Annotated in this window: 49 protein-coding genes and 1 pseudogene (2 of these 50 cut by a window edge); 26 read left to right on the plus strand and 24 right to left on the minus strand. The window is 72.2% G+C overall.

The genetic code is table 11. The features are described from left to right. The 4 genes and pseudogenes from AB0C28_RS43735 to AB0C28_RS43750 form a co-directional block, all read left to right on the plus strand. A protein-coding gene (locus AB0C28_RS43735; protein WP_357861350.1) for a serine/threonine-protein kinase crosses the window boundary here: on the plus strand, window positions 1-156 show its end. The gene continues 1,233 nt to the left of window position 1, outside the view; 156 of the gene's 1,389 nt are visible here — the last part of the coding sequence; its start codon lies beyond the left edge, outside the window; the stop codon is at window positions 154-156. 113 nt (window positions 157-269) lie between these two features. Next, window positions 270-1,046: a phosphotransferase gene (locus tag AB0C28_RS43740; RefSeq protein ID WP_358081732.1), complete on the plus strand. Its 777-nt coding sequence runs from the start codon at window positions 270-272 to the stop codon at window positions 1,044-1,046. 253 nt (window positions 1,047-1,299) lie between these two features. Beyond that, a complete protein-coding gene (locus tag AB0C28_RS43745) occupies window positions 1,300-1,566 on the plus strand; it encodes a hypothetical protein (protein WP_358081734.1) in 267 nt (88 codons plus the stop codon). A gap of 230 nt (window positions 1,567-1,796) precedes the next feature. Then, window positions 1,797-2,183 (plus strand): annotated as a pseudogene (locus AB0C28_RS43750) (DUF4241 domain-containing protein); the annotation flags it as partial. A gap of 51 nt (window positions 2,184-2,234) precedes the next feature. Here AB0C28_RS43750 and AB0C28_RS43755 read toward each other — a convergent pair. The 5 genes from AB0C28_RS43755 to AB0C28_RS43775 form a co-directional block, all read right to left on the minus strand. After that, a complete protein-coding gene (locus tag AB0C28_RS43755) occupies window positions 2,235-5,150 on the minus strand; it encodes a TIM-barrel domain-containing protein (RefSeq protein WP_358081737.1) in 2,916 nt (971 codons plus the stop codon). 223 nt (window positions 5,151-5,373) lie between these two features. Beyond that, window positions 5,374-6,651: a hypothetical protein gene (locus tag AB0C28_RS43760; RefSeq protein ID WP_357861336.1), complete on the minus strand. Its 1,278-nt coding sequence runs from the start codon at window positions 6,649-6,651 to the stop codon at window positions 5,374-5,376. A gap of 7 nt (window positions 6,652-6,658) precedes the next feature. Continuing rightward, window positions 6,659-7,537 carry a carbohydrate ABC transporter permease gene (locus AB0C28_RS43765; RefSeq protein ID WP_357861333.1) on the minus strand — a complete coding sequence of 293 codons (879 nt, stop codon included), beginning with the start codon at window positions 7,535-7,537 and terminating at the stop codon, window positions 6,659-6,661. Then, a complete protein-coding gene (locus AB0C28_RS43770; protein ID WP_357861330.1) occupies window positions 7,534-8,373 on the minus strand; it encodes a sugar ABC transporter permease in 840 nt (279 codons plus the stop codon). Before AB0C28_RS43770 ends, AB0C28_RS43765 begins: the two co-directional genes overlap by 4 nt. Further along, complete coding sequence (locus AB0C28_RS43775; RefSeq protein WP_358081740.1) at window positions 8,370-9,164, minus strand: IclR family transcriptional regulator; 795 nt, start codon at window positions 9,162-9,164, stop codon at window positions 8,370-8,372. The genes AB0C28_RS43770 and AB0C28_RS43775 overlap by 4 nt, the downstream gene beginning before the upstream one ends. 47 nt (window positions 9,165-9,211) lie before the next feature. On the opposite strand from AB0C28_RS43775, the gene AB0C28_RS43780 reads away from it, so the two are divergent. The 3 genes from AB0C28_RS43780 to AB0C28_RS43790 all read left to right on the plus strand — a co-directional run bounded on the left by AB0C28_RS43780 (window position 9,212) and on the right by AB0C28_RS43790 (window position 12,008). After that, window positions 9,212-10,348, plus strand: coding sequence for a mandelate racemase/muconate lactonizing enzyme family protein (locus AB0C28_RS43780; RefSeq protein WP_358081744.1), 1,137 nt, complete (start codon window positions 9,212-9,214; stop codon window positions 10,346-10,348). Then, window positions 10,349-11,218: a dihydrodipicolinate synthase family protein gene (locus AB0C28_RS43785; RefSeq protein ID WP_358081747.1), complete on the plus strand. Its 870-nt coding sequence runs from the start codon at window positions 10,349-10,351 to the stop codon at window positions 11,216-11,218. Window positions 11,219-11,288: 70 nt separating this feature from the next. Then, window positions 11,289-12,008: an SDR family NAD(P)-dependent oxidoreductase gene (locus AB0C28_RS43790; RefSeq protein ID WP_357861319.1), complete on the plus strand. Its 720-nt coding sequence runs from the start codon at window positions 11,289-11,291 to the stop codon at window positions 12,006-12,008. Between the two features lie 365 nt (window positions 12,009-12,373). On the opposite strand, the gene AB0C28_RS43795 is transcribed toward AB0C28_RS43790, so the two are convergent. Continuing rightward, a complete protein-coding gene (locus tag AB0C28_RS43795; protein WP_358081750.1) occupies window positions 12,374-13,081 on the minus strand; it encodes an NAD(P)-binding domain-containing protein in 708 nt (235 codons plus the stop codon). A gap of 90 nt (window positions 13,082-13,171) precedes the next feature. Here AB0C28_RS43795 and AB0C28_RS43800 point away from each other — a divergent pair, with 90 nt between their 5' ends. Continuing rightward, complete coding sequence (locus AB0C28_RS43800; protein WP_357861312.1) at window positions 13,172-13,726, plus strand: helix-turn-helix domain-containing protein; 555 nt, start codon at window positions 13,172-13,174, stop codon at window positions 13,724-13,726. A gap of 9 nt (window positions 13,727-13,735) precedes the next feature. On the opposite strand, the gene AB0C28_RS43805 is transcribed toward AB0C28_RS43800, so the two are convergent. Next, a complete protein-coding gene (locus AB0C28_RS43805) occupies window positions 13,736-14,125 on the minus strand; it encodes a hypothetical protein (protein ID WP_357861309.1) in 390 nt (129 codons plus the stop codon). Window positions 14,126-14,558: 433 nt separating this feature from the next. Here AB0C28_RS43805 and AB0C28_RS43810 point away from each other — a divergent pair, with 433 nt between their 5' ends. Beyond that, the gene (locus AB0C28_RS43810; RefSeq protein ID WP_358081752.1) at window positions 14,559-18,626 is read left to right on the plus strand and encodes a helix-turn-helix domain-containing protein; all 4,068 of its coding nucleotides are present in this window, start codon (window positions 14,559-14,561) and stop codon (window positions 18,624-18,626) included. A gap of 69 nt (window positions 18,627-18,695) precedes the next feature. Here AB0C28_RS43810 and AB0C28_RS43815 read toward each other — a convergent pair whose 3' ends face one another. After that, window positions 18,696-19,970, minus strand: a complete 1,275-nt coding sequence (locus AB0C28_RS43815) for a serine hydrolase domain-containing protein (protein WP_358081755.1) — start codon at window positions 19,968-19,970, stop codon at window positions 18,696-18,698. 163 nt (window positions 19,971-20,133) lie between these two features. On the opposite strand from AB0C28_RS43815, the gene AB0C28_RS43820 reads away from it, so the two are divergent. Further along, a complete protein-coding gene (locus AB0C28_RS43820; protein WP_358081758.1) occupies window positions 20,134-20,775 on the plus strand; it encodes a TetR/AcrR family transcriptional regulator in 642 nt (213 codons plus the stop codon). Between the two features lie 45 nt (window positions 20,776-20,820). Then, entirely contained in the window at window positions 20,821-21,780 is a 960-nt protein-coding gene (locus AB0C28_RS43825) for an MBL fold metallo-hydrolase (protein WP_358081761.1), read from the plus strand. Here AB0C28_RS43825 and AB0C28_RS43830 read toward each other — a convergent pair. The 5 genes from AB0C28_RS43830 to AB0C28_RS43850 form a co-directional block, all read right to left on the minus strand. Next, window positions 21,777-22,283, minus strand: coding sequence for a DUF4188 domain-containing protein (locus tag AB0C28_RS43830; protein WP_357861296.1), 507 nt, complete (start codon window positions 22,281-22,283; stop codon window positions 21,777-21,779). The genes AB0C28_RS43825 and AB0C28_RS43830 overlap by 4 nt on opposite strands. A 13-nt stretch (window positions 22,284-22,296) precedes the next feature. After that, complete coding sequence (locus AB0C28_RS43835) at window positions 22,297-23,568, minus strand: MFS transporter (protein WP_358081763.1); 1,272 nt, start codon at window positions 23,566-23,568, stop codon at window positions 22,297-22,299. A gap of 34 nt (window positions 23,569-23,602) precedes the next feature. Next, window positions 23,603-24,406: an alpha/beta hydrolase gene (locus tag AB0C28_RS43840; RefSeq protein WP_357861290.1), complete on the minus strand. Its 804-nt coding sequence runs from the start codon at window positions 24,404-24,406 to the stop codon at window positions 23,603-23,605. Between the two features lie 135 nt (window positions 24,407-24,541). Then, on the minus strand, window positions 24,542-27,757 hold the full coding sequence (locus AB0C28_RS43845; RefSeq protein WP_357861287.1) for a BTAD domain-containing putative transcriptional regulator: 3,216 nt from the start codon (window positions 27,755-27,757) through the stop codon (window positions 24,542-24,544). Further along, window positions 27,754-28,656 carry a bile acid:sodium symporter family protein gene (locus AB0C28_RS43850; protein WP_358081766.1) on the minus strand — a complete coding sequence of 301 codons (903 nt, stop codon included), beginning with the start codon at window positions 28,654-28,656 and terminating at the stop codon, window positions 27,754-27,756. Before AB0C28_RS43850 ends, AB0C28_RS43845 begins: the two co-directional genes overlap by 4 nt. Before the next feature lie 202 nt (window positions 28,657-28,858). Here AB0C28_RS43850 and AB0C28_RS43855 point away from each other — a divergent pair, with 202 nt between their 5' ends. Both AB0C28_RS43855 and AB0C28_RS43860 read left to right on the plus strand, forming a co-directional pair. After that, window positions 28,859-29,434, plus strand: a complete 576-nt coding sequence (locus AB0C28_RS43855; protein WP_358081769.1) for a substrate-binding domain-containing protein — start codon at window positions 28,859-28,861, stop codon at window positions 29,432-29,434. Window positions 29,435-29,530: 96 nt separating this feature from the next. Next, the gene (locus tag AB0C28_RS43860) at window positions 29,531-30,886 is read left to right on the plus strand and encodes an HAD-IIIA family hydrolase (protein ID WP_358081771.1); all 1,356 of its coding nucleotides are present in this window, start codon (window positions 29,531-29,533) and stop codon (window positions 30,884-30,886) included. Between the two features lie 274 nt (window positions 30,887-31,160). Here AB0C28_RS43860 and AB0C28_RS43865 read toward each other — a convergent pair whose 3' ends face one another. Beyond that, a complete protein-coding gene (locus AB0C28_RS43865; protein WP_358081774.1) occupies window positions 31,161-32,513 on the minus strand; it encodes an ATP-binding protein in 1,353 nt (450 codons plus the stop codon). 373 nt (window positions 32,514-32,886) lie between these two features. Between AB0C28_RS43865 and AB0C28_RS43870 the strand changes: the two genes are divergently transcribed. Beyond that, window positions 32,887-33,702 carry a methyltransferase domain-containing protein gene (locus tag AB0C28_RS43870; RefSeq protein ID WP_358081776.1) on the plus strand — a complete coding sequence of 272 codons (816 nt, stop codon included), beginning with the start codon at window positions 32,887-32,889 and terminating at the stop codon, window positions 33,700-33,702. Between the two features lie 23 nt (window positions 33,703-33,725). Here AB0C28_RS43870 and AB0C28_RS43875 read toward each other — a convergent pair whose 3' ends face one another. After that, on the minus strand, window positions 33,726-34,562 hold the full coding sequence (locus AB0C28_RS43875) for an alpha/beta hydrolase (RefSeq protein ID WP_357861269.1): 837 nt from the start codon (window positions 34,560-34,562) through the stop codon (window positions 33,726-33,728). Window positions 34,563-34,657: 95 nt separating this feature from the next. Between AB0C28_RS43875 and AB0C28_RS43880 the strand changes: the two genes are divergently transcribed. The 3 genes from AB0C28_RS43880 to AB0C28_RS43890 are packed head-to-tail and all read left to right on the plus strand — an operon-like array spanning window position 34,658 to window position 36,543. Beyond that, on the plus strand, window positions 34,658-35,080 hold the full coding sequence (locus tag AB0C28_RS43880) for a MarR family transcriptional regulator (RefSeq protein ID WP_358081778.1): 423 nt from the start codon (window positions 34,658-34,660) through the stop codon (window positions 35,078-35,080). Window positions 35,081-35,132: 52 nt separating this feature from the next. After that, complete coding sequence (locus tag AB0C28_RS43885; protein WP_358081781.1) at window positions 35,133-35,738, plus strand: TetR/AcrR family transcriptional regulator; 606 nt, start codon at window positions 35,133-35,135, stop codon at window positions 35,736-35,738. Between the two features lie 31 nt (window positions 35,739-35,769). Next, window positions 35,770-36,543 carry an SDR family NAD(P)-dependent oxidoreductase gene (locus AB0C28_RS43890; RefSeq protein ID WP_358081784.1) on the plus strand — a complete coding sequence of 258 codons (774 nt, stop codon included), beginning with the start codon at window positions 35,770-35,772 and terminating at the stop codon, window positions 36,541-36,543. 48 nt (window positions 36,544-36,591) lie between these two features. Here AB0C28_RS43890 and AB0C28_RS43895 read toward each other — a convergent pair whose 3' ends face one another. Both AB0C28_RS43895 and AB0C28_RS43900 read right to left on the minus strand, forming a co-directional pair. Beyond that, window positions 36,592-37,446 carry an alpha/beta hydrolase-fold protein gene (locus AB0C28_RS43895; RefSeq protein ID WP_358081786.1) on the minus strand — a complete coding sequence of 285 codons (855 nt, stop codon included), beginning with the start codon at window positions 37,444-37,446 and terminating at the stop codon, window positions 36,592-36,594. Then, entirely contained in the window at window positions 37,443-38,672 is a 1,230-nt protein-coding gene (locus AB0C28_RS43900; protein WP_358081789.1) for an amidohydrolase family protein, read from the minus strand. Before AB0C28_RS43900 ends, AB0C28_RS43895 begins: the two co-directional genes overlap by 4 nt. Before the next feature lie 97 nt (window positions 38,673-38,769). Here AB0C28_RS43900 and AB0C28_RS43905 point away from each other — a divergent pair, with 97 nt between their 5' ends. The 4 genes from AB0C28_RS43905 (at window position 38,770) to AB0C28_RS43920 (ending at window position 41,571) form a co-directional block, all read left to right on the plus strand. Beyond that, a complete protein-coding gene (locus tag AB0C28_RS43905) occupies window positions 38,770-39,357 on the plus strand; it encodes a TetR/AcrR family transcriptional regulator (protein WP_358081791.1) in 588 nt (195 codons plus the stop codon). A 148-nt stretch (window positions 39,358-39,505) separates the two neighbouring features. After that, window positions 39,506-39,679 (plus strand): hypothetical protein, encoded by a 174-nt coding sequence (locus AB0C28_RS43910; protein WP_358081793.1) that lies wholly within the window; start codon window positions 39,506-39,508, stop codon window positions 39,677-39,679. A gap of 105 nt (window positions 39,680-39,784) precedes the next feature. Beyond that, entirely contained in the window at window positions 39,785-40,834 is a 1,050-nt protein-coding gene (locus AB0C28_RS43915) for a CPBP family intramembrane glutamic endopeptidase (protein WP_358081795.1), read from the plus strand. Next, the gene (locus tag AB0C28_RS43920) at window positions 40,831-41,571 is read left to right on the plus strand and encodes a MerR family transcriptional regulator (RefSeq protein ID WP_358081798.1); all 741 of its coding nucleotides are present in this window, start codon (window positions 40,831-40,833) and stop codon (window positions 41,569-41,571) included. Before AB0C28_RS43915 ends, AB0C28_RS43920 begins: the two co-directional genes overlap by 4 nt. Before the next feature lie 70 nt (window positions 41,572-41,641). Here the strand turns inward: AB0C28_RS43920 and AB0C28_RS43925 are convergent, their stop codons facing one another. Then, entirely contained in the window at window positions 41,642-42,223 is a 582-nt protein-coding gene (locus AB0C28_RS43925; protein WP_358081801.1) for a dihydrofolate reductase family protein, read from the minus strand. A 137-nt stretch (window positions 42,224-42,360) separates the two neighbouring features. On the opposite strand from AB0C28_RS43925, the gene AB0C28_RS43930 reads away from it, so the two are divergent. Beyond that, complete coding sequence (locus tag AB0C28_RS43930; protein WP_358081803.1) at window positions 42,361-45,117, plus strand: BTAD domain-containing putative transcriptional regulator; 2,757 nt, start codon at window positions 42,361-42,363, stop codon at window positions 45,115-45,117. A 23-nt stretch (window positions 45,118-45,140) separates the two neighbouring features. On the opposite strand, the gene AB0C28_RS43935 is transcribed toward AB0C28_RS43930, so the two are convergent. From AB0C28_RS43935 to AB0C28_RS43955, 5 genes are read right to left on the minus strand one after another with little or no spacing between them, the layout of a single operon-like run. Further along, a complete protein-coding gene (locus AB0C28_RS43935; RefSeq protein WP_357861237.1) occupies window positions 45,141-46,103 on the minus strand; it encodes an ankyrin repeat domain-containing protein in 963 nt (320 codons plus the stop codon). After that, window positions 46,100-47,635, minus strand: a complete 1,536-nt coding sequence (locus AB0C28_RS43940; RefSeq protein WP_358081806.1) for a tripartite tricarboxylate transporter permease — start codon at window positions 47,633-47,635, stop codon at window positions 46,100-46,102. Before AB0C28_RS43940 ends, AB0C28_RS43935 begins: the two co-directional genes overlap by 4 nt. A 30-nt stretch (window positions 47,636-47,665) precedes the next feature. After that, window positions 47,666-48,211 carry a tripartite tricarboxylate transporter TctB family protein gene (locus tag AB0C28_RS43945; RefSeq protein WP_358081809.1) on the minus strand — a complete coding sequence of 182 codons (546 nt, stop codon included), beginning with the start codon at window positions 48,209-48,211 and terminating at the stop codon, window positions 47,666-47,668. Window positions 48,212-48,225: 14 nt separating this feature from the next. Beyond that, window positions 48,226-49,200, minus strand: a complete 975-nt coding sequence (locus tag AB0C28_RS43950; RefSeq protein ID WP_357861228.1) for a tripartite tricarboxylate transporter substrate binding protein — start codon at window positions 49,198-49,200, stop codon at window positions 48,226-48,228. Next, entirely contained in the window at window positions 49,197-50,354 is a 1,158-nt protein-coding gene (locus AB0C28_RS43955) for an acyl-CoA dehydrogenase family protein (protein ID WP_358081812.1), read from the minus strand. Before AB0C28_RS43955 ends, AB0C28_RS43950 begins: the two co-directional genes overlap by 4 nt. Before the next feature lie 204 nt (window positions 50,355-50,558). On the opposite strand from AB0C28_RS43955, the gene AB0C28_RS43960 reads away from it, so the two are divergent. Genes AB0C28_RS43960 through AB0C28_RS43975 form a run of 4 tightly spaced genes read left to right on the plus strand, consistent with a single transcriptional unit; the run spans window position 50,559 to window position 54,820 of the window. Further along, entirely contained in the window at window positions 50,559-51,815 is a 1,257-nt protein-coding gene (locus tag AB0C28_RS43960; RefSeq protein WP_357861223.1) for an acyl-CoA dehydrogenase family protein, read from the plus strand. After that, window positions 51,812-52,639, plus strand: coding sequence for an enoyl-CoA hydratase-related protein (locus AB0C28_RS43965; protein WP_358081814.1), 828 nt, complete (start codon window positions 51,812-51,814; stop codon window positions 52,637-52,639). Before AB0C28_RS43960 ends, AB0C28_RS43965 begins: the two co-directional genes overlap by 4 nt. A 7-nt stretch (window positions 52,640-52,646) precedes the next feature. Continuing rightward, the gene (locus AB0C28_RS43970) at window positions 52,647-53,777 is read left to right on the plus strand and encodes a CoA transferase (protein WP_358081816.1); all 1,131 of its coding nucleotides are present in this window, start codon (window positions 52,647-52,649) and stop codon (window positions 53,775-53,777) included. A 32-nt stretch (window positions 53,778-53,809) separates the two neighbouring features. Next, window positions 53,810-54,820 carry a LysR family transcriptional regulator gene (locus AB0C28_RS43975; RefSeq protein ID WP_357861215.1) on the plus strand — a complete coding sequence of 337 codons (1,011 nt, stop codon included), beginning with the start codon at window positions 53,810-53,812 and terminating at the stop codon, window positions 54,818-54,820. A gap of 27 nt (window positions 54,821-54,847) precedes the next feature. Here AB0C28_RS43975 and AB0C28_RS43980 read toward each other — a convergent pair whose 3' ends face one another. Next, a protein-coding gene (locus AB0C28_RS43980) for an FtsX-like permease family protein (RefSeq protein WP_358081819.1) crosses the window boundary here: on the minus strand, window positions 54,848-56,537 show its 3' portion. It continues 446 nt past the right edge of the window; only the last 1,690 of its 2,136 coding nucleotides appear in the window; its start codon lies beyond the right edge, outside the window; it ends in the stop codon at window positions 54,848-54,850.

Consider the following 56,537-nt stretch of genomic DNA (forward strand, 5'->3'; position numbering starts at 1 on the left):
CAGCTCCCGACCAAGCGCCGCTCCACCACCGCCGCGCGCGCAACCTCCTCAGCCGACGTCTGGATCCCATCGGGCCAGGCCAAGAAGGCGACCAACATCCCACCCGGCCACAGCGACGGCCACCCCGGCAAAGGCAAGGGCAGAGGACGCCGCTGACACGAGGCCGCCCCCGTAGACGAGATCCCCCGCCCGATCCCGACCTGCCGCAAGCCCCGGACACCCCGAAAACCAGGTGCCATGACCGGCAGCCCAGGCGTACAAACGGTGTCATGGACGAGCAGCCCCTGACAGGCGGCAGGCATGTCGGCGCGGTACGCATCGGTGAGACCGTCCACCGGACCGCCAACCCGTGGACGCGCAGCGTTCACACCGTGCTGGCGCATCTGGAGAAGGTCGGGTTCGAGGGGGCGCCAAGGGTGCTCGGGTTCGACGAGCAAGGGCGCGAGGTGCTGACGTACCTGCACGGCGACACGATCGGCGAGCAGCATCCCTGGCCCGCGTGGCCGTGGACGGACCGCGCGCTCCAGCAGGTCGGGGTCTGGCTGAGGCGGCTGCACGACGCGACGGCGTCGTTCGTGCCCGAGCCCGACGCGGTCTGGTTCGTCGCCCGGCCGTGGCAGCCGGGGCTGGTCATCACGCACAACGACGCCTCTCCCTACAACGCGGTCTGGCAGGGCGACGACCTGGTCGGGTTCGTCGACTGGGACACCGCAGGCCCGTTCCCCCGGGAGCGCGACCTGGCCTACTGCGCGTTGACCTGGGTTCCGCTGCACGCCCGGCACGTCGTCACCGCCCAGGGATTCACCGCGTTCGACGACCGGCACCGGCGCCTGCACCTCCTGCTCGACGCCTACGGCTACGAGGGCGACCGCTCGACGTTCGGCGACGAGGTGGCCGATCGGGCGCTCAAGAACGCCGAGGTCATCCGCCGGCTCGCCGCCGGCGGCGAGCCCGCCCACCAGGCGCTCCTGCCGTTCGCCGCCAACCTCGAACAGGCCGTGACCGAACTCGAAGAACTACCGGCCTCCTTCTGGGTACGCGACTGAGCCCCCCGAGAGCGGGCCAGGGGAGCAGTACGCCGTCCTGCTGTCCGTCCGAGGTAGGCCGAAAGCCCTGTTTCATGTCGACCGGGGTCACGGTCATCTCGGGATGTTCCTGTTCGATGAGTACGCGCGACGCACCAGGGAGTGGGAATAGCGGCAGTTGGCGCCGGGACGGTTGCACCTGCGGCGCTATCAGGAGCGGCGCCACACCTCCGACGCCGCTGAGGAGTCCCCTGAACGCGGCTGGCGTTTCACGATGACCATCGATCCGGACGGCCGCGCCGAGCGGGTTCTGCGGAATGTCGGCGGGTCGAGTGCCACCGGAGTGAGCGTCCCGGTTGAGCACCGTTCGGTGGCCAAGGCGGAGTTCGGCGTGTGGACGGCGTACGTCGATGCGCGACTGCTCGGGCTGAGCGACCCGATCACCCTGGTGCCGGCCCCCGTACCGGTGGGTGGAAGGAACGGCTGCGAGCACGGCGCCCGGATGGTCCGCCCCGCAGCCGATGCGCCCCCGCAATCTTGAGGCGCTCTTCACCCCTGGCAGCCGCCTGGCCTCCGGCGACGGGCGGGTGGCGTTGATCACTGGGCCTGCCTACACGGGACGGCTCCGTCTGCCCACCGGCTCGGTGATCGCGGCCGATCCCTTCTTTCTGATTGGCGCCGACCCCTTCACCGTCACCGTGACGCCTGGCGACCACGCCGTGCTGATCGCCTCGATGCGCTGGGAGGGGACGGACGAAGAGGGCGAGACCCCCGGCCGCGATGGTGCGGATCCTCGACCGGCCGGCCGTCAGCTGGGAGCTCGCGTTGCTGCCGGGGCAGGACGGCCGGTTGCTCGATGACGGCGAGTTCTACGGGTTCGGCGTGGACACGGGGATGGGCTGCTTCCTCGACGCCTCCGGCCGCGACGCCGGCGGGAACGTCACCGCGTTCGTGGCGGACCTGCTCGTCCTGCACGACGCCGACGCCCTGCCGCCCACGGCGCCGTCGACGGCCGTCTGCCTGCCGTCGTTCATCCCGGTGGCAGACGACCGTCGCAAGGCACCCTGCACCAGCCCCGCCGCCACGGCCGCGTTCATGGCGGCCCACATCGGCCAGGCCATGGAGGACTGGGACAAGCGTCCCGGGCTCTGGCGGTGAGGTGGGTTGATCACCTGCCCAGGAAAGTGCTTCTGAGGTGGGTGGATGGGGTCATTGTGGGGTGGGGGTGAAGCGGACGGCGTCGGCGCGGTGGTTGCCGGCGGCGTTGACGGTGAGGGTCACCGAGGCGAGGCCGTCGAAGGGCCACGTCCCGAGGGAGTGCCACGCGCCTCCCGACGTGGTCTGGTCCACGACCACGTCCTGGCCGCCCACCTGGTACGTCGCCTGCTTGGTGCTGGCCGTGTGCGCCGGGAACCAGACGGCCACCTCGTACGAGCCGGCCGGCAGGCGCGCCGACCACGTGGCGGTCGAGCCCTCGGTCGAGCTGAACCGGGTGCCGGAGCCGTCGAAGCCCTTCAGGCTGCTCGACGACCAGGTCCCCGTCTCCCGGTACGGCTGCGTGTCCGAGCAGGTGGCCGGGCCGCCCTCGTTGGTCACGACGACCGGGTCGGTGGAAACGGGGGCCGGCACGGTGTGGGGCTCGGAGAGGGGGCCGGTGCCGGCCGCGTTCGTCGCCGCGACCCGGTACTCGCCGGGGGCCACGGCGAGGCTGGTCGCCCCCGTCGTGCTGCCGACCACGGACGAGGCGCAGCCGCCGGTGACGACGTACCCGCGGGCGCCCTTGACCGGCGACCACGACAGCGTCATGCCCTCGTGCGACAGCCCGGCCGGCGCCGCCGCCGGGACGTCGGTCTCGATCGGGAACGGGTGCGCCGCCTTGCCGCCGCCCGACAGCACGTACTGGTGCCCCTTGACCACGGGGAAGCGGATCGCGCCGGTCTTGGCGTCCACGGTGAAGGAGACCCGGCGGCCGGTCCTGGTGTCGGTGACGACCAGCTTGGCGGGGTCCCAGCCGGTGTTCGCGTTGACGATCCTGGTGCCCTGGGAGTCGAAGGACGAGCCGCGCGCGATCGGGTACACCTCCGCGCCCTTGCGCGTGATCAGCACGCCCTTGCCGCCCACGAACACCGGCAGCCGGTCCATCCCGATCGCGTGGTCCTTCAGGGTGCGCGGCCCCTGGTAGACGGCGCCGGTGTCGTAGTCGATCCACTTGCCCGCCGGCAGGTAGACGTCGCGCGTCTGCGCGGTGTCGAAGTCCCGGCCGAAGAGCGGCGCGGCCAGCAGCGACTCGCCGAACATCCACTCGTGGCCGGCGGAGCCGGGGTCGGCGTCGGGGTAGGCGATGGGCAGCGGCGTCATCGCGTACGGGAAGCCGGACTCGTAGCCGTCGAGCACCGCGTCGTAAATGTACGGGTGGAGCGCGTCGTGCCAGAGCGACATCCGCTTCACCGACGCCGCCAGGTCGGGGTCCTCCAGCTCCCACGGCCCCTTGCCGAAGGTCATGACCGGCGTCAGCGCGGCGAACTGCGCGTTGCGCCAGAAGTAGCGCCGGTAGGACGGGTCGGTCAGCGAGGCCTTGGGCGTGCCGCCGACGATGTCGGGCGAGACGTTGCCGGGGCCGGAGGCGGCGATGTTGAGCATGTTCACCGGGATCCGGTCGGGGTCCTCGTGGAAGACCTCGCCGCGGCCGTAGATCGTGTCGTTGATGCGGACGAAGTCGCCGGGCACCGAGTAGGCGGCGTTGCGGACGACGACGAGGTCACCGTCGTCGTGCAGCGCCTTCTGCAGGGCGTTCCAGTTGCCGTCGCGGTTCAGGTTGGGCGCGTACAGCATGGTGTCCTCCTTGACACCGTCCACGCCCCACTTGCGGGTCTGTTCCACGTACCACCGCACGGCCTTCGGGTTCGAGGCGTCCAGCACGTACGTCTCACCCTGCGGGAACTGCGACTTGGTCACCTTGACCGGCAGGAAGTAGCCCTTGGCCAGCGCCTCGGCGGTGAACGGGCCGTCATTGGCGTTGGGCGCCACCTTGAAGTTGTTGCGCGCGCCGAGCAGCAGGACCATGCCGTTGTCGGCGAAGAGCTTCTTCAGCGCGTCCGGGTCGGGGTAGCGCGGGTTGGGCAGGCCGTCGTCGCGGCCGGGCTCGGGTTTCGAGTCCCACATGCCGAAGCTGTTCGTCGTCCCCTCGGAGGCGTCGCCGCGCGGGCCCGGCCAGAAGCCGGAGCCCACCACGCCCCACTGGAGCGGGTAGCCGTGCTCCTTGAACGCCTTGACGGTCTCGGTCACCGACGACTGGTAGGTGTTCCAGGCCAGCGCCCCGTACGCCTCCCAGCCCAGCCCGAACATCTCCGGCCGGGGCCGGACGTCGGTGTAGCCGTGCCGGTTCCGTACGTCGCGGTAGTCGGCGTAGATCCGCTTGAGGTCGGGGGCGGCGAAGTAGTAGAGGCCCTGCGCGGGATCGACGCTGCCCAGCCGGTTCTCCGACGTGGTCAGGCCGACCCGCTTCTGCCCCTCGTCGAAGAGCACCTCGGCGAAGCGCTGCTTGGGGAAGACCACGAAGGTGGAGATGAACCGCTTGCAGCTGCCCTCGTTGGTGAGGTTGTCGAGGACGATGCCGGTCAGCTCGGTCGTCCGGCGCGCCTCGACCTGGCCGCTGCACGGGGTGTCCTGGTCGGGCTGGCCGTCGGCGTGCGCGCCGTAGTCGCCGAGCCCGTACGCGGGCGCCACCGGCCCGGTGCGGAAGTCCGCGCCCCGATCGGCGGTGATCTTCACGTGGCGGGCGGACGGCTGCACCTTGACCCGCACCTTCGCGCCGGTCTCCAAGGTGACGTCGAGCACGGCCGCGCCGCCCGCCCGGCCGGCGAGTTTCGTGGTGGCGGCGTCGGCGTCACCGACGCGCAGGCCGGACTCGGCGTGGGCGGGGGCGATCACGGTGCCGTCGCGCCGGGCGAAAGAGTACCGGAAGCCGGTCTTCTGAATGGTCATGCGGTAGCTGTCGCCGGTGATGACGACGGTGTCGCGGGTGTCGGTGATCGGGCCGGAAGCCGCCTGGGCCGGTACGGCCGGCGCCGTGGCTGCGACGGTGGCGAGCAGGACAAGAGGGATGAGTGAGGGGAAGCGACGCATGAGTCGTCCTCGGGGGGTCGGTTCGGGCATGTGCGCGGCTGGTGCGGACCGCGCGGGATCGCGCCGAAGACGTCCACGCCCGCAGCCCGCCGGAGGGCGGGAGCATGCGAGCATGGACCGTGCACCACTGTCGTGACGGGCAGGGGGTGTGAGGGGGCCGCCCGGTGCCGGCGGGACCGCGGAAATGCCGTTCCACGGAACACGCCCGCCCCCGGGCGGTCTTCTACTTCTGCAGACCCTTGGCGGTCTCGGCGGCCTTCGCCAATGCCTCCTTCGCGGACGAGTCGCCGACGAGCACGGCCTGCACCTGTTCGGCGATGGCCGTCTCGATCTGGGCATATCCGGCGTACCGCCAGAAGGGGTTGGCGGTCGCGGTCTTGGTGATCTTCTCGGTCCACTCGGTGGTGAACGCGTCGCCGGACACCTTGGGGTCGGCCAGGCCGGCGGTGGTCGTCGGCGGCAGCTTCACCTGCTCGAAGAAGGTGGCGACGGTGGCGGTGTCGGAGGTGGCGTGCGCGGCGAACTCCACGGCGGCGTCGGCGCCCTCGCCCTCGACCACCGCGATCACGTGCCCCCACAGCAGGGCCTGCGGCGAGTCGCCGGCCTTGAGCACGGGCCGCGACAGCGGCGCCATCTTCTCGGTCAGCGACTTGTCCGGCGCCTGGCTCGCCACCACGCCGCGCGCGATGATCGCGTCGTCGTAGAAGGCCGCCTTGCCCTGGGCGAACAGGGCGCGGGCGTCGAAGCGGTCCACGTCAGGGGCGATCAGCTTGGCGTCGTAGAGCTTCTTGTACCACTCCACGGCCGCCACCGACTGCTCGTCGCCGACGGTGATCGTGTCACCGTCCAGCAGCGGGCTGCCGAACGTGCGCATCCACGGCAGGATGTCCTTGAGCTGGGCCGCCTTGGTGGCGGCGGCGTACGGGATGACACCGTCGAGCGCGGCCACCTTCTTCAGCGCCGCCTCGAACTCCTCGACGGTGGCGGGCACGCCGTCCACCCCGGCCTTCTCCAGCAGCGCGGTGTTGGCGATGAGGCCGATCGAGCCGGTCGTCCAGGGCAGCCCGAGCTGCTTGCCGCCGCTCTGGCCGCTGGACAGCGCCACGTCCGTGTAGCCGCCCTTGGCCGCCGGCGCGGCGAGGTCGCGCAGCTTGCCCATCGCGGCCAGGGCGCCCAGCCACGCCACGTCGAGCTGGATCGCCCCTGTGAGCTGCCCTCCGCGCAGCTTCAGCGTCACCTGGTTGAGGTATTCGTTGTACGGGAACGACGCCGTGGTGATCTTGACGCCCTTGCTGCCGGCGTAACCGTCCACGATGGCTTGCACCGCGGCCTTCTGCGCCTCCTCGTTCAGTGACCAGGAGGTGAAACCGAAGGCTTTGGCAGCGGTGTCGCCCTGAGGGGCGCCGCCTGAGGCGTCGGGGGCACAGGCCGCCAGCGCGGTCACCCCGAGGGTCGACAGGCCGAGCAGCCGCAGGGCGTCCCGGCGGTTGAGCGTGTTCATGGATCTCCTATCCCTTGACCGCGCCGGCCGTGAGCCCGCCCACCAGGTATCGCTGCAGGAACATGAACGCGGCGATGACAGGAAGCGAGACGACGAACGACGCGGCCATGAGGTCTGGCCAGGCGGTTTGGAACTCCCCGAGGTATGTGTGCACCAGCCCCGGCGGCAGGGTCTGCCGCTCGGGGTCGGCGAGGGTGAGGGCGAAGATGAAGTCGTTCCAGGCGCGGACGAACGCGAACAGGCCCGCGGCGATCAGCCCCGGCGCGGCGAGCGGCAGCCCGATCGTGTGCAGCGTCCGCCAGCGCGAGGCGCCGTCGATCGCCGCCGCCTCCATCAGCGTGGACGGCACCGTGTCGAAGATGCCCTTCAGCATCCACACGCACAGCGGCAGCGTGAACGTGGTGAACGACAGGATCAGCGCGGCATAGCTGCCGAGCAGGCCGGTGGCGCTGAAGACGGCGTACAGGGTGACCAGGAGCAGCGCCTGCGGGAAGAGCTGCGAGGCGAGCACGAGGTGCATGAGCGACTTGCGGCCTCGGTAACGGAACTTGGAGAAGGCGTAGGCCATGTACGCCGACACGATCACGCTGAGGATCGCGGTGATCACCGACACGATGACGCTGTTCGCCAGATATCGGAAAAGCTGCTGGTTCTCCGCCAGCCGGGCGAAGTGCTCGAAGGTGATCTCGGTCGGGATCAGCGACGGCGGGAAGCTGAAGGCCCGCTCGTCGGGGGTGAGCGCCGTGACCACCAGCCAGTAGACCGGCGCCAGGCCGAACAGGCCGATGACGAGGACGGCGATCCAGGCCGCCACGCGGGAGCGGTTGACCGGCCTTCGCCGCCCGGCCCTGGTCGCCGGCACGGACGCACTCAGTGTCACCGTCATGACGCCTCCTTGCGCAGGTAGAACACCATGAGCACGAGCAGCAGCACCATCCACAGCCCGCCCAGGGCGGTGGCGTGGCCCAGGTCGAACCCCTTGAACGCCGTGTCGTAGACGGCCACCGCGAACGTCTTGGTGGCGCCGGCCGGGCCGCCGCCGGTGAGCACGTAGATGGTGTCGAAGTGCTGGAAGTTCCAGATGAACTCCAGCAGGAAGACGATCCCGGCGATGCCCTTCATGTGCGGCACCGTGACCGACCTGAACCGGCGGATCGTGCCCGCGCCGTCCACGGAGGCGGCCTCGTGCAACTCCTTCGGCATCGTCTGCAGACCCGCGAGCAGCATGACCATCATCCAGGGGAAGCTGGCCCACGTCTTGGTGACGATCACCGCGGCCATCGCCGTGCCGGGCTGTCCCAGCCAGCTGATCTCGGTGCCCAGCAGCCCGTTCAGCACGCCGTAGTTCGCGTTGAAGATCCACAGCCAGAGGAACGACACGACCACGGCCGGGATCACCCAGGGGAACAGGAACACGCCGCGCAGCCAGCCGGGCAGCCCGGAGTTGAGCGCGAGCGCCAGGATGTAGCCGAGCACGAACGGGATCACGCTCGCGCCGATGGTGAAGACCAGCGTGTTGCGCAGCACCGGCCAGAAGTCCCCGCCGAGCAGGTCGGCGAAGTTGGCCAGACCGACGAACGTCCGTCCAGGACGCACCAGGCTCTGCTCGAAGAAGCCGGTGACCAGCGCGGACACCAGGGGGTAGGCGATGATCGCGAGGAACAGCGCCACACCCGGCGCCATCAGCAACCAGGCGAACTGCCCGTTGGTCAGCTTCCTCATGTCTGGCTGCCCAGCAGGTGGGCGGGGCCGACGTACCCCAGGCCGATGCTGACGGAGTCGGCGGTCTCGATGATCGTCCTGGCCAGTTCGGCCTCGCGGGCCGCCAGGTCGATCGCCGACAGCGGCCCGGAGATGGAGATAGCCGCCACCACCGCGCCGGACCGGTCGCGGATCGGCGCGGCCACGCACGCGCGGCCGAAGGCCAGCTCCTCGACCTCGGTCGCGTAGCCGCGGCCGAGCACGGTGGCCAGCTCCTCGTCCAGGCGGTCGTGGGCGGTGATCGTGCTCGGGGTGAACGGCGGCATCTCGGGCAGCAACGCGCGGCGTTCGGCCGCCGTCAGGCCGAGCAGCAGGCACTTGCCGATGCCCGTGGCGTACAGCGGCTTGCGCTGGCCGGTCAGGACGAAGGAGCGCGGAGCCAGCCTGCCCTCGAAGTTGGCCAGGTAGAACATCGAGTCGTCCCGCCTGATCGCCACGTTCACGCCCAGGCCGAGGGCCGCGGCGAGGTCCTGCGCGATCTGCCGCGCCTCGCGGTGGACCGGGTGCTGGTTCAGCGCCACCCCGCCGAGCGTGATCGGCGCGGTGCCGAGCCGGTAGAGGCCGCTCACCTCGTCGCGCTCGACGAACTCCAGCGTCTCCAGCGTGGCGAGCAGCCGCGACGCGGTGGACGTGCCCAGCCCGGTGGCCTTCGCGACGTCCGACACGCGTAGCTCGGGGCGACCGGTCAAGAACGCCCGGAGCACGGAGATCGCCCTCTCTACGCTCTGATTATTGCCCTGATCGGATGCCATCCTGTCTCCATTGCAATCGCCGTGCACTATGTGGGATCGTGGCGCACATGTCGCAAATCCGTCAAGTGCGCTGCTTCCCGGTGAAGATCCGGCACGAGGCCGCCTACTTGGGCACCCCGCCACAGGAGGAGGACTACTTCCTGCGCCCGCCGTGGCGCAGCCTCTACTCCGCCCGGTTCGAGACGCTGCTCGTCTCGATCACCTGCGAGGACGGCACCACAGGCTGGGGCGAGGCCCTGGCCCCCGTCGCGCCCGAGGTGCCGGCGGCCATCGTCGACAGGCTGCTCGCCCCCGCGCTGATCGGCCAGGACCCCACCCGGGTCCGGCCGCTGTGGGAGCGGCTGAGCGGCCTGATGCGCGAACGCGGTCACCTGACCGGGCACCAGGCCGACGCGCTCGCCGCCGTCGACATCGCCCTGTGGGACCTGGCCGGCAAGCTCACCGGGCTGAGCGTCGCGGCCCTGCTCGGCGGCGCGTTCCGGGAGAACGTCCCCGTGTACGTGAGCGGCCTGCCCCGCCCGACCGACGACGAACGCGCGGCCCTGGCCAAGGAGTGGGCCGCCAAGGGCGCCATCTCGGTCAAGCTCCACCTCGGCCACGGCGTCGAGGAGGACCTGGCCACCGTGGACGCGGTCGCCGCGTCGGGCCTGCGGGTGGCCGTGGACGCCCACTGGGTCTACGACGTGCCTTCGGCGGTACGGCTGGCGCGCGGCCTGGCCGAGCGCGGGGCCCTGTTCCTGGAGGCACCGCTCGCGCCCGAGGACGTGGAGGGGCACCGGGAGCTGGTGCGGCGAGCCGAGCTGCCGATCGCCGTGGGCGAGACGCTGCGCAATCGTTACGAGTTCGCGCACTGGCTGTCGCGGCGCGCGCTGGGCCTGGCTCAGCCGGACGTCGGGCGTACCGGGATCACCGAGCTGATGTCCATCGCCGAGCTGGCCGCGGCGCACCACGTGCCGGTGGCGCCGCACCACTCGACCGGGCTGGGCGTCGCCCTGGCGGCGGGACTGCACGTCAGCGCGGCCCTCGGGAACCTTTCCCTCTTCGAGTACCAGCCCACCACCTGCGAGGTGGCCGGCGCGATTCTCACCGCGCCGCTGCCCGGCGGTCCGGGCGGCTTTCCCCTTCCCTCCGGTCCCGGGCTGGGCGTGGAGGTCGACATCACCACCCTGAAAGAGGAGTCGTAAGTGCCCATTTCCGGACTTATCCCGATTCTGGCTACGCCGTTCACCGCGGCCGGCGAGCTGGACGTGCCCAGCCTGCGCCGGCTGACCGAGTGGCAGTTCGCCGCCGGCGCCGACGGCGTCGCGGTGTTCGGCATGGCCAGCGAGGGCTTCGCGCTCACCACCCCCGAGCGCGCCCGGATCCTGACCGAGGTGCGCCAGGCGGCCGGATCCCGCCCTGTGGTCGCCGGAGTCGGCTCGACCAGCACGGCGACCGCGGTGGAGCAGGCCCTGGCCGCGGCGGAAGGAGGCGCGGACGCCCTGATGGTGCTGCCGCCGTACCTGGTCAAGCCGTCGGGGGCGCAGCTCGTCGACTTCTACGGCGTCGTGGCCGAGCGGGGGGGCATCGACGTGATGGTCCAGGACGCGCCCGGCGCCACCGGCGTGTCCATGCCCGAGTCGCTGATCGTGGAGCTGAGCAAGCTCGACGGCGTCACCTCGGTCAAGATCGAGGCCCCGCCCACCGCGCCCAAGGTCGGCGCCGTCGCCGCCAAGGTGGGCGGCGACTTCGCGGTGTTCGGCGGCCAGAACGCGCTGTTCTGCCTGGAGGAGTACGCGCGCGGAGCGGTCGGCACGATGCCCGCCTGCGAGTTCACCGACCTGCTCGCGCCGATACTGAAGGAGCCCCGGCAGGACACCTTCGCCCGGCTGCTCCCGCTGATCCGCTTCGGCATGCAGCCCGGCCTGGCCTGGGCGGTGCACAAGGAGGTGCTGGTACGGCGCGGCCTGATCGAGTCGGCGACCGTCCGCTCCCCCGCCAGGCCCCTCGACCCCGGCACCCTGACCGCCCTGGACGAGGTCCTGGCCGCCCTGCCGGAACTGGGCGCAGCATGACCCGCCCTGCCGGCACCGGGACCCGCCCCTCAACGGAGGACCGCAACACCACCCCGCGCCTGGGGGCCGGATGACCACCGCCCTCCTCGCCGGCGGAAACTCCCCGATCGGGCTCGCCATCGCCGAGGCCCTGGCCCGCGACGGCCACCGCGTCATCGGCACCGGCCTAGACCCCTGTGACAACCCGGTCTACACCCGCTTCGAAACGGCCGACCTGTCCGCCCCGGAGCAGGCCGACCGGGTGGTCCGCACGGCCGTGGACACCCTCGGCGGACTCGACGTCCTGGTACTGGCCACGGCCGTGATGCCGGTCGCGCCGATCACCAGGACCACCGACGAACAGTGGCAGACCGCCATCGGAGCGACCCTGGACGCCGCCTTCCACCTGTGCCGCGCGGCCCTGCCGCACCTGACGCGGGCGGTGGTGGCGGTCGGCTCGGTCAACTCCTTCCTGTCCGCTCCCGGCCTGCCCGCGTACGCGGCGGCCAAGGGCGGGCTGGACGCGCTGATGCGCCAGATCGCCCTGGAGTACGGCCCGGCCGGAATCAGGGCGAACGTCGTCGCCCCGGGCCTGATCGGCGGCGAAGACCTGGAGCACGCCGCGGACGGCTACCCGATCGGCCGCACCGGCACCCCGCAGGACGTGGCCGAAGCGGTCGCCTTCCTGGCCTCGCCCGCGGCCTCGTTCATCACCGGCGTGACCCTCCCGGTGGACGGCGGCCTGTCGATCGCCTCCCCCGCCGCCTACCTCCGCCCCGACCTCCGCGCCCGCTTCACCCCGGCGCCGTAGCGACGGAACACCGTGCTGGGTGAAGATCGAAGCCCCGTCACGATGGCGACACACGACCAAGTCGTATGACCTGGTGCGGCGGAAAGGGGTTCGCGTGTCCCTTTCCCGCCGCTTCTTCAATACCGCTCTGGCAGCCGGCGGTCGGGAATTCATGCGAATGCCCGGACCAAGCTGGCGAGGGTCGACGGCCACCTTGCCCACCGCGTGGTTCTGTACGGCGGTCTGGGCAGCGGCGGTCAGTCGGTCGGGTTGACGCCCGAGACGTGGACGCGGATGCGGACCTCGCCGGGGCCGGGTTCGGGCACGTCACGCTCGATGAGTTCCAGGACGGAGGGGGTCGCCGATCTTGCGGTAGATGACGGCTTTCATGCCGCTTCTCCCGGACGTACGGCCGCCGCCAGTGCCGTGCGGAGTTCGTCGGCGGTGACCGGACCGCCGGGGTCATCCGCGGTCATCTCCTGCTGATCCTTGAAGTACAGCCCGACGTACGCGGGAGCGTCGCGCTGGAAGCGCCAGCTGTCGGCGAGCGGGCCGGTGTCGAGGACGTCGAAGCCGAGCAGGTCGATCAGCCGGGTGGCGGCGGCCTTGGCCTCCGTCGTGTCACCGGCGATCGGCAGCACCGAACGGGCGGGCGCCCCGGCCGGGCGCGGCAGTGAGAGCAGGTGTTTGACCCAGATGTTGTTGAACGCCTTGACGACCTCGCTGTCCAGCAGGTGCCGCTGGAGCAGTTCGCTGGTCGTGACCTGCTCGGCGTCCAGCTCGGCGATCGAGCCGTCGCGTTCGGGATAGTAGTTGGTGGTGTCGAGCACGACCTTGCCGGCCAGCGGCGCCGCCGGGACCCGGCGGTGGTGCTTCAGCGGCACCGCGACCACGACCCAGTCTCCTGCTGCCGCCGCCTGCGCCGGAGTGGCGGCGCGGGCCCGTGGGCCCAGCTCCGCGACCAGGTCGGCCAGGGTTTCCGGGCCTCGGGAGTTGCTGAGGACGACGTTCAGACCGGCGTCGACGGCGAGCCGGGCGAGTGCGCCGCCGATGTTGCCGCTGCCGATGAGCCCCAAAGTGAGTTGGTCGGCCATGCGAGGACCTCCTAGAATCGGGATGGGCGTCCCGCTTGTTTGGAACTATACGGGATGGCCGTCCCGCTTGTCGACGGAGAGGTGCCGACCATGACGGACGAGCGCGCGTTGCGGGCCGACGCACGGCGTAACCGCGCCCGCGTCCTGGAGGTGGCGGCCGAGGTGTTCGCCACCGAGGGCCTGTCCGTACCGGTGCACGAGATCGCCCGCCGCGCCGGGGTCGGCACCGGGACGGTGAGCCGGCATTTCCCCACGAAAGAGGATCTCCTCGTCGCGATCATGTCCAACCGGCTGGTACGGCTCACCGCCGAGGCCGACGAGATCGCCCGCAGGGAAGACCCCGGCACCGCCTTCTTCGCCCTCTTCACCGCCCTGGTACGAGAGGGCGCGTCCGACTGCGGGCTCGCCGAACTGGCCGGAACCGAGCGCCGGCTCGACGCCCTCGGTCAACGCGCGGGCGCCGACCTGTGCGGCCGGCTGCACGAACTGCTCGCCACCGCCCAGAAGGCGGGCAACGTACGGGCCGATGTCGGTTACGCGGACATCAGGGCGCTGATGTCCGCGTGCATGAGCAGAAAGGAAGACCCGCTGGGGCCGATCCTCTCCGTCGTCATCGACGGGCTGCGAGGCGGCGCCAGCGGGTGAGATCGTCCGCTAACCGAGGAAGGACACCTGGAAGCCGATGTTCGACAGCGCCGTGAAGTCGCAGGGATCGGTGCCGAACACGGACTGGCAGGGCCCCGGACCCCAGTTGGTGACGTCTCCGTCGGGGATGAGTCGCACGTTCGATCCGAAGGGGACCAGGTGCACGCAGTTCGAGACGGAGCAGGTGGCGACGCGCGGCCCGTTGACGTGGACGGCCACCGAGCCGTAGAAGCCGGTCAGGTGCAGGTTCACGGCGACGTCCGCGATGGCGCGGGCCGTGCCGGCGGGGAGGACGAGCGCGACGATCAGCGCGGACGTGAGGAACGACGCCCCTCGCCGTCCCAGGTGTCGTAGGAGCCGCGCGGCGAGCCGGCCGGGGGCGGAAGTCGATGCTGTCATGAGCGTGGACCCTCCGTTGATGTTCGAGACCGTGGGTGGCCGGCTCTGAATGCCGGCCGCGGGGGGGGGCGGACGCCCGCCCCCCCCACGCGCGCCCGGGGGCGGCCGCCGCCCCGCCCCCCCCGTGGTGTTGGCGGCGCGGCGGGGCGGCGCGCGGGGGGGTGTTTGTCGATGTTCTCTTGCGCGTCCACCGTTGGTTGTTGGGCCCGGGGGGGGGGGGCCCCCCCCCCCGCCCCCCCGCGGCCGGCTCCTTACGCCGGCCGCCGATAGGCCGACCGTGCGGCGGCATGCGCCCAGGCCGCAACTGGGGCCGAATCATCCGTACAAGGCCGTACAAGGTGAGATGGGTGGTTGTAACCAGTTGTGATCGGCCGGCGACATACAGGTGACGCCGGACGACGGCGCGTAGCCGCACGACTGCAGAGGAGGCCGTGTGTCACCATCCGCCCACGCCGTTCCGGATCGTCCCGATCCGGGCAGGATCGCCACCCGTCAGGAGTTCGGGCGCGAGCTCTCGTCGCTGCGCGAGCGGGCCGGGCTGACCGTACGGCAGGTGGCGGCCAAGGCCGGCGCGTACGGCGCGCACAGCACCCTCGGTGACTGGTTCGCCGGCCGGGGGCTGCCCTCGACGTCGTCGCGTGACCTGCTGGTACGGGTGCTCGAAGCGTGCGGCGTGGCCGATCCGGCACAGACCGATGCCTGGCTGGCCGCCTGGCGGCGGGTACGGCGGGCACCCGGGCGCCGCGTCGCCGGTCCCGAGCCGTATCGAGGGCTGGCCGCGTACCAGCCGGAGGACGCGGGCTGGTTCTTCGGGCGGCGGGCGCTGACCGACCGGCTGATCGAGCAGGTGGCCGGGATGAGGGCGGCGGGCGGAGGCGTGCGGCTGGTGGTGGGGCCCTCAGGGTCGGGCAAGTCGTCCCTGCTGCGGGCCGGCGTGGTCGCGGCCCTCCGTGACGGCGCCATCCCCGGTTCCGCGCGCTGGCCGGTGGTCGTGATCGTCCCCGGTGCGCGGCCGGTCACCGAGCTGGCCGTCCGGCTGGCGGCCCTGGCCGGCGTGCCGGCGGACGAGGTCGCCGCCGCCATCCGCGAGGATCCCGGAGCCGCCGCCCGGTACGCCGCCGCGGCCGTCCGCGAGGATCCCGGGACCGCCACCCGGTACGCCGCCGTCCGCGAGGATCCCGAGGCCGCCGCCCGGTATGCCGGAGGGGCGGGTGGCGGGGCGCTGGTGCTGGTGGTGGACCAGTTCGAGGAGGTGTTCACCGCGTGCGGGGACGAGGCGGAGCGGCGCTGTTTCATCGCCGCCGTACGCGCCGCGGCCACGCCGCCCGGCGGCGCGCTCGTCCTGCTGGGGCTGCGTGCCGACTTCTACGCGGCGGCGTTGCGGCATCCCGAGCTGGTCGCGCTCGCGCAGGACGGCCAGCTCGCCGTCGGCCCGATGGAGGAGCCAGAACTGCGCGAGGCCATCGTGGAGCCGGCCAGACGCGCCGGCGTCGAGATCGAGGACGGCCTGGTCGAGCTGCTGCTGCGGCAGGTCGCCCCGGCCGTGGGCGGCGGGGCGCACCAGACCGGCGGCGGGACACATCCGGCCGGGGGCGGCGGGGCACCCGAGGTCGGCGGCGGGGCGTACCAGACCGACAACAAAGCGCATCAGGCCGGCGGGGCGCACGAGGTCGGCGTGCTCCCCCTGCTGTCGCACGCCCTCTACACCACCTGGCACCAGGGCCAGGGCCGGAGCATGACCGTGGCCGCCTACCGCGCGGTGGGCGGTATCGAGGGCGCGGTGGCGGCCAGCGCGGACGCCGTGCACAACGGGCTCTCCGGCCGCCGCCGCGAGCTGGCCCGCCGCCTCTTCCTGCACCTGGTGCACGTCGCGCCCGACACCGGCGACACCCGGCGCAGGGCCACCGTGGCGGAGTTGCTCGACGGCTGCGACGGCGAGGAGGCGGCCGAGATGGAGGAGGTGCTCGACCGGTTCGTCGCGCGTCGGCTCATCACCGCGGACGCGGACACCGTAGAGATCAGCCATGAGGCCCTGCTGCGCGCCTGGCCGCTGCTGCGGTCCTGGGTGGACGCCGACCGTGCCGGGCTGGTCCTCGCGCGCAGGCTCGCCGCCGACGCCGCGGTCTGGGTGCGGCTGCGCCGCGACCCCGACGCGCTCTATCGCGGCGGGCGCCTGGTCGCGGCGCAGGAGTGGGCCGCCGGCTATGACGGGCGGCTTCCGGCCGACGCGCGGGAGTTCCTGGAGGCGAGCGTGCGCCAGTCCCGGCGGCGGACCCGCCGGTTGCACCAGGTCGTCGCCACGCTCGCGACCCTGCTGGTGCTGGCCCTGGTCGCGTCCGTCCTGGCGGTACGCGCCCAGCGTGCCGCCGCCGAGGCGGAGCGCACCGCCACGTACCAGCGTGACCAGGCACTCTCGCGCAAGACCGCGACGGACGCCGGCGCCCTGCGCGCCACCGATCCCGGCCTGGCCGCGCAGCTCGCCCTGGCCGCCTACCGGCTGTTACCCACCGCCGAGGCCAGGGGCGGCCTGCTCAGCGCGGTGGCCGGAATGCCGGCGACGCTGCTCACCGGTCACGAGAACGCCGTCTACGGGGCCACGTTTCAGGCCGGCGGACGGCTGCTGGCCACGGCGAGCACCGACAGGACGATCCGGCTGTGGGACGTACGCCGTCCGCATCGCCCGGAGGCCCTGCCGGTGCTGCGCGGTCACGCCGGGGCGGTGCTGGCGGTGAGGTTCGCCCCCGGCGGACACCTCCTGGCCACGGCCGGTGACGATCGCACGGCCCGGCTGTGGGACGCGACCGACCCGCGCGCGCCCCGCCCGCTGGCCGTGCTGACCGGCCACACCCAGGGCATCCGGCACGTGTCGTTCAGCCCGAGCGGCCACACCCTGGCGACGGCGGGCCACGATGGCGTCCCCCGGTTGTGGGACGTCTCCGACCCCTCGCATCCGCACCTGGCCGCCGAGCTGCCCGTCGAGCCCGGCACGATGACGACGGCGGTCTTCGCCCCGTCCGCGGACGTCCTGGCCACGGCCGGGCCCGGGAACACCGCGCTGCTGTGGGACGTCGCCGATCCGCGCCGCCCCCGGCGCCTGGCCGCCCTCGAAGGCCACACCGCCGCGATCCTGGCCGCGCGCTTCAGCCCCGACGGCCGTACGCTCGCCACCTCCGGCTTCGACAACACGATCCGGCTCTGGGACGTCGCCCGCCCGCGCGAGCCGAAGCCGGCCGGCACCCTCACCGGGCACACCAACGGCGTCGCGGCGCTGGCGTTCAGCCCGGACGGCCGGCGGCTGGCCAGCGGCGGCTACGACATGACCGTACGGCTGTGGGACCTCCAGCGACCCGCGAGCCGCCCTCTGACCCTGACCGGGCACGCCGACACGGTCCTCGCCGCGGAGTTCCAGCCCGGCGGCGACACGCTCGCCACCACCTCCAGAGAGGGAAATGTCCGGCTGTGGCACCTGGGGGCGCCGCTGATCGGGGGACACGACGGCACCGTCTACACGGTCGCCGTCAGCCCCGACGGCCGAACCCTGGCCACGGGGGCAGACCGGACGGCGCGGCTGTGGAGCCTGACCCCCGGGCATCCGCCCGCGCCGCAGGCCGTACTGACCGGTCACACCGACGGCATCGTCCGCGCGGTGTGGCGGCCGGACGGCAAGGTGCTCGCCACCGCCGGCCTCGACTTCACGGTCCGGCTCTGGCAGGCCGGTGCCGGCGGGCGCGCCGGCCCGCTCGCCACCATCAGGGCCCACACCGACAACGTGTACTCGGCCGCCTTCGATCCGTCCGGGCGGACGCTGGTCACCGTGGGCGCCGACCGCGCCCTGCGGACGTGGGACGTGAGCGATCCGCGCCACCCCCGGCCGCTGGCGACGGTCACCGGGCACGGCGACACGGTTCTCGCGGTGGCCTTCTCCCCCGACGGCCGCACCCTGGCCACCGGGAGCGCCGACCGCACCGTACGGCTGTGGGACGTCACCGACACCCGCCACCCGGCCGTCACCACCACGCTGAGCGGCCACCGCAACGCCGTCAACGACGTGGCGTTCAGCCCGGACGGCCGCCGGCTGGCCTCAGCGGGCGCGGACGGCGTGGTCCTGCTCCACGACCTCGCCGCCCGGCCCGCCCAGTCGCCGCCCGTGCCGCTGACCGGCCACGCCGGCTCCGTCGCCGCCGTGACCTTCCAGCCGGGGGGCCGGCTGCTCGCCTCCGCCGGCTTCGACGCCACCGTGCGCCTGTGGGACCTCACGCGTACCGGCAGGACCGACGCCATGGTCACGCTGAGCGGCCACACCGATCGGGTGTACGCCGCCGCGTTCGGCCCGGACGGCCGCACGCTGGCCACCGGCGGCGTCGACGCGACCGTCCGGCTCTGGGAGACCGACGCCGGCCACGCCGCCCGGCAGGCCTGCGCGCTCGCCCATCCCGTGATCAGCCCGGCGGAATGGGCCCGCCGCCTGCCCGGTCTTCCCTACCGTCCTCCCTGTCCATGAGCGGGCCCATGAGCGGGCCCATGAGCGGGCCCATGAGCGTGCCCGTGATCGTGCCCGTGAGCGGGCGGGTCACGGGGTGGCCGTGCCCCCGTCCACGCCGATCATCGGGAACGGCCGCGCCGCCCTGGCCGCCGTTCCCGCGCCGGACCCGCACGCCGCCTCCCGCAGGTGGTCGCCGATCGCGAAGTCGATGGCGTGCGCGACGGGAAAGCCGTTCTCGTCGAGCTGCCGGTAGTTTCTCAGGTTGACGCCGAAGGCGAACTGGTGGCCGCCTGCGGCGTGGGAGAAGGCGAAGGTGTCCATGCCGGGGACGCTACCGTCGTGCCCCCAGAACCGGCCGCACGGCAGGTCGAGGGGGTAGATCCCGAGACCGTAGTCGAGCACGGCGCCCGCGAGCGACCGGATGGGCACGGTCTCCTGCATCTCGGCGAGCAGGCTCGCGTCGAGCAGGTCGCCGCGCAGCAGCAGCCGGAAGAACCGGTTGAGGTCCTCCATCGTCGAGACGACCGCGCCCGACGTCCAGGCCCAGGACATGTTGTAGACGCTGTAGTCGCGGGGCGGGTCGAAGTAGCCGAACAGCGCCTCGTACGCCTTGGAGCTGGGCCCAGGGATGTGCGGCGTCCGCGGGAACGAGGTGTGCCGCAGCCCGGCCCTGCGGAAGACGTGGTCGGTGATGTAGCGCTCGGCGCTCGTGCCCGTCACCTTCTCCAGCAGCAGGCCGGCGATGACGTAGTTCGTGTTCGAGTACGACCCGGGGGTCGCCCCCGGCTCCCCGGTCGCGGGTGCGCCGAGCCCCGCCCGCGCCAGCTCCTCCGGCTGGAAGGCGCGGAAGCGGTTGGCGTCCAGGCTCTCGACCGTCGGGAAGATCACGTCGGCGTGGTTGGCGATGTGGCTGGTGTGGTTGAGCAGCATCCGTACGGTGATCCGCTGCCCGCGCTCGCCCGGGATCAGCTCGGGCAGGTAACGGCCGATGGGGGCGTCGAGCTCGATCGTGCCCTTGCCGACCTGCTGTAACACGGCCACGGCGACGAACGACTTGGTGATGCTCCCGGCCCGGTGCACCATCTCCGGACGTACCGGGCGGCGGGTCTCGGCGTCGGCGACGCCTGCGGCGCCCTTCCAGCTGCGCCGGCCGTCCACGACGTTCGCGTAGATGCCGTACATGCCGGCCTCGTGCACGGCGTCCAGCGTCTGGCGCAGCCGCTGCCGGTCGAGGCCACCGTCCTCGGCGGCGGCCGCGGGTCCCGCCGCGAACAGTGCGGCGGTCAGTGCGGCGGTCAGTGCGGCGGTCAGAGTCGCGGCTCCCAGCCGCGAGGCGAACGTGCTGAATCGACGAATGGTCATGGCGCCCAGGATGAGCGTTCCGCTCGGCGGAGGTCAGTGGGCTGTGTCACCGGTCCCGTATGACAGAAGTCAGCAGCGAAATTGGACTGTACTGTAAAGTACAAGCACAGCCGCTCGGAGCGAACAGGCGGCGCGGCAGTGTGCGAGCGAGGAGCGCGACGGCGTGAAGGAGCAGCGGACGAGCGGCAGCGGGCCAAGGGCGCGCACGCCGGGCTCCGACGAGAAGATCCTCGCGGCGGCGAAGGAGCTCTTCCTGGCCGACCGCTACGACGGCGTCACGTTGGAGCGGGTCGCCGAGCGGGCCGGCGTCTCGCGGCAGACCGTCTACAACCGCTTCGGCGCGAAGGAGACGGTCTTCAGGGAGATGGTCCGCCATCACTGGGCGGCCTTCGACGGGCCTGACCGGCGGGGCATCGAGTGGGACGGCGGCGCGAGCGCCGAGGACGTGCTACGGGGGTTCGCCCGGTCGCTCCAGCGCTTCGCCACCGAGACCGACCAGATCCGTTTCGCCCGGCTCGTGGTCGCCGAGTCCGGGCGGCTGCCGTGGATCGCGGACGAGTTCTACCGGCTGGGCAAGGGGCCGGTCGCGGCGGCGTTCGCCGCCTGCCTGGACGACCTGGCCGGGCGCGGCCTCCTCCGGTGTCAGGACACCTACCTCGCGGCGCGTCAGTTCATGGGTCTGGTGCAGGAGTTCCTCGTGTGGCCGGGGGTCATGGCCTTCGCGGAGGAGGTCGCCGGCCAACCCGCCGCGGAGGTGGTGATCGAGGAGGCCGTACGGACGTTCCTCGCCCGCTACGGCCCCTGACCGACCCGCGCCCGCATCATCCCGTAGTTCGAGGAGTAACCGTCCATGCCCGAGCACAGCATCGTTCTCGGCGATGTCCGGATCACCCGCGTCATCGAGTGGTCCGGCCCCATCCGTACCGCCCGCTTCATCATCCCGGACAGCGACGAGGAGGTCTGGCGGCGCAACCAGGAATGGCTGGCGCCGGACTTCTGGACCCCGGCCGACGACGCCTACCGCTGCCACATCCAAACCTGGGTCCTGCGCAGCGAGGGCAAGGTCATCCTGGTGGACACGGGGGTCGGCAACAACAGGGAGCGCCCGCAGGTCCCGCAGTTCGCCGGGCTCAAGACCGACTATCTCGCCCGCCTGCGCGCGGCCGACGTGGCGCCCGAGGACGTGGACGTCGTCGTCAACACGCACATCCACTACGACCACGTCGGCTGGAACACCGAGTGGCGCGACGAGGCGTGGGTGCCCACGTTCCCCAACGCCACGTACCTGATCCCCCGGCTCGACCACCTCTACTTCGACCCGGACGGCGACCATCGCCGCCGGGCTCCGCGCGACGAGCACGAGCGGATCCGCTGGGAGGGCAGCAAGTTGGTCTTCAACGACAGCATCGCCCCTGTCCAGCGGGCCGGGCAGGCGGTGCTGTGGGAGGGCGCTCACCGCATCGACGGCAACCTGCTGCTGGAGGCCGCGCCCGGTCACACCCCCGGTTCGTCCGTCCTCACCCTGCGCTCGGGCGCCGACCGCGCCGTCTTCGTCGGCGACATGCTGCACAGCCCCGTCCAGGTCCTCGAACCCCGCTGGAACAGCTGCTTCTGCGACGACCTCCGGCTCGCCGCCGAGACGCGCCGCGCCCACCTCGCCCGCGCCGCCGAGCTGCGCGAGCTCGTCATCCCGGCCCACTGGCCGGGGCACGGAGCCGCCGAGGTCCGAACGGACGGCGACGGCTTCGCGATCTCCGCATGGGCCGATTTCCCCACGGATGGACCTCCCTGCGCGGGTCCGAACGGCTAGAGCCCGTAGAGATCCCGCTCACTGAGAGCCGGGCTCCCGTCGTCGGAACGTCTCAAGCGCGCCGCGGAGCCGAACATGGGGCCACGAGCCGGCTGGATCCCGGCGAACCGGCCGAACCCGAGCGGCTTGGGAACGTCGTCGTAGACGGCCTCCATGCCGCCTTTGGCCGAGTACGTCTCATGCCAGAAACCGGTGCCGCCCGAGTCGCGCAGGAAGTCCAGCCACCACTGCCGATGCGGCTCGGACCGAGCGAAGGCGAGCAGCGACGGCAGGTCACGCCAGTACTGGCGCATCCCCATGTTCATCGGGAAGAACGAGTAGTACACGGGCTCGTGCAGGAGCAGCCCGTCCGGTTCGCCCGCGACGGACTCGCTGATCTTCCGGCCGAAGCTGAAGAAGGTCCTGATCCCGTACAGGTGGTTCACGCGCATGCCGAGGTAGAGGACGAGGAGATCGGGGTAGGCGGACAGATCGACGGTCTGCCGGTTCACTCGGGTGGGCATGGGAGATCGCTCCTTACGGTTGCTTCGAGGGATGTGGCGCGCCCCGCCGGGTCGGGAAGCCGGCCGCCCGGTTCGCCCTGGCGACGGTCGCGAGGTAGAGCAGCAGGCCGGCTGTGGTGAGGGCGAAGCCGGCCCAGACGGTGGACAGGGTTCCCCAGCCGGCGTCGAGGGTGAGCGCGCCGCCGATCGCCCCGAGCGAGTTGGCCAGGTTGAGCGCGGCCAGGTTGAGCGCGCCCATCAGGGTCGGAGCTCCCGGGGCGAAGCCGGTCAGCCGGACCTGGATGGTGGGGATCGCGAACATCATGGTCGCGCCGACGCCGAACAGGCAGGGCAGCAGGATCGCCAGATGACCGCCGGCCACGCCGATCAGCACCAGCAGGGCCAGCGCGCCGCCGTACCCCCAGATCAGACCGAGGTGCCCGTGCCGGTCGGCGACGCGTCCGCCGAGGTGGTTGCCGGCGGCCATGCCGAGGCCGAAGACGGCGAGCGCGACCGGGATGAGCGCGGGGTCCTGCCGCGCCGCGTCGGTGACGAACGGGCCGATGAAGGTGTAGACGGCGAAGATGCTGGAGATGCCCAGCGCCGCGACGGCCCCCATCAGCCAGACGTCGAGCCGGCGCAGGGCGGCCAGTTCGTTCGTGACGGAGCCGCCGTGCAGGTCGCCGGTACGCGGCAGCCAGGCCAGCAGAGCGGCGCCGGCCAGCAGGCCGAGGGCGAGGACGGCCCAGAACATGGCGCGCCAGCCGGCGTTCTGGCCGATGAACGTGCCGAGCGGCGAGCCGGCGATGGTGGCCACGGTCAGGCCGCCCATCACGGTGGCGAACGCCTTGCCGCCCTGGCCGGGGCCGTACAGGTACGCGGCGACGACGGCGCCGGCGCCGAAGAACGCGCCCTGCACGCTGCCGCTGACGAACCGGAAGACGACCAGCAGCTCGATGTTCGGCGCCAGCGCGGAGAGCCCGTTGCCGAGCAGGAACAGCACGATCAGGCCGAGCAGCAGGGTGCGCCGGTTGACCCGGGCGGCGAGCAGGGTGATCGCCGGGGAGCCGAGCACGACTCCCAGGGCGTAGGCGGTGATCGCGTGAGTCGCGACCGGGATGAACACCCCGAGGTCGGCGGCGAACAGCTGGATGATGCCGTTGCTGCCGAATTCGCCGGTGCCGATCGCGAAGGTGCCCAGGGCCAGCGCGAACAGGGCCGGTCTCGGGTTGCGGACGGGTGATCTGGCGAGGGTGTGCCGGTCCTCTTCTGCGGTGCACTGGCCCTCGTACGCGTGCTGATGCATCGTCTTTTCCGGCGGCTTTTCCGGCGGCCGGAGGTCAGCGCGCCGCGCTTCTGATGAGGTCGGCGGTCACCGAGGGCTGCGAGATCATCGCGACGTGGGAGGCGCCGACCTCATGGATCCGTGACTGGGCCCGCCGCGCCATGAACCGCTGCGCGGCGGCGGGGAGCACCTGATCGTTCCTGGCGACGAGGTAGTAGGAGGGAATGCTCTTCCACGCCGGAGCCCCGGACGGCTCCCCGAGCGTGCGCGCGTCGGCGGGGCGCTGGCCGGCCTGCATCAGGTCGGTGGTCGCCCTGGGCACGTCCTTGGCGAAGACGTCGTGGAACACGTCCTTCTTGATGTATCCGTCGACGAGGCCGTCACTGTACGGGCGGAAGTCCAGCGCCGCCTCGTCGAGCTTGCTTCCGGGGTACTTCGTCTGCAGATCCAGCAGCGACTCGCCCTGGTCGGGCGCGAAGGCGGCCACGTAGACCAGCGCTTTCACGTTCTTGTTGCCGGTCGCGGCGTTCGTGACGACGATCCCGCCGTAGGAGTGCGCGACGAGCACGATCGGGCCGCTGATCGTGGCGAGTACGGAGGCCAGGTAGGCGGAGTCGGCGGCCACGCTGCGCAGCGGGTTCGCCGGGGCGATCACGGGAAAGTCGTCGCGGATGAGCCTGGCACTGACGTCGTTCCAGCCGGAGGAGTCGGCGAACGCGCCGTGCACGAGCACCACGGTGGGCTTGGCTTTGGGCTTGGCTTCCTGGCGGGTCCGCGCCTGCGCCTCGGGCGTCCCCAGCAGGGCACCGGTCGCGACCGCGGCGGATCCGGCCAGCACCGCCCGGCGAGTGCTCGTCATGGTGGTGGTCCTTTCACGTATGCACCTCGAATTGCAGGTCAGCGTAGGTCCGGGGCACTTGACGATCACTGAATCCGGCAGGTCAGTCGTGAGGAAGTGCCGCGGGACAGACGCGGGCAGACGCTTACAGGGCGGTCAGAGTTCGGCGAGGAACTTCTCGGCGCGGCGGGCGAACAGGTGGGAGCCGCGTTCACGGGACCGGTCGCGGGCCTCTTCCGCGGCCGTTCGCACGGCTTCCGCGGACTCGCCACGGGCGTGCAGCAGCCGCGCTCGCAGCAGCAGGACCAGCCCTTCGGCGTAGCGCTGACCGTAGGCGTCGAGGGCCTGGTCCGCCCGGTCGAGGGCGACGCCCGCCGCGTCCGGACGCCCGGCCGCCAGCCACATCTCGGCGCTCAGCGCGTGGTGGTAGGCGACGCCCCAGCGCGGCGGGTCGACCAGCGTCGCGGCCAGGAGCCGGTCGGTCTCCGCGGCGACACCGGCCGGGTCGTCGCCGTCGAGGGCACACGCCCAGTTCCAGATCAGCCGGATGTAGTGCTCCTGCTGGACGGCCGCGCGGCCGGTGCCCGCGGTCATCCACCGATCGATCGTGCGCAGCACCCAGCCCGCGTCCCCGGCCATCGACGCGATGATCGTGGTGTAGTAGACCCAGGTCGCGACCGCGTACGAGTCGTCGGGGCCGTTCCACTTGTCGATGATGGTCTGCGCCGCCTCGACGTCGCCGTGCAGGGCCGTGACGACGGCATGCCAGCCGGGCCACTCCCCCGAGACGTCACGCCGGATCGGGGACTCGCTGTGGGCGGAGACGACCCCGTCGAGCAGGGCGGGATCGTTCTCGCTGAAGCAGCGGAACGCCGCGCCGATCTGGCCGACGTCCCATTGGTGCAGGCCCCATGCCTGCCGGCCGTACACCCGGACGACCGCGTCGGCGGACGCCTCCCCCTGCTCGTACAGCCGGCGGACCAGGCGGACGCGGTCCCACTCCAGGAAGGTGTACGCGCCGAAGAGGCGGGCGAAGAGCAGGCCCGCGGCCTCGACCTCCCTGCCGAGCCGGCGGGCCAGCAGTTCCGCCCGCTCCAGCAGGTCGAACGTGGTGCCGCCGAATCCGGCCTGCCGGCGCGGGGCGATGGCGAGGAGGGAGAGGGCGGACAGTTCGAGCTCCGGCAGCCCGGCGTTCCGCGCGATCTGGGCGGCCGTCTCCAGGTACCGATCGGCGGCGGCGAAGGCGAGTTTGGTCGTCGCGCGGCGGCCGGCCCGCTTCAGCGCCTCCACGGTACGGGCCGGGTCGGCGAGCGGACCTGCGGCACGCAGGTGGAAGGCGAGGCGTTCGGTGATGGACTCGTCGTCCGCCCGGCTGTCTTCGAGCGCGTCCGCGACCCGCAGGTGCAGCCGGACGGCGCGCGGCTGCTCCGTGGTCTCGGTGATCGATTCACGCACCAGGTCGTGCGCGAAGCGCCACGAGAACGGATCCTCCGGCCCGGTTTCGAGCAGGCCGAGCGCGCGCAGCGGTTCGAGGCGTTCGAGGCAGTCCGCGACGTCGATGCCGGCGGCCCGGGCGAGCAGGCCGAGGTCGACGTCGCGGCCGATCAAAGCGGCGATCCTGAGCAGGTCGCGAGCGCTGTCGTCGAGGCCCGACATCCGATCGCGGACGACGTCGCGCACAGTGGACGGCACCCCTGTGGCCCGGGCCGGCGCGTCATCGCCGCTGACCCCGTAATCGCCGCCGAGCGCGCCTCGGTCGCTGAGGAGTCGCGACAGTTCGCGGACGAAGAAGGGATTGCCGGCGGTGCGTACGTGGATGTTGCGGGCGATGTCCGCGCCGGGCTCGTGGCCGGTCTCGCGGCGGATGAGCTCGGCCACGTCGGTCAGGCCGAGCGGGCTGAGGTGGATCCTGTAGTGATGGGGCAGCCGGCTCGCGGCGGCCAGCGCCCGCGAGAGGCCTGGTCCGGGTGCGGGCGCGCGGTCGCGGAGGGCGCCGATGATCGCGGTGCCGGCGGGCAGCCGGCTCGCCAGGTGGTTGAACAGCTGGAGCGAGGTGGCGTCGATCCACTGCAGATCGTCCAGGACGAGCAGCACGGGCCGTTCCGCCGAGACCTGCCCAATGAAGGTGACCACCTGCTCGAACAGGCGGAACTGGGCGCGGCCGCCGGAGAGCGGCGGCGCGGCGTCGTCGTCGCGCGCTTCGAGCAGGCGGCCGAGCTCGCTGGCCAGCCACTTCTCGCGCGTCAACGCGGGCAGGCTGTCGAGGACGACGGTGAGCGCCTGCTCCCATGGCCACATCGACGGCGTTCCGTCGCCTTCCAGGCAGGAAGCCCAGACGACGAAAGCGTCATGCCGACCGGCGGTGGCCTCTTCCAGCAGGCGCGTCTTGCCCGAGCCAGGCTCGCCTTCGACGATGGCGAGCCCGGTGCGGCCGGTCAGCGCCGCCTCGATGGCCTGCCGCAACACGGCGAGCTCCTCGCTCCGGCCGACCAGGCCGGCCGTCTGCCTCGCCGATCCTCGGTCGTCCTGACTGCTCGTGCTCGTCACCACCGGCGGCGCCGGGGTCTGCGTCAGCACCCGGAGGTGCGCGGCCCGCAGCGCGAGGCCGGGGTCGATGCCGAGTTCCTCGGCGAGGCGGTCGCGGACCGCGTGGAACGCCGCCAGCGCCTCCGCCTGCCGTCCGGCGGCGCCGAGCGCGGTGACGAGAGCGGCGTGCACGGGTTCGTGGAACGGCGCCATCGACGCGGCGAGCTGCAACGACGGGATCACCCGCTCCGGCCGGCGGGACGCCACGGCCAGGTCGGCCGCCGCCACACAGGCTTCGTAGAACTCGTCGTCGAGGGCGGCCAGGATCGGGGTCGCCGCCGGCCCGAAGGACAGTCCGTCCCCGGCGGGGCCACGCCAGAGGCCGATCGCTTCGACGTAGTGGTCGAGCGCCACCGTGTGAGCCTGCTGGGCGAGGGCGCTCTGGGCGGTTTCGCGGAGTTCTCTGAACGTGGCGAGGTCCAGCGTGCCGGGGGCGGCGCTGAACACGTACGCGTTGCCCCGGTGGTGCAGGTACGAACCGGCCGCCCGGGCGGCGACCCCGGGTTCGAGCATGCGTCGCAGGGCGCCGACGTACTTCTGGATGAGGTTGAGCGCGCTGGCTGGAGCGTCGTCCGCCCAGATCAGGTCGATCAGCTCCCCCGTGCTGACCGGATGGCCGGCACGGGCCAGGAGCAGGGCCAGCACCTGCGCCTGCTGCCGTGGTCCGGCATCCAGCTCGGCGCCGTCACGCCACAGCCGCAGCGGGCCGAGGACCTGGAGCCGCAGCGAACCGGCCCCGGCCGGGCCTTCGCCGCCGGGCCGGACGGGGTGGGCGGGCCCGGTCACGTCGGCTGCCGGACGGGCGTGACGGATCGGTCGGCCTGCGCCCCGCGCCGGCGGCTGATCAACCAGCCGAACCCGGTCGCCGTGAAGAACATGATGATGCCGTACACCGCGCCGGGGACGGCCATCCCGGCGCTGTTCAGCAGCGTCGGGCTCAGCGCGATCGTGATGGCGAGACCGGTGTTGTGGATGCCGATCTCGAACCCGGCCGCGGTCGCCGCGCGGTGATCGACCCCGGCCAGGCGGGGCACGCCATAGCCGACCAGCAGGCTCACGATGTTGAAGGCCAGCGCGGCCAGCCCGACCGCGACGAAATAGCCGAAAAGATTGTCCCGCTCCGCGTACAGCACGGCGTAGATGACCGCGGCCAGCACCACGATCGACAGCACCCGGACGGGCAGGTTGAGCCGCCGCGCCAGCCCCGGCGCCCGCCCGCGTACGAGCATCCCGATCGCGACCGGCACGACCACCATCGAGAAGACCTGAAGGATCTTGTCGAACTGCAGCCCGATGGCGGCCCCGTCGGGCAGGAAGAACCCGGCCGAGAGGTTCACCACGACCGGCAGTGCGACCACGGCCAGCACCGAGTTGATCGCGGTGAGCGTGACGTTCAGCGCGACGTTCCCGCCGAACAGGTGGCTGAAGAGATTGGCCGCGGGGCCACCGGGCGACGCCGCGACCAGCAACATCCCGACCGCCGCCTCCGGCGGCAGCCGGAAGGCGAGCACCAGGCCGAAGCAGATCGCCGGCAGCAGCACGACCTGGCACAGCAACGCGACCACGGCCGCCTTCGGATACCGGCCCACCCGTCTGAAGTCGTCCACGGTGAGGCTGAGGCCCAGACCGAGCATGACGATGCCGATGGCGAACGGCAGACTGGCCAAAATCAACGAGGACCCCATGGCGGACATTTTCCGGCATACCGACGAGTGCTGGTAGAGCCCGCGGCCGGCCGTAGTCCCTGGCAGAGCGATCCGGCGCGGACAGCGCGTCGATCGCTCACCCTGCCCGCACGCGGCCGATCCGCTGCCCTGGAGGTGTCAGCGTTGGGGCTCCCGTCTGAAGGTGACGTTCGCGCTGTAGCCGAACCCGCCGCCTCGGACGGTGTTCGCGTACACCGCGACATCGCTGACCGGCAGCTGGGCGTTGATGGCGTTCACGCCGATCGCGGGCCGGGTCGAGCCGTCGACCGTCGACCATCTGCTCGGGCTCGGGCATCGCCGGATCGGCCTGCTCGCCAACGCGGGGCTGTCGTCGGCCTCGGAGCGGGTGTCGTTGTTCCGCCGGATGATGAAGGCCGCGGGGCTGCCGCCCCAAGTCATCGCCGGCAGCACCGCCGACGAGACGATCGGGCGAGTGGTCCGCGCACTCGCGAAGACCGACCGTCCGACCGCCGTCATCACCGACAGCGACCTGCTGGCGCACTACGTCTACGACGCCGCGGCCGAGGCCGGGCTGCGGATCCCCCGCGATCTCAGCGTGGTCGGTCATGACGATCTGCCGACCTCCCATCTGCTCGCGCCGGCCCTGACGACGATCGCGGTCGATCGGTTCGAGATCGGCCGGCAGGCGGCGACGATGCTGATCGGGGCCCTGAACGGGGACGAGATCGAGCGACCGCATCGGGAGCTTCCTGCCGAGCTCATAATCCGGAGCTCGACGGCCCGCCCGGCGGCTTGATCCCACCGACGCCAGCCGACGTCATGCGACATGCACCGGCCCTTCACGTCACCTTTTCACGTCACGCGCCGGCAGGAACAGGAGAAGCATCCCCCGATGCGCATCGCCCACATCACCGACATTCACCTCAGAAGCCATATCCCCGGCCACCCCGCGCTGCCGGCTCGGCGCGGCCGTACGGCTCCCGAGCTGCTGGCCGCCGCGCTCGGCGACGCCCGCGGTCGTGGCGCGGACGTGGTCGCGATCACCGGTGACGTGGTGGACGTTCCCGGATACCTGTTCGGTCCCGAGCGTGACACCGCCCGGGACCGGCAGGTCTGGCAGCGCGTACGAGCGGACTATCGCCTCGTCCGGCGGATGCTGGACGACTGCGGCATGGCGTGGATCGCCGTGCCCGGCAATCACGACAGCTACCGCGTCCACGCCGAGGAACTGGGATCCGGCCCCTTCGTCCGTGATGTCGGAGGGCTGCGTTTCGTCAGCTTCTGGGATCGCGAGTCTTCCGGCAACGTGCCGCGTCGCAGCCTGACCGAAAGGGAGCGGTTCGACTCGTCGTTGCTCGACCCGGGCCCGCGTCCGCAGGTCCATCTGCAGCACTTCGTCATCACGCCGCGGCTGGACGACGGCTATCCGCACACGTACGCGGAGGGCGAAGAGCTCCAGCGGCGGACCAGCGGCTCCGGCCGGGTCGTCCTGTCGCTGTCCGGGCACTACCACCCGGGGGCCGAACCGGCCAAGATCGGATCGACCACGTTCAGCGTCACGCCGGCGCTCTTCGAGCATCCGCACTCGTACCGGATCTTCGACCTCACGCTCGACGGCGATCGCGCCGGCGCGGTCCGGCACACCCAGGTCGATCTCGCGCGTGACGCATCCGCCAGGAAGGCGGTGTTCCTCGATCGGGACGGGTGCATCAACACGCTTCCGACGTACAGGCACGGCCCGGAGGCGATGCACCTGCTGCCGGCCGCGGCGCCCGCGCTCCGGCTGCTGCGCGACCACGGTTACGCCCTGATCGTCGTGACGAACCAGTCCTGCGTCGGCCTAGGCTACGCGGAGCCGGGCACCCTCGACGAGGTGCACGATCGGCTGTCGGAGCTGCTGGCCGACGAAGGCGTCGCCGTCGATGCGATCTACAGCAGTCCGGTGGCCGGGGAACGTGCGGTGTCCGACCGGTACAACGTGGGTGACCCGCCGAAGCCCAGCCCGGCCATGATCAGACGCGCGGCCGCCGAACTGAACCTCGACCTGTCCGGAAGTTTCCTGATCGGTGACCGGTCCTCGGACATCGCGGCCGCGCGCGCCGCCGGCGTCCGTCCGATCCTGGTCCGCACCGGCGACGGCCGGGCCACCGAGCAGAGCTGGGGCGACACTCCCGCCTGCCCCGTCGTGGACGATCTCGTGGCGGCGGCGGTCGAGGTGGTCGGCGGCACGCTGGCGCGGTGGACTTAAGCACGATCAGTTGGTTGTGACGATCGTCATCGGAGTCGTGCAGGTCTACTTCCCCCGACTCCTGAGCCCGCTGCCGTCATGTCTCTCGCTCTGCTGCCCTCCATCGCACCGTGGGTGGGAAGCCTGATGATCCTCGGTGCTCTCGGCTGGATCTTCGCCTACGACGACCTGGCCGCCGACTACACCTCGCCCAGGGAACGCGTGCAACTGACCGTCAGCCTGTGGTTCATGGTGGTGGTGCTCCTGATCAGCAGTGCGACCACCGGGCTCACGGCTACACCTGAGCGTGGCACAGCGGGATGCGGGCGACGAAGCGTGCGCCCTGCTCGCAGTCCTCGACGGTCAGGGTACCGCCGTGTTGTTCGGCGATCTGGCGGGCGATCGGCAGGCCGAGCCCGGTGCCGTTGATGTCCTTGAGGCGGGCGTCGTCGAGCCGGACGAAGCGCTGGAACACCCGCTCGCGCTGGCCGTCGGCGATGCCGGGGCCGTCGTCGGTCACCGTCAGCACGGCCTGCCCGTCCTCGGCACGCACTGAGACGGTCACCGTGGCGGCGGCGTGGCGTTCGGCGTTGTCCAGCAGGTTGGTGAGCAGGCGGATGAGCTCGATGGAGGCGCCGTGCACCATGGCCGGCTCAAGGTCGCGGGTGATGGTCAGCGGCCGGCGGCGGTGGTCCAGTTCATAGGTGACCAGGTCGCTCAGGTCCAGCGGCTTGAAGGCGGCGGCGCAGCCGGCCTCCAGGCGGGAGAGGGTCAGCAGATCCGCCACGATGGCCTGCAGCCGCTGCAGACTGTCCAGCGTGCTGGTGACGGTGACGGGCCAGTCGGCCTCGTCGGGATGCAGCAGCGCCTCCTCCATCTGCGCGCGCATGGCGGTGATGGGGCTGCGCAGGTCGTGCGAGGCGTCGGAGGTGAATCGGCGTTCCCGCTGCAGGGCCGCCTCCAGCAGGTCCAGGGTCTGGTTCACGGCGCACACCAGGTCGTGGATCTCGTCGCGAGGTCCGGGCACGGGTACGCGGTGCCCGAGGTCGGTCGAGGTGATCTTGGAGAGCTGGGCGCGGATGGTGTCGACCGGTTTGAGCGCCCGCCCGACGATCCGGTACGCGCCGGCCGCGGTGAACCCGATCAGCAGCACGGACCCGGTCAGCACCCCGGACAGGAGCCGGCCGCTGACGTACCAGGGGTGGGCCGGGGCGGCGGCGTAGCCGATCCAGTTGCCGTCGTGCCTGGGGGCGATCGTGGCGGAGACGAGCATGCAGTCGCCGGGGGAGACGGGCATGTCGCACAGCGTCTCCGTCCGTCCCATGCGTCCGGCTATCGGGGCGAACGTGGCCATCGGTGACCCTCTCGGCAGGTTCGGGCTCGCCGACACGATCCGGCCCGCCGGGTCGATCATCTGGAGGGCGGCGACTCCCCGCTCGGCATGCACCGGAGACAGCTCGCCACGGGCGAGGAGGGTGATCGCGCGCATGTTCGCGTCGTGGCTGCGGCGGCTGCGTTCGTTCGTCCGCTCGGTGTGGACGTTCGTCAGGATCAGCGCGCTGAAGCCCGCGCACAGCAGCGTCATCACCAGTGTCGCCAGCAAGGTGAGCCTGGTCCGCACCGACCATTCGGGTCTTCGCCTCAGCATGTGTCATCCCCTGCAACCCAACCTAGCGACGCAGCGTGGGGTTACTAGAGATCGATGGTTTGGATTCGGCCAATGCTGTACCAAGCCGGGCAAAGGCCGGGGAAGGACGAGTGGTCGCGGGTACGGATTCAGGTAGATCGCGGGCGTGGGTTCCCTGCTGGAGCGGCCACGGGCGACCCGCCTTCGCGGGCCATCCGACGGTTTCCGTCGGCGCGACGGAGGAGGAACAAAGGCTCCCGTACGACTGGTTATGCTCGCGTCCGAGAAAGTTCCCAGCGCGACCGACGCAGCCTGTGAGTGTGATGATGAGCCAAGCCACCCCCTGTTCGATCGCCGTGACGCGGCTCGACTCCCTCCGGCAGGCGGTCGCCCCGTGACCTCCTTCAATCCGGAGAACACCAGCCTCATCGCCCAGCACGAGGCTCGCCTGCGCTACCTCGAACCGATGACCATGAACCTCGCCGATCACCTGGGGCCGGTCGCGGACGGCGCGCGCATCCTCGACCTGTGCTGCGGAATTGGCGAACCGGCCCTGTACGTGGCCCGCACCCACCCCAAGGCCACCGTCGTCGGGGTCGACTCCGACCCGGCCTCACTCGAACTCGCCGAAGACCGCGCCCGCGTCGCGCGACTGGACAACGTGTCGTTCGAGACGATGGACATGCACGATCTGTCCTTCGCCACCGCGTCCTTCGACGGCGCGATCTCGCGGCTGGGGGCCCTGCTCTTCGGCGACATGGACCATGGCGCGGCCGAGCTGGCACGCGTGCTGCGGCCGGGGGCCGGCTACGCCTTCGCGATGTGGAGCGACGCCGTCGACAATCCGTACATGCGGTGCGGAATCGCCGTCGCCGAGGGCATCGCAGGCTCGCTGGAGGCCGCCGGGCTGCCGGACATCCGCGAACGGGTTCGCTCACGCGCCTCGGCCCACGTCCTGTCCGCCGGGCTGCGGCGGGCCGGATTCGCCTCGGCGTACACGCAGGTGACGGACTACATGATCGACGTCCCGGACTTCGACACCGTGTGGGACTACTGCACCACCTCCGGGCCGCTGGACGACTTCTACGCCGGCCTCGACGACGAAGCTCTCGACCAGGCCCGCCGGATCGTCGCCGAGCAGGCCGGCGCGCGGAACGGGGCCGGCTGGCGCCTGTGGTTCCGCCACCGTTCGATGTACGGACAGCGCTGACGGCGGAGGTGTTTCACGGGGGTTCAGCGGTCGCCGAGGTCGAGCAGCGTGCCGAGCAGTTCCTCGGGTGACTCGACCTGGGGAAGGTGACCGGTGCGAGGGAGCAGGGTGAAGGTCGCCCCCGGGATCGCGGCGGCGAGCGCCTTGCCGTAGTCCGGGGTGACGATGCGGTCGCTCTCGCCCCACACGACGTGCACGGGGATCGTCATCTGGCCGAGCCGCCCGGCGAGGGTGGGGTCGGCCATGGCGGGCCCGGCGTAACCGACCAGAGCCTGCACGTCCGGACTCGGACCGGTGGTGCCGGTGGCCGGCGGCTGCGACGCCTCGCGCGGTCCGGGGGCATCGGTGGCCGGCGGTCGCGGCGCCTTGCTCGGGTCGTGGAACGAGAGTTGCTGGATCTCGGGCAGGGACAATCCCCTGATGTCGGCCTGCGGATGCCCCTCGACCTCGATGCCGATCGCGTCAATCAGCACAGCGCCGCTGACGCGCGGGCTGTCCAGCAGGGCGATCTCGGCCGCGAGCCAGCCACCGAAGGAGTTGCCGATCACGGTGACGTCGGCGAGGTCGAGCCGGTCGAGCAGCGCCACGTACGCCTGGGCCAGCGCGCCGACCCCGGTGAGCCCGGCGGCTTTCGGCGTGCCACCGAACCCGGGGTGCGTGGGCAGCAGGACGCGCGAGCGGGTGCGCTCGGCGAGCAGACCGGCGAAACCGGCCATCGACGCCACGCCACCACCCCCGTGCAGCAGCAGGAACGGCCGGGTGCGGTCATGGTCCCGCACGGTGAGCTCGACCGCTCCCGCGCTGGTCTCGATGGCGTGGACGTCGGTACGGAGGCTGCCGGCCGCGGGGGTGGAGGGCATGGTCGCTCCTAAGCGAGTCAGGTTGCTTACCTAAAGAACTTTATATCAGCTTCTTTATATAAGTAAACTGACTTCGGTGGGATAGGCTGCCATGCATGCGACACCGTCCCGGCGACGTCGGCCTCGCCGTCAAGCGCTTGCAGCACCGCCACCACCGAGCGCTCAGCCGGGCCTTGGCGCCACTCGGCATCTCCCTGGTGCAGTGGGACACGCTGCGGCACCTCGCCCGCAACCCGGACGCCTCGCTGCACGACCTCGCGGTGCTGACGTTCCAGACCGACCAGTCCTTCGGGTCGCTCGCGACCCGGATGGCGAGTCGAGGCCTGATCGAGCGGATACCGGGACCTGGCCGAGCGGTGCGGCACCGGCTCACCGACGAGGGAGAACGACTGCTCGCGGCCGGCCAGAGACTCGCCGACGGAGTCCTGGACGCGTCGTTCGGAAACCTCACGGAGGAGCAGCTCGACCAGCTCGGCGACCTGCTGGACCTCGCACTCGGCCCCGACCCGACCGCCTGACCTCCTCCCCACCCGGCGCACACCCGCATGTAGCGGCGCTATAGTTATAGCGATGCTACAGAACCCAGCCGCCGACGTCCGCGCCCGACTGCTCGCCGCGGCGTTCGAGATCGCCAGGCGCGACGGCGCCGACGCGGTCACGACCCGTGCGGTCTGCACCGCCGCGGGCGTGCAGGCCCCCTCGCTCTACCACCACTTCGGCGACCGCGCGGGACTGATCCGCGCGGTGGTCGACGCGGCGTTCGAGGAGTACTTCCACCGCAAGGACGCCGCCGCGCCCGATGACGGGGACCCGCGGGCCCGGGTCGCCGCGGGATGGGACGCGCACATCGCCTTCGCGCGCGCCTACCCGGGGCTCTACCCCGCGATGTACCCGGCGTCGGGCCCGCCGCCGAGCCAGTTCGAACGGAGCGGCGCCCTGCTGCGCGCCGGTTTCGACGAGCTCGAACGAGCCGGCGCCCTCCGTCCCGGGATCACCGCGGCGCTCGCGACGAGCGCGCTCCGCGCGGCCCTCCGGGGCGTGGCACTCAAGATCGCCGGCGACCCCGGCGACCCCGGCAACGACAGGACGTCCGCCGTCGTCCGCGACGCGCTCATCCACGCGCTCATCGCGGACGACGTACGCGACCCTTCCCCTTCTCGGCCCGGCCCACGGTGAGAAGGAATCCACTTCCCAGGGAGCGACCCCGATGACCGACCTGCTCAAAGGCAAGACCATCCTCATCACCGGCGCCTCGTCCGGCATCGGCGCGTCCGCCGCGCACCTGTTCGCCCGCGAAGGCGCGCACGTCGTCATCACCGCCCGCCGCAAAGCCGAACTCGAGCAGGTCGCGGAGCGCATCGCCGGAGACGGCGGCGACGTCCTCGCCGTCCAGGCCGACACCACCGACGCCGACGACCTGAGCCGAGCCGTCGCGGCGGCGGTCGAGCGGTGGGGCCGCCTCGACGGCGCCCTCAACAACGCCGGCCGCAGCCAGGGCGGCGGCCGGCTGGCCGACGTCACCGACGAGACCTTCGACGCCGTCGCCGAGGCCAACTTCAAGGGCGTGTGGCTGGCGATGCGCGCCGAATTGCGGGCGATGACCGCAGAGGGCGCCGGCGGCGGTTCGATCGTCAACGTCAGCAGTATCGGCGGCACGTTCGGCGCCGCCGGGCAGAGCGTGTACGGCGCGACGAAGGCCGCCGTCATCGCCATGAGCAGGGCCGCCGCCGCCGAGTACGGCCGGGACGGTGTCCGCGTCAACGCCATCGCGCCCGGCGCCACGATGACCGAGATGATGGTCGGCTGGCAGCAGCGCGACCCGGGCATCGTCGAACGCCTCAGCGCCCTCGCCGCCCTGGGCCGCCCCGGGCAACCTGACGAGATCGCCGAAGCGGCCGCCTGGCTGCTCAGCGACCGCGCGAGCTACGTCACCGGCATGACCCTCGGCGTCGACGGCGGCACCGCCCCCTGGCCGCACTGATGGGGCCGCCCGGTCTGATGGAGCCGCCCGGTCTCACGGCGCAGCCGTTCACCGGGCACGGCAGGTCCGCAGATAGCTGAGGAATGACGCCTGCAGACCGGTCACGTGCGTTTCGTCCAGGATCGCGCTGGTGACGGCGCCGCCGCGTGAGGTGAGGCGGTGCAGGAGGGTGGCCGTGTTCTTCGTGATGCTCTGGTAGACGGCCAGGTCGCCGAGCAGCTCGCGGGCGTTGAAGGTCACGTGCAGCCTGGCCGCGCGCTCGCTCTCCCCCATCTCGTCGAGCTGGGCGAAGACCTGGCTGTCCGCACCGGCCACACCGGGGCTGCCCGCTCCGACGCTCTCGAACAGCGTGCAGCCGGAGAGCCAGGTGTAGAGGGTGAAAAGACCGCCGTAGGAGTAGCCGAAGAGGCCGTGGCCGGTCGCGGCCGTGCCGTAGTCGCGTTCGATCCGGGGGTGCAGCTCCGTGGTGAGGAAGCCGAGGAACGCATCGGCCTGGGTGTCGCGCAATTCGGCGAGGTAGGCGTCGGCCGCCTCGCGGGTCATCGCGCCCGCCTGGAACGCCTTCTCCACGGCCTCGATCAGCTCCGGGGCGACGGGCTCGCCGGGTGGCACGAGGTCTCTGTTGCGCAGCCGGGCCCAGTGCTGTGCTTCCTCGCCCGCGTAGCCGACGCTGACCTGGACGTACGGCTGGATCTGCTCCATGGGGTCCAGCTGGGTGACGATGAGCGGAGCCGTCATGCCCACCGCCCAGTTGCCGTCCATCACGTAGACGGCGGGCGCCGGCGTCGTGGCGGGGTCGTAGCCGGGTGGCGTGGTGACCCAGACGCCGTAGTCGTGCCCGCCGCCGGAACGCAGCTCGAAGTAGTCTGTGTCGGCGAGGCAGCCCTGCCACATGGCGGTCATCGCAGGTCCTTCACGATGCGGCCGGCCTGGACGACGAGGACGGCGGCGGCGGGGTCGGCGAAGAGCTTCGGGTCTTCGAGCGGGTCGCCGTTCCAGAGCACGAAGTCCGCGCGCATGCCGGGCGCGATGACCCCCACCTCGTCCGCCAGGCCGAGGATCTCGGCGTTGGTCTTGGTGGCCGCCACAAGGGCTTCCATCGGCGTCTCCAGCTCCGCGCGCAACGTGAGCTCCTCGCCCCGGCGGTCCTGCGCCGGGCCGATGAGGTCGGAACCCAGCCCGACCCGCACGCCGGCCTCCTTGGCGATGCCGAGGGCCCCCGCCATCCGCTCCCGGACGCCCAGCACCCGTTCACGGGCCGACTCGCCGAGGCCGGCCTCCGCGGGATCGTGCAGCAGCCGCTCGACGACGGCGAACGTGGGCACCAGGGCGACCCCATACGTGGCCATCAGGGTGGCCGTGGCCTCGTCGAGGTCGGTGCCGTGCTCGACACAGCGCGCCCCGGCCTCGACCGCGTTACGGATGCCCTGGTTGTTGTGGGCGTGCACCGTCACGTAGGTGCCCCGCGCCGCGGCTTCCTGGACGGCGACGGCGATCTCCTCCACGGTGAACTGGGTGTCGGTCAGGTGGTCGTGAGCGCTCACCACTCCGCCGGTCACGCAGAGCTTCAGGAACGTGGCTCCGCGGCGGAATGCCTCGCGTACGTTGCCGCGCAGCTCGTCCGCGTTGCCCGACATCATCGACAGGGCGCTCAGACCCGGAATGTGGTGGTCGCTCCACAGCTCGGTGGGTTCCCACTCGGCTCCGTAGTAGCCGTGCCCGCCGATCTGGCACTGCACAGGTCCGCACGACAGGACGCGCGGCCCCCTGACCTTGCCCTTCGCGATCGTGGTGACGACGCCGCCGTCGATCCCGCCGGTGTCCCTGACAGTGGTGAAGCCGCCGTCGAGCGCCGCGCCAGCCGTGGCGAAGATGTCCGCCGCGATCTCGGCGGCACTGATCCGGAACGAGAACTGCGGCTCGATCGGGCTCGACAGACCCAGGTGTACGTGCGCGTCGATCAGACCGGGTGTCATCGTCAGCCCCTCGGCATCAAGGCGCTCGCCTGGTCCGGTGGAGGAGCCGCCGAGCCGGCTGATCCGCCCGTCTTCGACGGTGACCCCGACCTTCACGGGATCGCGCCCCGACCCGTCCGCGACCGTCGCGCCGACCACCTGCAAACGTCCCACCAGCCGTTTCCCTCCGCCGTCGCGAACCGGCTGCGACCATGGACTGAAGCACCCCTGACCGCCGCCGGCAATCTTTTCCAATGGATAAACTGTGGGAGTGATCCTGTCAAGCTCGGAACACAGAGGCGACGCCCGCGAGCGTCTCCTTGCCCGGCTCCTCGACGCCTTCGACCAGGCCCTTCCCTCACCAGAGGTGTCGCTGCGCGAGATCGCCGCCCGGATCGACACCAGCCACGCCCTGCTGCGCTACCACTTCGGGTCGCTTCCTGGCGTTCTGGCGGCCATGCTCAAGGCCCAGCGCTCCCGCGACAACGAGGCCCTTTTCGCCGCGGCCCGGCAGGGGACCTTCGACGAGTTCGTGGTGGCGATCTGGCGTACGTACACCCGGCCCGAGCAGTTGTCGCGGGTCCGGGGCTTCTTCCACGTCGTGGGGCTGGCCGCGTACCGGCCGGAGGATTTTCGCGAGTTCATCGACTCGCTCGACGACCTGACCAGGATGCTGGCCTCACTGGCGGAACGCGAAGGGCTTGAGGCCGAGGAGGCGCTGACCACGGCCACCGTCACCATCGCCGCGATCCGCGGCCTGCTCCTCCAGGAAATCCTGACCCCGGGTTCCCACTCGGAGCACGCCGTCGACCTGATCCTGCGCATGAGCAAGGACCGATCCGTCCCCGGGCCGCGCTGAGCCTCCGCGGTCGTGGGCGCTTTACCGGACCGGGTTGACCCTGCCCTCAGGCCATGGTGTTGCCTGATGTCAGGAATTTCCGGCGAAGGTCGGTCATTGATGTACACGCTCGGCGGCGCGATGCTCGCCGAGCTCGCCAAAGGTCACCGTGTACATCGTGGACCTCGACGAGGCCAAGGCCGGGCAGTTCGTCGCCGGGCGCGAGCGGGCGGCCGCGACGCTGGGCGTCGAGCTCCAGCAACCCAGCACCTGGATCGGGGTCACCTCGCTGGCCGCGCTGGGCTACCTGGTCGAGGTCGACGCCATCGCCGTGCTGCCCTGAGGCGGACGCGGCAGCGCGGGAAGGCAGGGCACGGGCTTGAGTGTGCCCCCAGGGCACGGTGTTCGCTGGGGCGTGGAACGACCGTCTCGACCCAGGAGGACCCCGATGTCCGTGCCAGGACCCGGCCAGACCCCGGCCACGCCCGCGCACCCGAGCTCACCGCACCAGCCCGGCGACCCCGCAGCCGGACGTCGCGGGCCGCGCCTCGACGACTCCCGGCTGTTCGGTGACCCGGTGTCCGGACGTCGCGGGCCGGGGCTGGACGACTCCCGGCCGTTCGGCGCCCACGTGCGCATGAGCTGGTGGCGGCCGCTGGTCGTCCTCCTCGTGCCGCCGGTCGTGATGCTGCTCCTGCAGATCCTGCTGTACCAGGTCGTGGGCGTCATCGAGGGCAGCGACGATCCGATGTCCGCCACCTTCACCCCGCTGAAGCTGCTGGCTGTCAACCTGAGCGTGGGCATCTCGGGCGTGGTCGCGATCCTGCTGCTGGCGCGGCTGGCGAAGGTGCCGTGGCGCCGCCTGATCAGCTCGCCGCGGGCGTTCGACGTTCGGCGCCTGGTGCGGTATCTGCTCGGCGCGGCCCTGCTGGTGGTCGCCGGCATCGGGGTGGTGGCGCTGGTCGCCCCCGAGTCCCCTGGCTGGGTCGCGTTCGGTGTCTCAGGGACGACGATCCTCATGCTGGTGATCACCCTGCTGAGCACCCCGATCCAGTCCGTCGGCGAGGAGTTGATGTTCCGCGCCGCCGCGCTGCCCGCCGCCGCCTCCTGGGTACGCGCGGTCCGCCCGGCCCTGGCCGTCGGCCTGGTGGTCTCCAGCCTGGCCTTCGCGCTCGCACACGGCTCCAGCGACCCCTGGCTGTTCGGCTACTACACTTTCATCGGCGTCGCCACAGGGCTGATGGCGATCATCAGCCGCGGCATCGAGGCGCCGGCCGCGTTCCACATCGCCAACAACGTCCTGTTCTCCAGCGTCAACACGCTGATGGCGGACGGCGAGGGCTACACCATCGACCGGTCCACCGACACCGGTGACGCGGCCCTGCTGATCCTCGCCGCCGTCAACGTCGCCATGGTCGCCCTGGTCTGGGCGCGCGAACGACGTACACGAAGGACGACCTGGAACGGGGCGCGGGACGACGAGGTGAGGACCCCATGACCTGGAGCACACGCGAGATCGCCGACCTGGCGGGCACCACCGTGAAGACGGTGCGCTACTACCACCAGATCGGGCTGCTCGACGAGCCCGAGCGCGGGTCCAACGGCTACAAGCGCTACGAGGTGCACCACCTGACCCGCCTGCTGCAGATCAAGCGCCTGACCGGGCTCGGTGTGCCGCTCGCTCAGGTGGCCGAGATGGGCACGAGCGGCGAAGGGCTGGCCGCGGTCTTCCGTACCGTGGACGCCGAGCTGGAGGCGACGGTCCGGCGGCTGGAGAACATCCGGCGGGAGCTGGCCGCCCTGGCGCAGCCGGGCGCGTCACCGGAGGTGCCGACCGGCTTCAGCGGCCTCGCCCAGGACCTGCGCGACAACGACCGCGCCCTGCTGACGATCTACGCCCAGCTCTTCTCGGACGAGTCGATGGAGGCCCTGCGCGGGACGCTCGCGGCGCACCCGAACGACGAGCTCGACGAGGCGTTCCGCGACCTGCGGGAAGACACCGACGAGGCCACCCGGCAGGCCCTCGCCGAGCGGCTCGCGCCCTTCCTCGTCCCGGGCGCCACCGAGCACGGCGTGACGCTGGAGCCGCGCGCCGGTACGCCGGGCCAGGCCGAGGCGGCGCGGCGGGCCGCCGGTCACGCCCTCAGGGCGCTCTACAACCCCGCGCAGATCGACGTGCTCCGCCGAGCGCACCTGCTCCACGAGTCCGGCGACGCCGTCAGCGAAACACCATGAAGCGCAGCTGATCCACGAGTCCGGGGACGCCGTCAGCGGATCACCCTGAAGCGCATCTCCGGGGACGCCGTCAGCGGATCACCTTGAAGCGCAGGTGGGTGACGTTCGGGGAGTCGACCACCTGGACGCGTTCCAGCCGGAACGGTCCTCCCGCCCGCTCGAACAGCCGGGTGCCGCTCCCGAGCAGCACCGGCGCCAGGTGGATCTGGATCTCGTCCAGCAGACCGGCGGCGAGGCACTGCTGCGCGGCGCTGGCGCCGTGGACGGCGGTCACCTTGTCCCCCGCCACGGCCCTGGCCCGCTCCACCGCGTCGTGGATGCCGCCGGTGACGAAGGTGAAGACCGACGGCGCCCGGACCGTCTCGGGAGCCGGCGGCTTGTGGGTGAGCACGAAGCACGGCACCTGGCCGGCGGGGCCGCCGTCACCCCATCCGCCGTCGCCCCCGGCCAGGTCGTAGGAGCGCCGGCCCATCAGGATCGCGCCCGCGCCGTCGCGCATCCCGGCCAGCAGTTCGCTGTCGAGCGGGTGCGGGTCGTGCAGCCATTGGTGCAGCGCCTCGCCGCCCTCGCCCAGCTGGTGTTCCCTGGTGACGTCAGGCCCGGTGACGAACCCGTCCAATGACATCGAGATCCCCGCGATGACCTTGCTCATGGCCTGTCCCTCTCAAAGTGGTTGCCGTGTCATGGAGTTCCCCCGTTCGGGATGATCACCAGCTTGGCGGACCGGGAGTGGCAGAGTTGTGTCACTCTGGTGAAACTCATCGCCGGCCAGGCAAGGAGGCGCACCGCGTGGTCACCGTCGAGCTGCTCGGGCCGCTGCGGGTCGCGGTCGACGGGCGGCCGGTCGAGCTCCCGGCCGGGCGGTTGCGCGCGTTGCTGGCCGTGCTGGCGATGTCGGCGGGCCGTACGGTCGGCACGGACCGGCTGGCGCTCGCGGTGTGGGGCACAGGCACGGGCGCGGGTGGGAGCCCGGGGGCCAACGTCCGGACGAACGTCAAGCGGCTGCGCCGCGCCCTGGGCACCGCCGGCGAGCGGCTGATCGAGGCCCGGCCGGGCGGCTACCTGCTGACGGCCGACCCCGATCGGGTGGACGCGCTCCGCTTCGGCCGCCTGCTCGACGAGGCGGCGGCGGATCCGGCGGCCGAGCGATCCCGGCTGGCCGCCGCGCTGGCCCTGTGGCGCGGCACTCCGTTCGACGGGATCCGTTCGGACTGGCTGGAGCGGTCGGTGGGCCCGGCTCTGCAGGAGCGGTACCTGACCGCGCTGGAGCGGCGGATCGACCTGGACCTCGCGGCAGGATCAGGTCAGGTCCTGACCGACCTGGCCGATCTGGCCGAGCGGCATCCGCTGCGGGAATCTCTCTGGGTACGGCTGCTCCGGGCCCTGGAATCGGCCGGCCGTCCCGCCGAGGCGCTGGAACGGTACGAGACGATCCGGCGCCGGCTGGCCGCGGAACTCGGCGCCGATCCCAGCCCCGAGCTGCGGCAGGTGCATGCCCGCCTGCTCACCGGCGACGCCCCGCCCGTCCCCCGCGCGGTTCCCCGGCAACTTCCCGCCGCGGTCGCCGGGTTCGCGGCACGCGAGGCCGAGCTGACGGCGCTCGACGCACTGCTCCCCCAGTCGGACGGGACACGGTCGCCTTCGATCGTGGTGATCGCCGGTACGGCCGGGGTCGGGAAGACGACGCTCGCCGTGCACTGGACGCACCGGGTCGCCGATCGTTTCCCGGACGGCCAGCTCTACATCGACCTGCGCGGATACGACCCATCACAGGAGGCCGTACGCCCGGCGGCGGCCGTCCGCGAGCTCCTCGACGCGCTGCGGGTGCCGCCGCACCGGATGCCGGACAGTCCGGCCGCGCAGGCGGGGCTCTACCGCAGCCTGCTGGCCGGGCGGCGCATGCTGGTGCTGCTCGACAACGCCCGCGACGCCGCCCAGGTGGCCCCGCTGCTGCCCGGGGCGCCCGGCTGCCTGGTCGTGGTGACCAGCCGCGATCACCTCACCGGGCTGGTGATGACGTACGGGGCGCATCCGCTCACCGTCGACCTGCTGTCTCCCGAGGACGCGAGGCGGCTGCTGGCCGCCCGGCTCGGCCACGACCGGATCGCGGCCGAGCCCGAAGCCGTCGAGGAGATCGTCCGTCGCTGTGCCGGGCTGCCGCTGGCGCTGGCCATCGTCGCCGCCCGCGCCGCGATCCATCCGGCGCATCCGCTGAGCGCGCTCGCCGCCGAGTTCGGAGACGCCCTCGGCGCACTCGACCGTGCCGTCGACGTACGGGCGATCTTCTCCTGGTCGTACGAGACGCTCACGGACGAGGCGGCGGCCCGGACGTTCCGGCTGGTCGCCGGGCTGCATCCCGGTCCGGAGTGCACGCCGGACGCCGCCGCCAGCCTGATGAGCGTCCCGGTCGAGCGGGTACGGGCGCCGCTGGCGGAGCTGACCCGCGCCAACCTGCTCACCGAGCACACCCCGGGCCGGTACGCGGGCCACGACCTGCTGCGCGCGTACGCCGCCGAACTCTGCGCGGCCCGCGACGACGACCGGGACGCCGCACGACACCGCGTCGTGGACCACTACGTCCAGTCCGCGTTCGCCGCCGCGGGGCACCTGCACGGGCGCACCGAGACCATCGCCCTCGCCGCGCCCCGCCCTGGCGTCAGCGTGACGGGCTTCGCCGGGACGGACGCGGCGATGGCCTGGTTCGAGAACGAGCGCCCCGCCCTGCTCGCCGCCCTCGACCTGGCCGCCGGCCTGGGGCTCGACCGGCAGGTCTGCCGGCTGGCGGGGGCGTTGTTCGTCTTCCTGCACCGGCGGGGACGCTGGCACGACCGGGCCGAGACCCAGCGGGCCGCCGTCGCTGCTGCCCGGCGGCTGGGCGACCCGGTGGAGGAGGCGCGCGCGTGCCGCAACCTGGCCGCCGCGCTGGCCGACCTGGGCCGCTTCGACGACGCCCACCACCACCTCGACGCCGCCCTGGAACAGGACGTCCCCTCCGGCCAGGCGTGGACGCACTACTTCCGTGATCTCGTGTACGGCTTCCAGGGACGGGAGGCCGACGCGCTCGATGCCGCCCGCCGCGCCCACGACCTCTTCGAACGGCTGGGCGACGAGGTCGGGCAGGCCGTCGCGCTCACCGACCTCGGCTGGTACCACGGGCGCCTGGGAGACCATGGTCAGGCCCTCGACCTGTGCGAGCAGGCCCTGGTCCGGCACCAGAAGCTCGGCAACCGCCCCTACGAGGCGCACACGTGGTCATGTCTCGCCGACCTCCGCCTCCAGCAGGGCGACCCCGCCGGGGCCGTCCCCTGTTACCGGCAGGCGCTCGACGTGTTCAGGGAGCTCGGCGACTCGTACGGCGAGGCCAGCACGCTCGCGCACCTGGGAGCCTGCCACCACCTCGCGGGCGACCGCCCGGCCGCCGGCGAGCAGTGGCGGCACGCCCGTGCCCTGCTTCGCGAACTCGATCCGTCCGCCTTCGACCAGGTCCACGCCCAGTTGACGACCGTCGACGGGTCCGCCGCCGACGCCTTCCGCGGGCGGCGCTGACGGGCGCGATCATGGGCTCGGCCTCAGCGGTCCGGCAGGCGTATCCACAGATCCGGCGGGCCGGCGACGGCCCGGGCGTCATCCGGGCGCAGTCCCGCCATGACACACAGATAGGCCACGGCCTCGCCCTGGTAGAGGTATTCGGTGAGGATTTCGGCGGCCGTCAGGTGTCCACCGGGGTGGCCGCCTCCGGGGGAGGTGTCGGAGTCCTCGATCGCTCCGTCGCGGCTCACCAGCCCCTGGTTACCGCTCTTGGGGTTGGCGAACAAGCTGTGGCAGATCGTTCCCACGGACAGCGGCACGGTCACTTCTGGGGTAGAGGGGACGTCTCCCCAGGGCTGGGTGATGACGCACCCGCCGGGCACATCGGTGATGCCGACGATCCCCAGGTGGGCATCGTGATCGGCCCAGGGATCGGCCAGGGCCGCCTCGACGGCGGCGGCGTCGGCCGGCCGGGCCTCCAGCCGCCGCACGGCCTCGGCCGCGGTGAGCTCCGCCACGCAGGCCACGCCCATGTAGTCCTCGCCGACATCCGCCAGCGCGGCGATCAGCCGTCGCGCCTCCGCGACCTTCGCGGCCTCATCGGAGGTCAGGCCCGGGTGACCGGCGGGGAACGGGAACAGGCCGGGTGCCGGACCGGCGAGGGCGAGCCGTCCGGGAGACCATCCGGCCATCATCGGCCGCCACGGATCCGCCCCGGCCGCGACCAGGGCACGGGCGTGGTCCAGGCGATGGGCGAACACGGCCGTCCACAGCGCGGTCCTGTCGTCGAACTCGGCATCGACGTCGGCGACGTGACGGGCCAGCTCGGCCACCGTCTCAGGAGTGCCCCACTCGGCCGCGAAGTGCAGCGGTCTCCCCTCGTAACCGCCGAAGGCGTAGACACCCGAGCCGGGGTCGGCGCCCGCCGCCAGCCGGGCCCGGATCGCCGCGAGATCGGCCCAGCCATCCCCGCCGAAACCGGACCATCCCGCTTGCTGTGTCATGACGCCCTTTCTTCATCCGGGACCCGGCCGGGGCGTGGGCTCACGGCTCGCCGCGCGCGGAACGCTCGCCGTACCGACAGGGCCACGGCCAGGACGACGAGACCGAGGATCACCATCGTGACAGGCCGGCCGAGCACGTACCCGGCATTTCCGTCGGAGAAGGCCAGAGTCTGGCGCAGCGAGACTTCGAGCGTGGGCTGGAGGACCACGGCCAGCACGAAGGGCGCCATGCTGTACCCGGCCCGGCGCAGCACGAAGCCGAGCAGCCCCGCGACCAGCATGACCACGACGTCGAACATCGAGTTGTTCTCGGCGTACACGCCCACCACGCACAGCCCGATCACGAACGGCATCAACGCCTGCGGCGGGATCGACAGCAGGCGGGTGAAGATCCCCACCAGCGGAAGGTTGAGCACCAGCAGCATCAGGTTGGCGATGTACATCGCGGCGATGACGGTCCAGAACAGCTCGGGCTGGTCCGCGACGAACGTCGGCCCCGGTACGATGCCGTTGAGCAGCAGCGCGGCGAGCACGAGCGCCATGGTCGGCGCGAACGGGATCCCGAGCGCCAGCAGCGGGACGAACGCCGCGCCCGCCGCCGCGTTGTTGGCCGCCTCCGGACCGGCCACCCCCTCGACCGCGCCCTTGCCGAACCGGCCGGGGTCCTTGGAGATCTTCCGCTCGGTGACGTACGAGGCGAACGTCGACAGTACGGCGGCCGGTCCTGGCACCAGGCCCAGCAGGAAGCCGATCACCGAGCCGCGCACCGCCGCGGGAGCCGCCCGCCGGGACTCCTCCCCGCTGGGCAGCAGCTCCCTGAGCCGTGGGGCCTTGACCGGCTCGGGGCGCCGGTGCCGGCCGACCATCGTGAGCGCCTCCGCCACGCCGAAGACCCCCATGACCAGGGCGATGAAGCTGAAGCCCTCGGCCAGGGCGTCGGACCCCATGGTGAACCGCAACTGGCCGCCGGCCGGGTCGATCCCGACCGTGCCGATCGCCAGGCCGGCACAGATCATCACGATCGCCTTCGCGGCGGAGCCTTCGGCGAGCGCCGCCAGCAGCAGGAGTCCCGCGACGCACAGCGCCAGGTACTCGGGCGGACCGAGCTTGACCGCGAGCCCGCTCAGCCACGGCGCCGACATCATGAGACCGAAGATGGCGATGGTGCCCGCCAGGAACGAGGAGACCGCCGCGATCGTCAGTGCCGGCCCTGCTCTGCCCCGTTTCGTCATCGCGTGGCCGTCGAGCGCCGTGACCACCGACGACGCCTCACCGGGCACGTTGAGCAGGATCGAGGTCGTCGACCCGCCGTACGTGGAGCCGAAATAGATGCCGGCGAACAGGATCAGCGATCCTGTGGGGCCCAGTTGCGTGGTCATCCCGAGCAGGACCGACATCGCGCCGATCGGCCCGATGCCGGGCAGCACGCCGACCACCGTACCGAGCACCACGCCGACCAGCGCGAGGACGAGGTAGGCCGGATCGGCGAAGGTGGCGAAGCCCGCGCCGAGGTTGCCGATCGCGTCACCCACGGGGCGTCCTTCCGTTCACATCAGGCCGGGTCAGAACAGGCCGAGCGTGCCGCTCGGCAGCGGGACGGCCAGCCAGCGAACGAAGATCAGCCAGGTGGCCGCGCCGAAGGCGAGGCCGAAGAGCACGGCACTGCTCCACCGGGAGACCCCCATGATCTTGGCCATCAGGACCAAGGAGATCGACAACGTCACGACCATCCCCACGGTGTCACCCACCGCCGGCACCAGCAGGGCGGCGGCCAGCACACCGGCGATCCGCCACCAGCGCACCTCGCCGTCGCCCCCGTCCTCCACGCTGACATCACCGCCTCCCGGTGAGGTGACGTCGCCGACTTCCGCTGAGGTGACGTCGCCGGCTCCCGGCGCGGTGACGTCGCCCGGCGTCCGCCGCCGGCTCTGGACCAGGACGACAACACCGGCGACGGCCAGCACGAGCGCGACGATCAAGGGGAAGAAGCCCGCCCCGGTGTCCGCCATCGTCCCCAGGCCCTCACCGAGGGCGAGCGCGCCGTACAGCAGACCCAGCGCCAGCAGCGAGCCGGCGACGATCACCTCCGGCTTGGCGCTCTCTCGCACAAGACCCGATCTTCTCATTTCACCGTGACCAGGTTCGCCGCCTCAGCGGTCTTCTTGGCCAGCCGCGCCTTGGCCGTCTCACCGTCGGCCCCGCTGACGACCAGCCCGAGCTTCCGCGCCGCCTCGGCGAACTTCGGGCTCTTGACGGCCGCGCCGAACACCTCGTTCAGCTTCTGCTGGGCGTCGCCGGGCAGTCCCTTCGGCGCGATCACCACGTTGTACGCCTCCCACTCCAGAGCGACGTCCTGCTGCTTGAAGGTCTTGATCTCGGGGGCGAGCTCGATGGGCTCGGCGGAGGCGATGGCCAGGGCGCGCAGCTTGCCCGCCTTCAGCTGCGCCATCCCGCCGGCCAGCTGCATGACGCCCACCTCGACGTTGCCACCGATCAGGGCCGTGACGGTGGCCTGGTCGCCGTCGAACTTGACGTGCTTGAACCGCGTACCCGTGAGCTGCTCGAACTTCCCGGCCGGGATGGCGTAGTTGAGCGGCCCCTCGGCGATCGTGACGGCTCCGGGCTTGGCCTTGGCGGCCGTGACCAGATCGGCGACGCTCTTGTACGGCGAGTCGCCCGGCACCACGAACAGCACCGGCGACGTGGTGACCTCGCTGATCACCGAGATCGCCACCGGGTCGTAGGAGACCTTCTCGGTCCGCGGGAGCAGCGTCAGCGGGCCGTCCGGCACGAGGCCGATCGTGTGCCCGTCCGGTTTGGCGCTGAGCGTCGCCGTGGTGCCGACCGCGCCCGCGCCGCCCTCCCTGTTCACCACCTGGACGCGCCGGCCGAGCTTGCCCTCGCCGTTGACGATCTCGACCAGCGCGCGGGCCGTCGCGTCGATGGCGCTGCCGGCCGGATAGGGCACGATGAGCTGGACGTTCCTGGTCGGATAGCCGCCCTGGGCAGCGGGCGCGGCGCACGCCGCGAGGGCGAGGACGACGGCCGCGAGGAGCGCGGGCAACGCGGCACGGCCGCCTGGCGGAACAACACTCATGGGGCACCTCCTGGGAGGGACTGGGGAGGACGGGTTCCCGGCCCGATGGCGGCCGTGGCGATGATCGGGTCGTGCCAGCCGTCGTCGCCGAAGTCGTGGGCGTCTCTGTGCAGCCGTTTGAAGAACAGGTGCGCGCTGTGCTCCCAGGTGAAGCCCATCGCGCCGTGGAACTGCACCAAAGCGGCGGACATCCGGCGGGCCAGGTCGGCGGCGCGGCTCTTGACCACCGACGTCATCAGCGTCGCGTCGCCGCGCCCGGTGTCGTGGGCGTGGGCGGTGTACCACAACGCCTGGGTGATCGTCGTCCAGTCGACGTACAGCTCGGCCATTTCGTGCTGGATCGCCTGGAAGCTCCCGATCGCCCGGCCGAACTGCCGGCGCGCACGGAGGTGGTCGAGAGTGATCCGCATCGCCGTGCCCGCGGCGCCGACGAGGTCCGCGCTCACCAGCACGGTCAGCCGCCGGACGACGTTCTCGAAGACGTCGTCGTTCGCCCAGCGCAGCGGCTCGGCCGGTACGTCGGCCAGGGTCACCCGGGCGGCGCGCACGGTCCGGTCGACGGTCTCGACCGCGCGGATCGACACCCCGGGATGCCCGGCCGCCGCGACGAACACGGCCGGTCCTGCCGCCGTCGTGGCCGCGACCAGCAGGAGATCGGCGTCCTCGGCATGGTTGACGATGCCGGCGTCCCCGTTGAGCAGGCCGCCGTTCCTGTTGAGCAGGCCGCCGGTGGCGGTGACGGCGATGCCGGCGCGGTCCCACGAGCCGCCCGGAGCGCGCAGGGCGGTCGCGCCGACGAGGTCGCCCGCGACCATCGGCGCGAGCCAGCGGCGCCGTTGCTCCGGATCGATCGAGGTCGCGACGACGTCGCAGGCGGCCATGGCCGTTCCGACGCCCGCCGGCGCGAGCCCGGCCCCCAGCGCCTCGGCGACCACGGCGAGGTCGAGCAGCCCGAGCCCGAGCCCGCCGTCCGACGGCGCGACCGTCACCCCGAGCCAGCCGAGATCCGCCGCCGCGCGTCGCAGCCCGGCGTCGAGGCCCGCCGCGGGCGTGTCGGCGTACCGCGCCACGCACGCCAGGTCCAGATGGCGATCGAGCCAGCGCCGTACGACGCCGCCCATCGCCACCTGCTCCTCGCTGAGGCTGAAGTCCATGTCACCGGTCCACTTTCGCGAATGGCACACAGTTCACCGTGCAGGTGTGAAGTACGTCAAAGACGTGAATTCACCCCGACTCATTGCGTTTCCCAATGAGTCGGTCATGGGTTTTGCTCTTTGACGCTCCAGAACGACGGTGCTCAGGATGGGCTCAGGATGGGCGGGCGACAGGGCCGGATCGGACGAGGAGTGGTGCACGGCATGGATCTTCGATACTCGCCGGCGGCGGAGCGGTTCCGGCGGGAGATCCGTCGATGGCTGGCGGAGTCCGTGCCGGCGGCGTGGCGCGAGCCGGGTTTCTGGATCGGCCTCGACGGGAGCGAGGAGTCCCTGGAGCTGCGGCGGCGCTGGGAGAAGGACCGGTTCGAGCACGGCTTCGCCGGTGTCGACTGGCCGGCCGAGTACGGCGGGCGCGGGGCCGATCACGAGATCAGGGCGGTGCACGACGAGGAGATGGCGCGGGCCCGGGCGCCGATCGGCCCGTTCCTCGGCCTGACCTACCTCGGCACCGCGCTGCTCGGCCCGACGCTGCTGCGCTACGGCACTGACGCGCAGAAACGCACGATCCTGCCGCGCGTCCTGTCCGGCGAGACGATCTGGTGCCAGGGGTTCTCCGAGCCGGAGAGCGGCAGCGACCTGGCCGGCCTCTCGACCGCCGCCCGGCGCGACGGCGACGCCTTCGTGGTCTCCGGCCAGAAGACCTGGACCACGCTGGCGCGCCACGCCGACGCGATGTTCGCGCTGGTCCGCACCGACCCGGCGGCGGAACGGCGGCGCGGCATCACCTTCCTGCTGATCGACCTGACGTTGCCGGGGGTGCGCGTGCGCCCGATCCGGCAGATGTCCGGCTCGTACGAGTTCGGCGAAGAGTTCTTCGACGAGGTACGCGTGCCCGTCGAGGGCAACGTGGTCGGCCGGATCGGCGACGGCTGGGCCGTGGCCCGGTATCTGCTCTCGGTGGAGCGGAACGCCTCCCCGATCAGCCAGTACGTGGAGTTCGGCCACGAGCTCGACGACGTGATCGCCGCGGCCAGGCGCATCCGCAAGGATGGCCGTCCGGCCATCGAACATCCGCGGGTCCGGGCCGGGATCGCCCGCTGCCGGGCCGACCTGGAGCTGCTCCGCGTCCGCGGCTACGACGCGATGAGCCGTACGGCCCGGGGGCAGGACCTGGGCGCCGACGCCTCGGTCACCAAGCTGCTGTGGTCACGGACCAGACTGGCGATAGCCGACCTGGGCGCCGACGTCCTCGGCGTGGACGGCCACCTGAGCACCGAGCCCGGCGGCGAGCATCCCGGCGAGTCCGACGACGGGCATCCCGACCGGCCTCGCACCGACTCTGAGAGCGGGCATCTCCGCTGGCGGCACCTCCACGTACGCGGCCAGCGGATCGCCGGCGGCACCGCCCAGATCCAGCGTACGATCATCGCCCGCGACCTGCTGGGCCTGCCCCGATGAGCGCGACGGCGATCGGCACGGGAACCGTGCTGTTCCAGCTCCGCGACGGCATCGGCACGCTGACCCTCAACCGGCCCGAGCGCCGCAACGCGATCTCCTGGCCACTCGTGCAGGACCTCCTCGCCGCCATCGAGCGGGCCGGCGCGGAGAAGGACCTGCGCGTCCTGGTCGTCACGGGCGCCGGCGCCGACTTCTGCGTCGGCGCCGACCTCGCGCGGGTCGGCTCGGACAACGCCCAGGACCAGGAGACGCGGACGCTGCGCGGACGTTCGGTGGCCGACGACCGCGAACGCCTGCGCCGGGCCTCGGCCATCGTGGAGACGCTCGCGTACTTCCCGGCGCCGACGATCGCCGCCGTCAACGGCGCCTGCGCCGGGGCGGGGCTGAGCCTCGCGCTGGCCGCCGACTTCCGGATCGCGGCGCGGACGGCGGTGTTCAACACGGCGTTCGTCAGCGCCGGGGTGTCCGGCGACCTGGGCAGCGCCTGGCTGCTGACCCGCGCGGTGGGCGGCGCCCGGGCGCGGGCGCTGCTGCTCGACCCGGCCAAGCTCACCGCGTCCGAGGCGGCCGACCTGGGGCTCGTGACCGAGACCACGGCCGATCTGGCGGCCAGGGTCGGCGCGCTGGCCGCCAAGCTCGCCGCGCAGGCGCCGAAGGCGATGCGGTACGCCAAGGAGAACCTGACCGACGCCGGATCGGCCACGCTGCCCGATTACCTGCGGCGAGAGGTGCCCCGTATGGTCGAGTGTGCCCGCAGTGGCGATGCGCGGCGGGCCGCCCAAGCCTTCCTGGAAAAGCGCAAACCGGTCTTCACCGGAGAGTAGGAGCGGCATGATCCCCCCTCTTGAGGGAGTTCGCGTCGTCGAGTTCGGCCACTACATCGCCGCGCCGGCGGCGACCCAGCTGCTGTCCGACCTGGGCGCCGAGGTCATCAAGATCGAGCCGCCGGCCGGCGACCAGGCGCGCGGCATCGGCGCGTACGGCGAGGGCATCGTCCTGGCCTACAACCGCGGCAAGCGCTCGATCGTGCTCGACCTCAAGCAGGCAGGCGACAGGGAGACCGCCCTGCGCCTGATCGCGGAGGCGGACGTCGTCGTGCAGAACCTGCGGGCCGACGCGCTGGCCCGCCTCGGTCTCGGGGCCGACGACCTGCGGGCGGCCAACCCCAGGCTCGTGTACGTCTCGATCCGCGGGTTCAGCTCCCGTGGGTCCTCAGCGCAGCGGGCCGGTCTCGACATCGCCGCGCAGGCCGAGAGCGGGCTGATGTCGGTCAACGGCGAGCTCGGCGGTGATCCGCTCCGGGTCGGCTTCCCCATCGCCGACGTCGCCGCGAGCTACGCGGTCGTCCAGGTCGTCCTCGCCGCGCTGCTGCGCCGGGAGCGTACCGGTGAGGGCGGGGTCGCCGAGGTGTCGCTGCTGGAGGCCGCGATCCACCTTCAGTCGGCGATGTGGGGCGAATGGCACGCCTCGGGGCAGGAGCCGCGGCGCAAGGGCAACGGCCAGGCGACCGTGGCCCCGGCCGCCGACCTCGTCCGCACCGCCGACGGGACCATCGTCCTGTCGGCCTACACCGCCGAGCACTTCGCCCGGCTGTGCCGGCTCATCGACAGGAAGTGGATGCTCGACGACCCCCGTTTCGCCGGCAACCCGGCCCGGGTGGCCAACCGGGAGGCGCTCCTGGCGGAGATCTCAGAGGCACTCGGCGGCCTGCGTACGGACGAGTGCCTCGCGCTGCTGGCCGAGCACGGCATCGTCGCGGCGGAGGTGCGCACGTACCAGGACGTGGCGCGGGCGGAGGACGTGCTGGCCGGCGGAATTCTGACCACGGGGGTCGGGCCGGACGGCGACCGCTTCACCGTGCCCTCGCTGCCCTTCACCCTCGACGGCGTCACCGTCGAGGCGGACCTGGCGGTGCCCCGCGCCGGCGCCCACTCGGACGATCCCGGCTGGCACACCGCTTGACCTGGTGCGGGAGCCCCCCATTGGATCGCACCATGAACGTCCGCGAGCTCGAATGTTTTCTCGCCGTTGTCGACCAGGGCAGCATCACCCGGGCCGCCTCCGCGCTCTACCTGGCACAGCCGTCCCTGTCACAGATCATCCGCCGTCTGGAGAGCGACCTCGGCGTGGAACTGTTCCGCCGGGTCGGGCGCGGGCTGGTGCTCGCCCCGGCCGGTGAGGCGCTCGTCGGGCCGGCCCGCCAGGTGGTTCGTGACCTGCACCATGCCCGCCAGGTCGCCGAGGGCTACCGGGGGCTCGAACGCGGACGGGTCGACCTGGCGATCTCCACCTCCCTGACGGCCAACTTCCTGGCCGCGTGGGTGGGCCACTTCCGGCGCGAGCATCCCGGGTTCACGGTCCGGCTCAAGCAGCACGACGGCGACACCGACGAGATCGTCCACCTGATCAGGTCGGGCGAGGCCGAGCTCGCCTACGCGGTCGCGCCGGTGTCCCGGCAGGGCATCGACTGCGTGCGCATCGGGGAGGGCGAGGTCGTGCTGGCGCTGCCGCCGAGCTGGCGCGCCGACTTCCCCGACCCGATGCCGGCCGCCCTGCTCGGCGGCCTGCCCATGATCGTGGATCGGGGGTTCGGGCGGGCCTACCTCGACTCCATCGGCGTCGAGTCCACCGTCGTCGTGGACGTCAGCGAACCCGCCGGGCTGGTCCCGCTGGTCATCGCCGGCGCCGGGGCCGCCGTCCTGCCGATGCGCCAGGCCCTGGACGCCCGGCGCAGGGGGGCGAGCCTGCGCATGATCGAACCGCTGACCGTACGGGCGATCTACGCCATCACCTCGACCTCCCCGCTGTCGATCCCGGCCCGCCGGTTCCTCGAACTCAGCAGGGAGAACCTCGACCGCTGGCGACGCGCCGTGACCAGGCGCACCGACCGGGGCATGACGCTGCTTGAGGCGTCCATCGACGCCGACAACGTGATCGAGGCCGCATATCAGCGCCTGGACGAGACCCCGTACCACCCGATGACATCTCTGCCGCCGCACCGCTGAACTACGGCATCGTCGGCGGTCTAGGGCTCAGGTGTCGCCCGCGCGGAGCACCTCGCTCAGGCGTCGGCGGCGGCGTAGCGCCGACTCGACCGGCACCACGACGGCGACCGCCGCCAGGAACACCACCGCCACCAGGCCGAGCCCCCACCAGGGCGCTGCCGGGGCCGGGCCGGTGCCGGTGAGCTGGTGCAGGGAGAGGGAGCCGAACGTCAGGTGGGCGAGCACCGCTCCGAGCAGCGGGCCGCCCACGGCGGCGAGCAGCACGGGTGGCAGCAGTTCTCCGGCGGCGACCCAACGGGCCTCGCGGGGCCGCAGGCCGAGGGTGCGCAGCCGGGTCAGGGTCTGCCAGCGCTCCGGCGCGCCGGCCGCCGTGCCGAGGGCGAGTCCCAGCAGGCCCAGAGCCGGCAACGTCACCGCCGAGACCCAGGCCAAGCGGAGCAAGCCCGTGGCCAGCGGCCCGGCCGCGGTGCCCTGGCCGACGACGGCCGCGGTCCCGTAGCTCATGGTGGCGGCGAAGGTGAGCGCGTACGAGGTCAGGGCCGCGGAGGTCACGAGCACCAGCAGCGGCAGCACCCGGCCCGAGGCCGCCGCCGCCCGCGCGGCCCCGAAGACCGCCAGCGGCCGGCGCGAGCGCAGCAGCCGCTTGAGCGCGAAGCGCAGCGCGAGGGGCAGTGCCCGCGCCAGCAGGAGCGCGCCCGCGAGCGCGCAGAGGGCGGGGGCGCCGGCGGCCAGCACTCCCCCGCCGATCCCACGCTGGTGGAGAGCGACAAGGGCGCCGGACGCGGCCACCAGCACGCCGGCCTCCAGAGCGGCCCGCCGCAGCCGTACGGTGTCACGCAGCCACCGCCGCGCACTCCGATTGGCCGGAACGCGACGATCACGGGTGGCGCGGGCGGCGGTGAGCGTCCCGAACGCCGGTCCGGCGGCGACGGCCGTGACCACCACGGGCGCGATCCACTCCCAGGAGACCCCCGGCGCGACCGCCCGGGCCAGACCCAGCCCGGCCGCCGCGGCCGGCAGCGCCGTCACGACCGATTCGAGCAGCAGTTCGCCCCCGATCACCGGCAGCGACATCCCTCGCTGCCGGGCGGCGGCCAGGACGCGGGCACGGCGGCGCACCAGCAGGTCGGCGGCGAGCAGCAGGACCAGGACGGCGACCGCCAGCAGCGTCACGACCAGCAGGGACGCCTGCGCGAACGCGGCCTCGACCTGCGAGCTCACGGTCCGCAGCACACTGTCGAGCCGGGTCTCCCACTTCAGCGAGCCGTCCCTGGCGCCGGAGGAGCCGGAGGCCGCCTTGAGCGCGACCACCTTCGCGGCGACCGGCGGGACCGCGTCCCAGGTGAGCCGCGACGGGTCGGGCGTGAACCGGACCGTACGCCGCAACTCGTCCTGGCCGAACGCGAGCCGGGCGTCGGGCAGCGAGTCGCGGGACAGCAGCCCGGCGAACCGGGTACTGCCCCTGCCGTCCGCGCCGGCGACGGGGCTCAGCAGCGCGGGCAGCGACCGCCAGGCGGGATCGGCGCTGTCGTGCGGCCGGAAGATGCCGCTGACCTGGACCGTCTTGACATTTCCCTGCTCGTCGGCGAGCGGCAGGCGGGCGCCGGGACGGAGCCTGAGCGCGGCGGCGTCCGCCTCCGACAGGCCCACCTGCACCGGCCACGGCGGCGCGCCGTAGGGCACCGACGCCGTCTCGGAGGCGGTGGGCCGGGGCGGG

This window comes from Nonomuraea sp. NPDC048892 (assembly GCF_040649735.1).
Classification (GTDB): Bacteria; Actinomycetota; Actinomycetes; order Streptosporangiales; family Streptosporangiaceae; genus Nonomuraea; species Nonomuraea maheshkhaliensis.

Excerpts from the sequence above, each read along its gene's own strand:
- AB0C28_RS43825 (WP_358081761.1), top strand. The coding sequence starts at position 20,821 with ATGCCCGAGCACAGCATCGTTCTCGGCGATGTCCGGATCACCCGCGTC.
- AB0C28_RS43800 (WP_357861312.1), top strand. The coding sequence starts at position 13,172 with ATGACGGACGAGCGCGCGTTGCGGGCCGACGCACGGCGTAACCGCGCC.
- AB0C28_RS43835 (WP_358081763.1), bottom strand. The coding sequence starts at position 23,568 with ATGCATCAGCACGCGTACGAGGGCCAGTGCACCGCAGAAGAGGACCGG.
- AB0C28_RS43765 (WP_357861333.1), bottom strand. The coding sequence starts at position 7,537 with ATGACGGTGACACTGAGTGCGTCCGTGCCGGCGACCAGGGCCGGGCGG.
- AB0C28_RS43790 (WP_357861319.1), top strand. The coding sequence starts at position 11,289 with ATGACCACCGCCCTCCTCGCCGGCGGAAACTCCCCGATCGGGCTCGCC.
- AB0C28_RS43850 (WP_358081766.1), bottom strand. The coding sequence starts at position 28,656 with ATGGGGTCCTCGTTGATTTTGGCCAGTCTGCCGTTCGCCATCGGCATC.
- AB0C28_RS43745 (WP_358081734.1), top strand. The coding sequence starts at position 1,300 with ATGACCATCGATCCGGACGGCCGCGCCGAGCGGGTTCTGCGGAATGTC.
- AB0C28_RS43805 (WP_357861309.1), bottom strand. The coding sequence starts at position 14,125 with ATGACAGCATCGACTTCCGCCCCCGGCCGGCTCGCCGCGCGGCTCCTA.
- AB0C28_RS43895 (WP_358081786.1), bottom strand. The coding sequence starts at position 37,446 with ATGACCGCCATGTGGCAGGGCTGCCTCGCCGACACAGACTACTTCGAG.
- AB0C28_RS43925 (WP_358081801.1), bottom strand. The coding sequence starts at position 42,223 with ATGAGCAAGGTCATCGCGGGGATCTCGATGTCATTGGACGGGTTCGTC.
- AB0C28_RS43740 (WP_358081732.1), top strand. The coding sequence starts at position 270 with ATGGACGAGCAGCCCCTGACAGGCGGCAGGCATGTCGGCGCGGTACGC.
- AB0C28_RS43755 (WP_358081737.1), bottom strand. The coding sequence starts at position 5,150 with ATGCGTCGCTTCCCCTCACTCATCCCTCTTGTCCTGCTCGCCACCGTC.
- AB0C28_RS43970 (WP_358081816.1), top strand. The coding sequence starts at position 52,647 with ATGATCCCCCCTCTTGAGGGAGTTCGCGTCGTCGAGTTCGGCCACTAC.
- AB0C28_RS43880 (WP_358081778.1), top strand. The coding sequence starts at position 34,658 with ATGCGACACCGTCCCGGCGACGTCGGCCTCGCCGTCAAGCGCTTGCAG.
- AB0C28_RS43935 (WP_357861237.1), bottom strand. The coding sequence starts at position 46,103 with ATGACACAGCAAGCGGGATGGTCCGGTTTCGGCGGGGATGGCTGGGCC.
- AB0C28_RS43885 (WP_358081781.1), top strand. The coding sequence starts at position 35,133 with ATGCTACAGAACCCAGCCGCCGACGTCCGCGCCCGACTGCTCGCCGCG.
- AB0C28_RS43860 (WP_358081771.1), top strand. The coding sequence starts at position 29,531 with ATGCGCATCGCCCACATCACCGACATTCACCTCAGAAGCCATATCCCC.
- AB0C28_RS43975 (WP_357861215.1), top strand. The coding sequence starts at position 53,810 with ATGAACGTCCGCGAGCTCGAATGTTTTCTCGCCGTTGTCGACCAGGGC.
- AB0C28_RS43780 (WP_358081744.1), top strand. The coding sequence starts at position 9,212 with ATGTCGCAAATCCGTCAAGTGCGCTGCTTCCCGGTGAAGATCCGGCAC.
- AB0C28_RS43760 (WP_357861336.1), bottom strand. The coding sequence starts at position 6,651 with ATGAACACGCTCAACCGCCGGGACGCCCTGCGGCTGCTCGGCCTGTCG.
- AB0C28_RS43960 (WP_357861223.1), top strand. The coding sequence starts at position 50,559 with ATGGATCTTCGATACTCGCCGGCGGCGGAGCGGTTCCGGCGGGAGATC.
- AB0C28_RS43890 (WP_358081784.1), top strand. The coding sequence starts at position 35,770 with ATGACCGACCTGCTCAAAGGCAAGACCATCCTCATCACCGGCGCCTCG.
- AB0C28_RS43815 (WP_358081755.1), bottom strand. The coding sequence starts at position 19,970 with ATGACCATTCGTCGATTCAGCACGTTCGCCTCGCGGCTGGGAGCCGCG.
- AB0C28_RS43865 (WP_358081774.1), bottom strand. The coding sequence starts at position 32,513 with ATGCTGAGGCGAAGACCCGAATGGTCGGTGCGGACCAGGCTCACCTTG.
- AB0C28_RS43955 (WP_358081812.1), bottom strand. The coding sequence starts at position 50,354 with ATGGACTTCAGCCTCAGCGAGGAGCAGGTGGCGATGGGCGGCGTCGTA.
- AB0C28_RS43770 (WP_357861330.1), bottom strand. The coding sequence starts at position 8,373 with ATGAGGAAGCTGACCAACGGGCAGTTCGCCTGGTTGCTGATGGCGCCG.
- AB0C28_RS43875 (WP_357861269.1), bottom strand. The coding sequence starts at position 34,562 with ATGCCCTCCACCCCCGCGGCCGGCAGCCTCCGTACCGACGTCCACGCC.
- AB0C28_RS43920 (WP_358081798.1), top strand. The coding sequence starts at position 40,831 with ATGACCTGGAGCACACGCGAGATCGCCGACCTGGCGGGCACCACCGTG.
- AB0C28_RS43965 (WP_358081814.1), top strand. The coding sequence starts at position 51,812 with ATGAGCGCGACGGCGATCGGCACGGGAACCGTGCTGTTCCAGCTCCGC.
- AB0C28_RS43915 (WP_358081795.1), top strand. The coding sequence starts at position 39,785 with ATGTCCGTGCCAGGACCCGGCCAGACCCCGGCCACGCCCGCGCACCCG.
- AB0C28_RS43795 (WP_358081750.1), bottom strand. The coding sequence starts at position 13,081 with ATGGCCGACCAACTCACTTTGGGGCTCATCGGCAGCGGCAACATCGGC.
- AB0C28_RS43840 (WP_357861290.1), bottom strand. The coding sequence starts at position 24,406 with ATGACGAGCACTCGCCGGGCGGTGCTGGCCGGATCCGCCGCGGTCGCG.
- AB0C28_RS43830 (WP_357861296.1), bottom strand. The coding sequence starts at position 22,283 with ATGCCCACCCGAGTGAACCGGCAGACCGTCGATCTGTCCGCCTACCCC.
- AB0C28_RS43950 (WP_357861228.1), bottom strand. The coding sequence starts at position 49,200 with ATGAGTGTTGTTCCGCCAGGCGGCCGTGCCGCGTTGCCCGCGCTCCTC.
- AB0C28_RS43775 (WP_358081740.1), bottom strand. The coding sequence starts at position 9,164 with ATGGCATCCGATCAGGGCAATAATCAGAGCGTAGAGAGGGCGATCTCC.